Origin of the sequence: Pseudomonas sp. SCA2728.1_7 (genome assembly GCF_018138145.1) — a bacterium.
Lineage (GTDB): Bacteria > Pseudomonadota > Gammaproteobacteria > Pseudomonadales > Pseudomonadaceae > Aquipseudomonas > Aquipseudomonas koreensis_A.
Genome location: NZ_CP073104.1, coordinates 509445 through 567115, shown reverse-complemented (window position 1 = coordinate 567115; position 57671 = coordinate 509445). Strand labels below are relative to the sequence as shown.

Here is a 57671-nt window from a genome sequence, read left to right as displayed (position 1 = left end):
AGCGGGTTTGCGGCTTGAGACCCATCTTTGTGCTCAATTCGACCGACGCCAGCATGGCCTCACGCAATGCCTTGGCCACCGCCGGCTGCTCGACGGCCAGTCCACGCGGGGTGTGTTGCGCATCTTTGGGATCGAACGCAACGCGCCAGACATCCGGCGAGGCCTCCAATGCCTGCATGATGTTCTGGAAGTGCACCAGGCCCACGCCCGAATCGAGATTGGCCCGGCCATCCCAGGCCTTGAGGCTGGTGCAGACCGGCTTCAGGGATTGCGCGTCGGCGCCAAGGTCAGAGGCACAGAACTTCAGCAGATCCGGTACAACCTGAGTCGCCAGATACACCTGATCGTCCATTACCATCTGCTGCAGATCCTTCACTGCCAACGGACCTTTTTTACTCAGCGTGCTCAAGCGGTCCAGCGCGAAACGGGAACGCAAGCCCAGCGGTTGACCTTCCTGACTGATCAGCGGCGAGAAACCGGTCAGCGGTTGCGCCGGGTTGGCCAGCCACGCAGAGTCGTTGGAATGCTGGACGAAATCCTTGCGCAACAGCTGCGGCAACTGACTGGAGGCATAGATGCCCTTCTGCGCCGCAGTTGGGTCGATGTCCCACGCGCAGGCGCTGTTGGAGCCATCCAGCACAATCATTTGCGTGCCAATACGCGGGTCACTGCACTTGGCCAGCTTCTCGGCGTTGACGTTTGGCACCACCGACAGGTTCATGTACAGCGTCTGGCCCTTGTCATCGACGGCCAGGGTGTTGACCCACGGAATACCCTGAATCTTGTGCACTGAATCCTGCAATTCCTGAAGCGTGGACGCCTGATTCATCGTGTACCACTGGTTCAGCACCCGATCATTGTCGATATTGGCGTCGCGCAAACTGTAGGCAAACTGATTGTCCCAGTCGAGCTTGCCCGGCCATTGCACGATCGGCCCGAACTGCGAGCTGTAGACATCACGCGAGACCGGCACTACCTGACCGTCGGCCTGTTTCACCTGCACGGTGACGGTCTGCTTGTTCAGCGGCAATGATTTGCCATCGAGCAGATAGCGCGTGGAATCCTTCGGATCGAGTTGCAGACGATAGAGTGTGAAGTGTTTCGATGAATCGACCGTGTGCGTCCAGGCCAGGTGCTGATTGAAACCGATATTGATCATCGGCAGGCCCGGCAAGGCAGCGCCCATGACATCGAGTTTGCCGGGAATGGTCAGGTGCATCTGATAAAAGCGCATGCCGCCAACCCAAGGGAAGTGCGGGTTGGCCAGCAACATCCCACGCCCGTTGAACGAGCGCTCGCTGCCCACCGCGACAGCGTTACTGCCACGATCCAGGGCAAAACGCTGCTGACGGGCATCGGCCAACTGATAGGCCTGCGCGTTCTGTTCGATTGCGGCGCTCGCATGCGGCGGTGTAGCACCGGCCAAAGCCTCGGCGAACTGACCGACACCCCCCTCGACCAGCAAACGGCGGGTCAGCTTCACCAGATCTTGCGCAGCGATGTCTCGCACCCACTCACCCTGACACTGTTGCGGCAAGCCCTGCGGGCGGCGCTCAGCCAGATAACGGTTGTAGCCGGCGGCATAGCCTTCGACCAGATCACGCACCTGCGCAGGTTGCGCCTGCCAGAAAGCCTTGACCGCCTCGGGCGTATTGAGCCAGGTGAAGAACACGTCGCTGACACGGTTTTCGCGTTGTTCGACGGTGAACTGATCCGGGCCGAAATAACGTGAACGCTGGCCGTTGACGGTCACGATCTCGTTGGCCAACAGGCACAGGTTGTCCTGCGCGTAGGCGTAACCAATGCCAAACCCGAGCCCGCGCTCGTCTTGCGCACGAATATGCGGCACGCCAAAAGCGGTACGGCGGATATCCGCGCTGACATCAGTGGCCGGGCTGAACGCATGGGCTGAGCAACTCAGTCCGAAAAGCACGCTGGCCACTGTAAGTTGCAAGCTACGAGCGACAAGCTTCGAGCAAAAGCCATATTTGACATTCGAACCGAAGTTTTCAACTTGCCGCTCGAAGCTCGAAGCTTGCAGCTGCCTCAATCCGGTTAACTGTCTGGAAATAATCACGCTCGCTCCTGATCGACATGCCAAAGAGCGGATCTGGCGCTAACGCGGACCCGCCCTGGAAACACCCACGCGTCCACGCGCAATGAGCCTGTCGAAGAAACGAAGTCAGAGGAAAAAATTTAGGTTCTCCACGCAATCCCCCAAAGCGGAATCAAAAGCCCCTCACCCTAGCCCTCTCCCGGAGGGAGAAGGAACTGATCGCGGTGATTGGTAGAGGTACAGCGACATGAAATACCGAGTTGAACTCAATACCGCGCCAGATCAAAAGCCCCTCACCCTGGTCCTCTCCCGGAGGGAGAGGGAACTGACCGAGGTGATTGGTAGAGATACAGCGACATGAAACACCGAGTTGAACTCAATACCGAGCCAGATCAAAAGCCCCTCACCCTGGTCCTCTCCCGGAGGGAGAGGGAACTGACCGAGGTGATTGGTAGAGATACAGCGACATGAAATACCGAGTTGAACTCAATACTGAACCAGATCAAAAGCCCCTCACCCTGGCCCTCTCCCGGAGGGAGAGGGAACTGATCGCGGTGATTGGTAGAGATACAGCGAGATGAAATACCGAGTTGAATTCGATACTGAACCAGATCAAAAGCCCCTCACCCTGGCCCTCTCCCGGAGGGAGAGGGAACTGACCGCGGTGATGGCGAGAGATACAGCGACATGAAACACCGAGTTAAACTCAATACCGCGCCAGATCAAAAGCCCCTCACCCTGGCCCTCTCCCGGAGGGAGAGGGAACTGACCGCGGTGATGGCGAGAGATACAGCGACATGAAACACCGAGTTAAACTCAATACCGCGCCAGATCAAAAGCCCCTCACCCTGGCCCTCTCCCGGAGGGAGAGGGAGCTGACCGAGGTGATTGCGAGAAATACAGCGACATGAAATACCGAGTTGAATTCGATACTGAACCAGATCAAAAGCCCCTCACCCTAGCCCTCTCCCGGAGGGAGAGGGAACTGATCGCGGTGATTGGTAGAGGTACGCCGACGTGAGATACCGAGCCGTACTCAAATTCAGAAATAAATCAAAAGCCCCTCACCCTGGCCCTCTCCCAGAGGGAGAGGGAACTGACCGAGGTGATTGGTAGAGGTACGCCGACGTGTGAGATACCGAGCCGCACTCAAATTCAGAAACAAATCAAAAGCCGCCCCCCCGCCCGCTACTCACCACTCAACAGGATGAGCGTTAGCTCGACTGCAGCTCTTGATCTTGCCGTGCTGGCCCCTTCGGCAGGCTGAGTGGAGGGATTTATCCGGGGGTGGGAGCGCAGCGACCGTTTGGCGGAGCCAAATGCATCGAGAGGAGGTGCAGCGAAGCAAACCGTAGGCGATGCCCCCGGATAGATCCCGTAACGAAGGAACCCGAGCCACGGCGAGGGCCGAACGCCGGGGCCCAGCTTTTGGTTACTTTTTGGCGTCTGAAAAAGTGACCCGCCGTAAGGGCGGAACCGCCAGCCGCAACCCCAAAAAAAACGGATATACCCCCAAAACCCCAAGAACCTGGTCGGCCCAAAGGCCGCCACGGCCAACCCCCCCCAACCCGAAATCACAAGAAAAAGACAAACCCCCAACAAATTTTCTACATATTTTCTTTCATGATTTGTCGTGCTGATACGTCTTGTTTAGAGAGAGCAAAAAAACCCTCCCCGATCAGACTCTGAAAAGGAGTAATCGCATGTACAACTCGCAACTACCAACGGACGGTAGCCAGGCACCCAAAGGAGTTTCCATGAGCCCACACGCGAGCGATTTCGGGCAACGCGTCGAGCGTCACGGAAACGAACGCATCCGCTTGCTGCTGAAAAGTTTCGGGCTGCGCACCAGCCTGATTCGTCTGAAAGTCATCGACGCCCTGCTGGTTGCCGCACAAAGCGAGCGACGTCTGGGCGTGCGCGGTGTCCACAGCCAATTGCTGGACCTGGATATTCCGCTGTCCTTTCTCAGTGTGCGCGAAGTGCTCAAGCGCCTGTGCGCCGAAGGTGTGATCACCTTCAATGAAGACAAGAGCTACAGCCTGCATCCACAGGCTGCGGCCGTCCTCAACAACGATTGAAGCGTACGGCAATCGCCGTCAAGGCTTGACCTTGCGGCGCATGACGCCGTTGATCACCACAACGATCACCGCCACACCGATGGCGACGAACTGGAACGTCTTCTCCGAAATCATGCCGGCGTTTTGCAGCCAGGACAGGCCGAGCATGATCGCCAGGACCGACACGGCGATCAGAATCGAATAAATCAAGCGTTGCTTGTGGGTCATTGCGGCTTCCTGAAACGTTGAAATGTATCCGGTTTGTATCCGTTTGCATGCCATGCACTTACCGTTCTACGGGGATGCGCTGCTGCAATCGGGGTCTCATGTTACAGCCGATGAAGAGTTTTGGCTTCATGACGGCGTAACCATGAGGAATTTTCAAAATGCTGCGTCGAATCACTTGGCTGATTCCCGTTCTTGCCCTGCTGACCCTGAGTGGCTGCATCATCTTCCCCCACGGCGGCTGGCACGGTGACCATCATCGCTACTACCAGGGTGGCCCTGGCTATTACCAACATCGATAGAACAGGAATGTTCATCCCACTCGCTTGTCGATGAACAAGCCGAGGCGGGAGACTCACCAGCCCGACCCACTTCAAACAAAGCCCGCCGTGTAGCGGGCTTTTCTGTTTTTGCCGCTGGCATCTGCCACGCAGAGGTAACAAGTGTTCCTGCGCAAAGTGCAACCCCCTAAACAAGTTGCAAGTATTTGAAATCTAATGTCGCAGCAAAAAAGTAGGTCGCACAAGCCTCTGCAACTAGTCTCTGGCAACTTTCTTCCATTCACCAACAGGGACGTATATGCAGAGAACACTCATACCAATCGGGCCACTCCAAGTGCTCGGGTTTTGTTTGGCCATCAGCGCTTTTGAACTTCTGACTTACCTGGCCAGCGACTTGATCATGCCGGCCATGCTGACCGTTACAACAGAACTTCAAGCCGATGCGCGACATGTTCCCAACGCCTTCAATCTCTATCTGCTAGGCGGCGTCTGCCTGCAATGGCTGATCGGGCCGCTGTCCGATCAATGGGGTCGAAGGCGGGTATTGTTGAGCGGTTGCGCAGTGTTCGGTGTCGCCTGCGCGGGAGCATTTGCCAGTCACAGCATTGAAGCCTTCAATCTGCTGCGACTGCTGCAAGGCATGGGCCTGGGGTTTGTCGTGGCGGTCAGTTATCCCGCCCTTCAAGAAGTGTTCTGCGAGGCCGATGCGGTGCGTTTGATGGCACTGCTCGGCAATATCGCCCTGCTGTCACCGTTGGTGGGGCCGCTGCTGGGCATCCTGCTCCTGCAATGGCTGTCCTGGCGTGAGTTGTTTCTCGGTTTGGGTGTTGCCGCATCAATGGTCTGGCTGGGGCTTTTCGTCTGCATGCCGGAAACAGTCGGGACCGTGCGTCGCGATGGACGCCTGCAACCAGTGGTGCGTTTTTCCTGGCGCCAGACCGGCCAGCGTTACCGCGCGCTGTTTGGCAATTGCCGGTTTCTCGCCGCAAGCCTTGCGCTGGGGCTGATGAGCCTGCCGCTGATCGCGTGGATCGGCCTGGCGCCGTTGCTGCTGATGCAGTTGCTGGGGCTGCCGCCAGTGGAATATGCCTTGTGGCAGATGCCGATTTTCTCCGCCGTTATCGTCGGCAATCTGATCCTCGACCGCTTGCTGGCCACGCACTCGTTACCGCGGCTGATTCGCTTGGCGCTCTGGCCGTTTTGCCTGGGACTTCTGGCGTTGATCGGCTGCGCACTATCTGGCGCCGGTCTTGGTCCGGTGGTCGCGAGCCTGGCGCTGTATGCGATAGGGCTGGGCATGAGCAACGCCGCAGTGTATCGGCTGGCGCTGTTTGCCAGCGATGACAGCAAGGGCCTGGTCTCGGCGCTGGTCGGGATGATTTCGATTGCGGTGATGGGCCTCGGCGGTTCGCTCATTGCCGCCATCGGTGGTGGCGCACGCCTCGAACTCTTTGCGCTCTACGCCGCCTTCAGCGGCCTGATGTGCCTGCCTCTGGTCCAGGGACTGTTGCAACGCAACCGACCTGACTCCGCTTCTGCTCAATAAAGGAATATTGAATGAACCACTTCCCCGCCAGCGATGCGCTCTGCGCGTTGCCGCACCCCTATTGCCCGGAGGCCGTGCCTGCCGGCCTGTTCGATCAGGCCATGGCCGAGATCAGTCGGTTTCATTGCCAGCACACCCCCGGCTACGCACATTGGCTGAACGCGAACGGCTTTGACGTACAGGACCTGGACGGTCTCGATGACTGGTCGCGACTGCCGCCAATTCTGGCCAATTTCTTCAAACAGCAATTGCTGCTCAGTCCCACCGGAGAAACCGCTCTGGAACTGACCTCGTCCGGCACCAGTGGCCAGAAAAGCCGCATGCGCTACGACCCACGCAGTCTGTCGAGCGCGCAGTTCATGGTCGAACGGATCTTTAGCCACTACGGCTGGAATTCACCGGACACGCCGTGCAACTACCTGCTGCTGAGCTACGAGCCGCAAGGCGCGATCACGCTGGGGACGTCCTACACCGACCAATTCCTCTGCCGCTTTGCCCCGGTCAATCGGGTCGTCTATGCCTTGCGCTGCAACGGCGACGGCCATCAGTTCGATGTGTTTGGCGTCATCGCTGCCCTGCAATCGTTCGCCGAAGAATGCCTGCCGGTGCGCATTTTCGGTTTCCCGGCATTTCTCTGGCAGACCCTGCAGCAGATGCAGACCACCGGCATGCCTGCCCTGCAACTGCCGGCCGATTCGCTGGTGTTTTTCGGCGGTGGCTGGAAAACCCGCGCCAGCGAGGAGATTCCAAAACAACAACTGTATGAGCACATCGCCCGGCAATTGGGCATTGAGATGTCGCGATGCCGAGACGGTTACGGTGCGGTCGAGCACGCAGTGCCCTACATCGAATGTGCCCGGCATCATTTTCATGTTCCGGTTTACGCCAAGGCTTACGTGCGCAATCCGCGCGACTTTTCCGTCCAGCCCTACGGCCAGCAAGGCTTGCTGGGTTTTGTCTCGCCTTACATTTCATCCAGCCCGGCGCACGCGGTGGTGATGAGCGACCTGGCGACGCTGTATCCCGGCTCGAGTTGCGGCTGCGGTCTGGCCAGTGACTGGTTCGAACTGCATGGCCGCGCGGGCACTACCGTCGGCAGAAGCTGCGCGATGGCGGCATCTGAATTATTGGGGAAGCACTGATATGTACCTGATCAACGGAGAACTGCACGCGGACTTCGATCTCGACACCGCACTGACGCTGCTGCATCAGACCTTAGCGCAACACCTGAGCACACCGCTGCAGCGCGCCACTGTGCTGACCGCCGCGGCAAACCTTGCGCAGCAACTGCACAGCGTCGAATTGCCGCTGGATGACGAACAACGCCAGGCCCTGATCGATTTCTGTCAGCCTCACGCCCTGCAAAACAAACTTGAACGCGAGCTGGGTGATCATGCCGATTCCCTGCGCCGCTTCGATTGTCGGCAATCGCGTTTCGAGCGCTGGAGCCCCTTGGGTCTGGTGGTCCACGTGACACCGGCCAACGCGCCATTGCTGGCCTGCTGCGCGATGATCGAAAGCCTCTTGGCCGGCAACATCAACTGGCTACGCCCCAGCCGCAGCGACCAAGGTCTGACTGCACGTCTGCTGCATGCGTTGGTGCAATGCGACCCCAGTGGTCAACTGCACCATTACGTGGCCGTGCTGCCGGTGGCGACCGCGCAAATCGGCCGCTTGTGCAAAATGGCCAATGGCGTATCGGCGTGGGGTGGCGAAGCCGCGCTGCAAGCCATCCGCCAACAGTTGCCGCCCGGATGCCGCTGGATCGATTGGGGCCACCGCGTCAGTTTTGCCTACCTGACGCCGGACGCTGCCACGCCGCAAACGCTGGAGGCGATAGCCGATGAGGTTTGCCGACTGGATCAGCAGGCCTGTTCCAGCCCGCAATGGTTACTGGTCGACAGCGACGAACCGGCCGTGCTGCACGAAATCGGCTCAGCGTTGGCCACGGCGTTCGAGCGCCGTGCCGGGCAATGGCCGGCGCTGACCCCAACGGTCCAGGAAGCCAGCGAGATCACCACCCATACCTTGATGACGCGCCTGGCCCAGAGCTTTTCTGCTGTGACGGCGCACGTCTGGAGCGCGCCGGGCTGGCGAGTTGTCTGGCGCCATGACCAAGTGCTCGCGCCCTCGCCACTGTTTCGCACGCTGCTGCTCAAGCCCCTGCCACGCGCGCGTCTGGCCCAGACGCTGCTGCCCTGGCGCAACGTATTGCAGAGTTGTGCACTGGTGTGTGCCGAACCGCAGATCGCTGAACTGTCGCGCACGCTGATTGCCGCGGGCGTCAGCCGCATTACGCCCGTCAATGCCATTCATGACGGCTACGACGGCGAACCTCACGACGGCGTTTACGCACTGCAACGCCTGAGCCGACGTGTCTCGGTCAGCATCGCGCCAACGCATTTGCCTAGCCATATGACCCTCGACCGGCCGCCTCGCGCGCCGTCGCTGTCGGGCCTGCCGATCACCGACAAAGCGGCGTTTATCGCGCGGCCGACGACAGCGGCCGCACAACTGTTTTTCCGCTCTGGCGGCAGCAGCGGCACACCGGCGCTAGCGGGGTTCAGCTACCGCGACTTTCAACGCCAGATGCGCGCCGCCGCCGATGGTCTGTTTGCGGCAGGACTCGATCCGGGTCGCGACAAGGTCATGAACCTGTTCTTCAGTGGCAGCCTGTACGGCGGCTTCTTCAGTTTCGCCAAAGTACTGGAACTGTTGGGCGCAACTCACCTGCCCATGGGCGCACCCGCCGACGATGACTATAGCGACATTGCTCAAGTGATCATCGAGCAGCGCGTCACCGTGCTGATCGGCATGCCCAGCACCCTGCATCGATTGTTCCTCAACGAACAGCTACGTCTGAGCCGTTACGGCGGCATTGAAAAAGTCTTTCTCGGCGGTGAACACATCAGTGATGAGTGTCGCGAGCTACTGCAGCGCTGCGGCGTCGCCAGCATCCGCTCGGCAGTGTATGGCAGCGTCGATGCGGGGCCGTTCGGGCACGCCTGCGCGGCAACCGCTGATGGTGTGTTTCACCTGATGGACGACATCCAGCATCTGGAAATCGTCGCAATGGAGCAGGACGTGCCTGTCGTCGGTGATGAAGTCGGCCGGTTGCTGTTCACCTCGAAAGCTCGCGAGGGTCAGCAGGTCCAGCGTTATGACGTCGGCGACACCGGTCGCTGGCGACCTGGCGACTGCCCGTGCGGGCTGAGTTCGCCACGCTTCGAGCTGCTGCAACGGCACGGCAGATTGCTGCGTATCGGCAGCGACTTCATCTGCCTGAACGAACTCGCACGGCACCTGCAAACCGCGTTTCAGTTGCACCTCGATCAAGCACCCGATGGCCTGGAACGAATGCTGATTCGCAGCCCTGGCAACCCCGCCGACATTCTCGACCGAGTGCAAAGTTACGCGACGCTGGCCACTTTGCTGCGCAGCAGACTGCTCACGGTAGAGGCGCAAATCTGCGAGCCCCAGCAGTTCAGCAGAAACAAACACAGCGGAAAGATTCCATCCGTCATCGATGCGCGCCGTTAAGACATTTATCGCCCACGGTCATAACAATTAAAGAGAACACCATGAACGCATCACTCGAACTTAATCAGTTGGTCACTTTTGCCCGAACGCATTCAAAGTATTACGCCAGACAGTTGCATAACGTTGCACCACAGTTCACTGCACTGGATCAACTTCCAGTGACGGACCCACAACGCTATTGGGCAAACAGCCAGAACTTCGAACAATGGCCGGTGCTGACTTCTACCGTCGAACGCGCACTGGTCTTCAAAACCGGTGGAACCACCAGCGCCGGTAAACTTTCAGTATTTACCCGCGAAGAATGGCAGACCCTGGTGCGGGACTTCGGCAGCCAGCTCGGTCATCAACTCAATCCCGGAGACCGGGTCGCCAACCTGTTCTTTGTCGGCGACCTGTATGCCAGCTTCATCTTTATCCACGATGCACTGGCGCACGAAACAGCGGGTGTTACCGAATTTCCGTTCACCGGTGATGTGGCGAACGGGGTATTGGCTGACGCTATCCGTCAGCACCGGATAAACGTACTGGCCGGGGTGCCCGCGCAATTGTTGACGTTCGCCAGTGAGCTGCAGCGTCAGGCGCAAACCCTGACCGAGGTCGAGACCGTGCTGTATGGCGGGGAAAGCCTGTTTGACGGGCAAATGCAGATGTTGCGCCGGGTGTTCCCCAACGCACGGATCGCCTCCATCGGCTATGCCAGTGTCGACGCGGGACTCATCGGCACCACGGGCCGCGATTGCGCCTTGGGCGAGCACCGGATGCTGCCCGGTCACAGCGTGCTGGAAATCATCGATGAACACACCGGCGAAGTGATTGAGGAATGCGACCGCACCGGGCGGCTGGTGATGACCAACCTCACCCGCCGGCTGATGCCGTTGATCCGCTACCCCGTGGGCGACCTCGCCTGTTGGCGAGAACCTGGCACGGCGCCGATGCGCAAGTTTGCCTTGATGGGGCGCAGCGCGAGCAGCCCGCGCGTGCGGGTAGGCTCGCTGACGCTGATCATCGAAGACATCAGCGCAATGGTCCGGCGTGCCACTGGCAGTGATGACTGGCAGTTGGTCATCAGCCAGCCGGCGAACGTCGACATCTTGCAGCTGAAGTGGGTACCCGATGTGCTGACGGCGGAAACCGCACCGGCCAGCTCAACATTGCACCGTGACTTGATCGAGCACTACCCGCTGATCGCGCAACTCAACGCTGATCGGCAACTTGAATTGCAGGTTGCCCATTGCACACACGATGAACTCGCTCGCCATCCGCGCTCCGGCAAACACCAACGCGTCGTCGACCTGCGCCGCTATGACAACCTGCGGTCGGAGCAATGCCCATGGACAACTTGACGCTGCGCAGCTATCGCCGTACCGACGCCGGGGCGGTCAGCCGCCTGTTCAGGGAAATCTATGGTGACCATTACGTGCAGCCGCATGTGTACTTGCCTTTGATGATCAACCAGAACCACGGCGATGGCAGGTGGCATTCATTGGTAGCGGAATCCGGGAAAAAAATTCTCGGGCACGCGACGTTGTGCAGAAACAGCGGATCGCACACAGCCGAACTGGCTTTGAGCGTGGTACACCCGTCGACACGCGGACAGAACATCGCCACGCAATTGGGCACGCGCCTGTTGATCCATGCGCAAGCACTGGGGTGCCATGGCGTGACCATCAAACAAGTGACGCAGCATGCCTACACGCAACGCATGGCTGACCGGCTCGGCTTTTGTAGCACGGGATTGTTGCTCGACTATGTCCCCTCGCCATTTGGTGAACCGTTGCCCGAGACCATCGTCATTGGCTTCACCGCTATCGACGGTTATCGGCGCCCGCTTCCGGCACTGCCCTGGCCGCCCGGCTGTCGCGACTTCATGGAACATTTGTCCGGCGTTTACGGAACACAGGAAAAAGAACCGCTTTGGGTCGGACCGCCCATACATGTCGAACAATGTTCCGGGCGCTATGAGGTGCTGCTGAAAAAACTCGACAGCTGTTTGCTTAAACAGCTACGACAATTGCCCCGGCATTGGATGATCTCGATCAGGCTCAGGCTGGCAACAGGGTTTGCCAGCGCCGTGGACAGTCTGTCGGCGATGGGATTCATCTTCACCGGGATTGCCCCGAATGATCGTTGCGCGGGATGGTTGGCGTTGTTTCATCGGGGTTATCGCCCACGTACGCTGGAGTTGCGTTGCCCGCATATCCAGCGCCTGCACGATCAGGCGCAACAGCAGATCGCAGCGCGCGCCAGCGAGGCAGCGCCGCATTCTTGAGTCAAAACCAGTGCCCGCTCACACATTGAGCGGGCTACAACGCTCGAACTCAGGCCTTGGCCTTGACGCCCTGGTCGACAGGTTTGGCGACGTTGCCGTCACCGTAGGTCTTCAGGTTCTGCAGGACATAAATCGCTTTCTTGAACTCGGGAATAAGGTTCTTGCCGTAGGCGTTGCCATTGAGGCCATTGCTCTGGATCGCATCGAGCTGGGTCGCGAAATACTCCAGGGCGTTGAATTTGGCATCAATATCTTTGGTCACGCCGAAACGGTCGAACTTGTCACCCGCGTTCTTCAACGTAAAGGAAGTGATCTCGGAGATCAGCCCGCGGCTACGCAGCATCTCGCTCAGATTGCCCATTTGTTTGACTGAAACGTTCGCTGGATCGAAACCCTTGATCGCCTTGCGCAAACCCTGCTTGTCCATTTCGGCGGTATTCAGCGCGGTGGGATCATTACCGACCAGGGTCAGCATCTGCTGCACCTTGACGCTCTGGGACACTTGTTTCTTTGCGCCGGTGTCGCGCACCAGTAGTCCTGCCTTGGCCTGCCAGCCGCCGACAATACCGATCGTCATGAAAAGACTCCCTGTGAAATGACCTGAAATATCCGAGTGAACGGCATTAATGGCCGCGAGTATCGGCGGGCGAACTGATGGCACCAACCTCTTTCTGCACTTTTTTACAATTCTTGTACATTCTCGATACAAAAGCGCAACGCCCCGCAAACCCTGACCCAGAGCCGTCATCACAATGAAATGAAAATGGCTTTTTCAGCCGGTCGCAGGCGATGACCAGCACTTGTGTATCGAAGCCGATACTGACCAGTCATCGGCGCTCAGATTTATTAGAACGCAAGTACCTAAAGCTTCGCGATGTAACGACGATACGCTGTGGACACCCGCACTGTTTTGCCCCTGCCCCCTAATAAGAAACGCTGCTCAAGGACCGGTCTCCATGCCCGCATTCCGTACCATTCAGGCTCGCTACACGCTGTTTCTGGTTCTGTTCATTTTGCTGTTGTCGGTGTTGACCGTGGTCGGCATCAGTCAACTGGTCGCCCCCAAGCTGCGGCATACCGAAGAACAAGTCGTCCTCAACCGCATCGCCGAAGTGGCCGAGCAGATTCAGGGCGAGTTGAACAAAGTGCAGGCGCAACAGCGCAGCATCACCCAGACCATCCCGCTGCTCGACAGCGCTGCCATCGACACGGTACTGCCAGGCTTGGTCGATCAGTACGGTGAGTTGAAGGTATTCGGTGGCGGGATCTGGCCGCTGCCGGGGCAGCGTGAAGCCGGGCGCAACAAATTCAGTACGTTCTGGCACCGCGACGCGTCGGGCAAACTGGCCGTGAACACGTTCTGGAACAGCGACGCGGCCCCCAACTATTACGACCAGAGCTGGTACAAGGGCGGCATGGCCACACCGCGCGGCCAATGCGCGTGGGCGGCGGCTTACAAGGATGACGCCAGCGCCGAGCCGCGCACCAACTGCGCCATGGCCATCCAGAAAAACGGCAATGCCTGGGGCGTGTCGACCATCGACGTCACTCTCGGCTTCTTCAACGATCTGGTGGCGCGCAAGGAAAAAGACCTCAACGCCGAAATGCTCATCGTTGAAGCCGACGGCAAGATCATCAGTAACAGCTCGCGCATCAGTGGCCCGATCGTGTTGAAGAACATCAGCGAACTGGCCGCCACGTCGACCTTCGCCAGCCAGGTCAAAGCCGGGCTGCAGAATCGTGATCAGGCGCAGCGCATCGAGTTCGACAACAACGGTGAAGCCAGCACCTTCTTCATGCGCCCGATTGAAGGCACACCGTGGTTCCTCGCCAGCGCCCTGCCGACGAAAATGCTCACCGCCCAGCGTGATGACGTCCTCAGCACCTTGAGCCTGTTGCAGATTCCACTGGTGATCCTGCTGGTGCTGTTGCAGGTCTACGCGATTCGCCAATTGGTGCAGCGCATGAAAGCGTTGAAAGCCAACATCGACTTGCTGTCGAGCGGCGATGCCGACCTGACCCGCCGCATCACCATTCGCGCCGAAGATGAACTCGGCGCCATCGGTCATTCGATCAACACCTTTATTGCCTACTTGCAAAACATGATCGGCGAAGTCACCCAGGCCACCGGCGCGATGGCCTCGAGCCTCGACAACCTGCAGCGCACTTCGGCGCACACCAGCCAGATCCTGCTGCGTCACGCCTCGGAAACCGATCAGACCGTTACCGCCATCACCGAGATGAGTTCCACGGCAGAAAGCGTTGCGCAGAATGCCGCCGAAACCGCAGCGTTCACCCAGCGTGCCAACGAAAACGCCGACCGCTCGCGCGTGGTAGTGGGCGAAGCGACCAACAGCGTCGTGGCGCTGATCGATGAAGTGGCCAGTGCCACACACAAAGTTGAAAACATGCAGCAGGACGCCCAGCGCATCACCGAAATCCTCGGGGTGATCGGTGCGATCGCCGGGCAGACCAATCTGTTGGCGCTCAACGCCGCGATCGAAGCAGCCCGCGCCGGTGAACAGGGTCGTGGTTTTGCCGTGGTCGCCGATGAAGTCCGCGCCCTCGCCGCGCGTACGCAGGCCAGCACCTCGGAAATCAACGAGATGTTGACCCGCCTGACCCAAGGCGTGAGTTCGTCGGTCAGCGCCATGGAAAACACCCAGGCCAGTTGCCAGTCCGCCGCCGATGCCACCGCACGGGTCAACTCGGGTCTGGATGAAATGGCCGGCTCGGTCAGCCACATCAACAGCCTCAGCACCCAGATTGCCACCGCCGCCGAACAGCAAAGCGCCGTAACTGAAGAGATCAACCGCAGCATGGTGCAGATCCGCCACATGGTCGATGAACTGGTGCAGAGCGGCAAAGCCAGCGAACTGAACACCCACCAGTTGCTCGAAGCCAACAGCCGGGTGAGCGCGATCATGGGGCGTTTCAAAGTCCGCTGATTCATGCAGGGGTTTCTGCCAACCAGATAACCCCTGTGGGAGCTGGGTTGCCAGCGATGGGGCCGGCCCAGCCAATTTTTCATTGCCTGACCCACCGCGATACATGTAGGAGTGAGCCTGCTCGCGATAACGGTCTGTCAGTCATCACTTCAGTGCCTGAACAGACGCTATCGCGAGCAGGCTCACTCCTACAGTAGATCGCTGTAACACTGAAGACTGCATCGCTAGCACTGAAATGTCAGGCTTGATCTACGATCATCCTGCCAGCCTGCCTTGCAACAACTGGAAACATTGCGTTGATGCCGCGCAGGAAAAACCGGTCAAAATGCGTTCTTTTCTGATCGTCAGCCGAGCCGAGAATCCGCTATGCGAACCCACCTGCGTCTGGTCGCCCTGAGCGCCCTGTTCATTTCTTCCCTGGCGCAAGCCGCCGACCTGATCCCGATCGAAGTGCACCGCGACGCCAATTGCGGTTGCTGCAAAAAATGGATCAGCCACCTCGAAGCCAACGGTTTCAAAGTCGAAGACCACGTCGAAAGCGACATGAGCAGCTTCAAGCAACAACATGGCGTACCGACGCGTCTGGCGTCGTGCCACACCGCGATCATCAACGGCAAATTCGTCGAAGGCCACGTGCCGGCAGAACAAGTGCTGGCCCTGAGCAAGCGCGATGACCTGCTCGGCGTCGCCGCACCGGGTATGCCGATGGGTTCGCCGGGCATGGAAATGGACGGCATGAGCGATGCCTATCAAGTGATCGGCCTGAAAAAGGACGGCGCTGACGTTGTCGTGGCGGACTACCCGGCCCATTGATCGGCGCCGCTTACTTCGGGCTGTTCTTTGCCGCGTTCGGTGCGGCGACCTTATTGCCGTTGCAGTCCGAAGCATTGCTGGTCGGCTTGATCGTCAGCGAGCGTTACTGGCTGTGGGGCCTGCTCGCCGTGGCAACGCTGGGCAACGTACTCGGTTCGCTGGTCAACTGGTGGCTGGGCCGTGGCCTCGAGCGTTTTCAGGATCGCCGCTGGTTTCCGCTCAGCCCTGCGCACATGGCCAAGGCGCGCAAACACTATGAGCGCTACGGGCATTGGTCGTTGCTGCTGAGTTGGTTGCCGATCATTGGCGACCCGCTGACGCTGATTGCCGGCGTCATGCGCGAACCGCTCGGGCGCTTTCTATTGATCGTCACCTTGGCCAAAGGCGCACGTTACGGCGTGCTGGCCATGCTGACGCTGGGCTGGCTGGGTTGAACGTTCGGCTGCGGGCATTGCCTGTGTTTAACGTCGGCATAATCCAGCCGTTCCAGCATCGGCCGATTTCAAACGGAGTTTGACCTTATGTCTGTCACGTTTCCCCGTTGGCTCCCCTCCCTGCTCCTCTGCGCCGCCCTGCCCCTGTCAGCTCAGGCTGCCACGACAGGCGAAGCCGCGCCGGAAGGCCCGGCCTACGGCCCGGAACTGCAAGGCTTCGAATACCCTTACACGCTTAAACACTTTGCCTTTCAGTCTCAGGGCAAACCCCTGCAGATGGGTTACATGGACGTCGCCGCCCACGGCAAGGCCAATGGCCGCACCGTGGTGCTGATGCACGGCAAGAATTTTTGCGCAGCGACCTGGGACAGTTCGATCAAGGCATTGAGCGAGTCCGGTTACCGAGTGATCGCGCCGGATCAGATCGGTTTCTGCACCTCCAGCAAACCTGACAACTATCAATACAGCTTCCAGCAACTGGCGACCAATACCCAGCAGTTGCTCAAAGCGCTGGGCATTCAGAAAGCCACGCTGCTCGGCCACTCCACCGGCGGCATGCTCGCCACCCGCTATGCCTTGCTGTTCCCCGAGCAGGTCGAACAATTGGCACTGGTCAACCCGATCGGTCTCGAAGACTGGAAAGCCCTCGGCGTGCCCTATCGCACGGTAGATCAGTGGTATCAACGTGAGCTGAAAGTCAGTGCTCAAGGCATCCGTGATTACGAACGCACTACTTACTACGACGGCCGCTGGAAACCGGAATTCGATCGCTGGGTCGACATGCTCGCCGGCCTGAGCAAAGGCCCGGGCAAGACCCAGGTGGCGTGGAACTCGGCGCTGATCTACGACATGATTTTCACCCAGCCGGTGTACTACGAGTTCAAGGACCTGAAGATGCCGACCCTGCTGCTGATCGGCACCTCCGACACCACCGCCATCGGCAAGGACCTCGCGCCACCAGAGGTGAAAGCGAAAATCGGCCATTACGAGGTGCTCGGCAAACAAGTGGCCAAGCTGATCCCGCAGTCGACGCTGGTGGAATTTCCCGGCATGGGCCACGCGCCGCAAATGGAAGAACCGACGCAGTTCCACAAGGCCCTGCTCGACTGGCTGAATACATCCAATCCCGTTCGTTGAAGAGGTAAGGCTGATGGCGGTGCAGATTGCAGTGATCGATGACTGGCAGGACGTGGCCCGCGACGTAGTCGACTGGTCAGTCCTCGATAGCCTCGGTGAAGTGACGTTTGAACACGATTACCCGGCCGACAACGCGACACTGGCCGAGCGTCTGGGCCGCTATCAGGTGATTTGCGTGATGCGCGAACGCACGCGGTTCGACGAAGACTTGCTCAAGCGCTTGCCCAATCTGAAGTTGCTGGTCACCGGCGGCATGCGCAACGCGGCGCTGGACATGCCAGCGGCGGCAAAACTGGGCATCAAAGTCTGCGGCACTGACAGTTACAAGCATGCGGCGCCGGAATTGACCTGGGCGCTGGTCATGGCGGCGACACGCAATCTGGTGAAAGAAGCCAACGCCCTGCGCGCCGGCCAGTGGCAGCAAGGGCTCGGCGGTGATTTGCATGGCAAGACCCTTGGCATTCTCGGTCTGGGCAGCATCGGCCAGCGGGTTGCACAGTTCGGCCAGGTGTTCGGCATGAAGGTGATCGCCTGGAGCGAAAACCTCACCGCCGAACGGGCTGAACAGGCCGGCGTGACGCACGTCAGCAAGCAGCAACTGTTCGAGCAGGCCGATGTGTTGTCGGTGCATCTGGTGCTCAGCGAGCGCAGTCGCGGTCTGGTCGATGCGCAGGCACTGGGCTGGATGAAACCGACGGCCCTGCTGGTCAACACCGCGCGCGGGCCGATTGTCGATGAAGCGGCACTGATCAAGGCCTTGCAGAAACAGCAGATCGCCGGGGCGGCGCTGGACGTGTTCGAGCAGGAACCGCTGCCGGCCATGCACCCGTTTCGCACACTCGACAATGTCTTGGCGACGCCGCATGTGGGCTATGTCAGTCGGCAGAACTATGAGCAGTTCTTTTCGCAGATGATCGAGGATGTTCAGGCTTGGGCGGCTGGGGAGCCGGTTCGCCTGCTGAACTGACCCTTTCTGCAAAGAGAGGGTGAAGTCACTATTGCTATCGCGAGCAGGCTCACTCCTACAGGGGAACGCATTTCAACTGTAGGAGTGAGCCTGCTCGCGATAGCGTCATATCAGTCACCCCATCAACAAACTGCCCGCACCACAACAGTGCAACCACCCTTCCCGCTAGCACAAAATCGTGACCGACCAGTCACCGTTTTGGCCCTCCCCCGCAGAAAAACCTGCACTTCGTCGGTGCGTTTACCCCGGCAAAGTACGGTTTGCTCAGACTGCCAACCGATTGTCGAACAATTTACCCATTTGCTCTGGCCCGCTCTAGGATCTGGCCTAGACTGACTTTCGCGAGGTAAAACCAACCGGTCACATTGCACAAAAAAACTCGAAACTTTTGCTCCACGCGACGGGTCATCAGAAAGACTGGGCCAAAGCGACTGGTGCAATCCTTGCAACGGCCCGATCACCCATTCTGCTTGCGCGTGTTGGGTAGCGTTTGCTCACCGATGCGTGGCGCGTTTGCGCCCGGCCACAGGACTTGGCCATGGACATCGCTTGTTCAAGACAAGAATCAGATCAACGATACGGGAGATTCATATGATCAGTGCGGCATTGGATATTCAGGGAGAGCGTGCTCAGCAGGCGGTTGGAGAATCGAGCACCGTCAGTGTTCCCGGCAGCCGACAGATCAACGTCCCCGGCACCAAAACGCTGACTCCAGTAGCGAGCCAGAACCCCAACAAGAAAAAAGTGTTGTTTGTCACTTCGGAAATCGCCGACCTGGTCAAGACCGGTGGTTTGGGTGACGTCTCAGCCGCACTGCCCCGGGCCATGGCTCATCTGCACGATGTGCGGGTGTTGATCCCCGGTTACCCGCAGGTGATGCACAGCGAAAACCCGATCCACATCATCGGCGAACTCGGCGGCCATGCCGCGCTGCCACCGTGCAAGATCGGCCGTATGGACATGCCCGATGGTCTGGTCATCTACGTGCTGATCTGCCCCGAACTCTACGAGCGCGAAGGCTCGCCCTACGGTGCCAACAATGGCCGCGACTGGCCGGACAACCACATTCGTTTCGCCCGTCTGGGCTTGGCCGCTGCCGACATCGCCGCCAACCTCGCGCAAATCCACTGGTGCCCGGATCTGGTGCACGCCCATGACTGGCCTGCCGGCCTGGCCCCGGCCTATATGCACTGGCGCGGGCAGCGCACGCCGACCCTGTTCACCATTCATAACCTCGCCTATCAAGGCGTGACCAGCCTCGGTTCCTGCCCCGAGCTGGGTATTCCCAACCATGCCCTGCAGCAGGAAGGAATGGAGTTCTACGGCAAGATGTCGTTCCTCAAGGCCGGCATGGCCTATTCGAGCCATATCACCACGGTCAGCGCCACCTACGCGCAGGAAATCACCACCCCGGATTTCGGCTGCGGCCTCGACGGCTTTCTCGCCGCCAAGACCCAGCAAGGCTTGCTCAGCGGCATCCCCAACGGCATCGACGAGAGTTGGGACGCTGCCACCGATCCGCACCTGTTCGCACCGTTTGCCATTGGTGACTGGGAAGGCAAAGCGGTCAACGCCGCGCATGTGCGTGAGCTATTTGAATTGAATGACTCTGCAGGCCCGCTGTTCGCCGTGGTGTCGCGACTGGTCTATCAGAAAGGTCTCGACCTGACGATCGCGGTATCCGAGTACATCGTGCAGAACGGCGGCCAAATCGCAATCATCGGTCGCGGTGAGCCGGAAGAAGAACAAGCCATGCGCGAGCTGGCGCTGCGCTTCCCCGGGCAGATCGGCGTGCGCATCGGCTTCAACGAAACCGATGCCCGCCGGATGTTCGCCGGCAGCGATTTCCTGCTGATGCCTTCGCGCTACGAACCTTGCGGTTTGAGCCAGATGTACGCCCAGCGTTTCGGCTCGCTGCCGGTCGCACGCAATACCGGCGGGCTGGCCGACACCATTGAAAACGGTGTCACCGGGTTCCTCTTCGACGAATCCACCGCTGAAAGCTATCAAGAGGCCCTGAGCCGCGCGTTCAAGGTCTTCGCTTTCCCCGAACTGCTCAACGCCATGCGTTGCCGGGCCATGGCCGCGCCGTTCAACTGGTGCAAAGCGGTTGAACCGTACGCCGAACTCTACGAACAACTGGTCGCCAAGGCGCTGGGTAAAGCTCACCACAAATAACCAGGGAGGTTCACCACGATGCCGTTACGGTCTACTGAAACCTGGCCCCACGGCGCGATCATGCTGGACGCCGAACACACACAGTTCGCGCTGTGGGCACCCGATGCGTTTTACGTCAGTGTCGAGCTTGAAAATGGCCAGTCGCTGCCGATGCTGTCTCAGGCAGACGGCTGGTTTGTGATCGAGGCCCGCTGTCCGGCGGGCACGCGTTACCGCTACAACATCGACGGCGAACTGGAAGTGCCCGACCCTGCCTCCAGAGCACAGGATGGCGACCTCGACCGCCACAGCGTGGTGGTCGATCCGCTGGCCTATCAATGGCGCCACACTGCCTGGCAAGGTCGGCCGTGGAGCGAAGCGGTGATCTACGAGTTGCACGTCGGTGCGCTCGGTGGTTTCGCTGAAGTCGAACAACATCTGGCGCGCCTCGCGGGCCTGGGCATTACTGCCATTGAACTGATGCCGCTGGCGCAGTTCCCCGGCGATCGCAATTGGGGTTACGACGGTGTTTTGCCCTACGCACCGCAATCCTCCTACGGCACCCCGGAACAACTCAAACACCTGATCGACAGTGCTCACGGCCACGGTTTGGCGGTGATTCTCGACGTGGTCTACAACCACTTCGGCCCTGATGGCAATTACCTGCACCGCTACGCCAAAGGCTTTTTCCGCGAGGACAAACACACGCCATGGGGCGCAGCGATCGATTTCCGTCGCAGCGAAGTTCGCGAATTCTTTATCGAAAACGCCCTGATGTGGTTGCTCGAATACCGCTTCGACGGTCTGCGCCTGGACGCGGTGCATGCCATCGAAGACCCGGATTTTCTCACCGAGATGGCCCAGCGTGTCCGCGCGCAGATTGACCCGAGCCGGCATGTCTGGCTGACCGTGGAAAACGAACTGAACCAGTCGAGCCTGCTCGAATACGACTACGACGCGCAGTGGAACGACGACGGCCACAACGCCTTGCACGTCCTGCTCACTGGCGAAACCGACGCCTATTACGCCGACTACGCCGCGCAACCCACCGAACAACTGGTGCGCTGCCTGAGTCAGGGGTTTGTCTTCCAGGGCCACATCACCCGCCACGGCGAACCGCGCGGCGAGCCCAGCGAACATCTGCCCTCCACCGCGTTCGTGCTGTTCCTGCAAAACCACGATCAGATCGGCAACCGCGCCTTCGGCGAGCGCCTGCATCATCTGGCCGATCCGCGTGCCGTGCAGGCAGCGACCGTGTTGTTGCTGCTGTCACCGATGATTCCGCTGATGTTCATGGGTGACGAGTTCGCCGCCGAGCAGCCGTTCCTGTTTTTCACCAGTCACCACGGCGAACTGGCGAAACTGGTGCGCGAGGGTCGACGCAACGAATTCGCCGCGTTCAGCGCCTTCGCCGATCCGCACAAACGCGAGCAGATTCCCGATCCGAATGGCGAAAAAACCTTCCACGCCTCACAGCCAAGGTTGATCGGCCATGGCAGCGAAAAACAGCAGGAAACCCTCGCGCTGTACCAGAAGCTCCTGCAATTTCGCCATCAATACATCATTCCCCATTTGTCCGGCACCCAAGCGCTTGGCGCGCATATGCTCGGTTATGGCGCGGTCAGTGCGCGATGGCGTCTGGGCAATGGCAGCGAGCTGCGAATTGACCTGAACCTCAGCGACACGCCAGTGGTCAACCCTCCACAGACCGAGGCCGTGTGGCTGTTTCAACAGCCACCCACCGTCGATCTGTCGGAATCGGGCGTACTGCCCGCGTATTGCGCGCTTGTCAGCCTCACGGCCGCAACCCCTTTGCAACCTCTGAATGGAGAGCGCCTATGAGCGATGCGCAACTGGAAATTCTCGCCAGCCGAGCCGGCCTCGCCGTCGACTGGATCGACGCCAACGGCCGCCCGCAGAAAGTCGCCCCGGCGGTGCTGCGCAATGTCCTGATCGGACTCGGCCACCCGGCCAGCACCGCGCAGGAAATCGACGCCAGCCTGCTGGAACTGCAAGCCGTGCAACAAGACCGCCACTTGCCGCCGCTGTTGACCGCCGATGTCGGTGTCGGCGTGGATCTGGCGCGTTATTTCGCCCCGGAAACGCCGTGTGAAATTCACCTTGAAGACGGCTCGCGGCTGAACCTGAAACTCGATTCTGAGGCGATATTGCCGGGGCTGATCCCGGTCGGCTATCAACAGGTGCACATCAGCGATCAGTATTTCACCCTGGCCGTGGCCCCGGAACGCTGCTTCAGCGTCGGCGATGCGGTGGATAATCCGATTCCCCGCGTCTGGGGTCTGAGTGCGCAACTGTATGCCTTGCGCCGCGCCGGCGACGGCGGCTTCGGCGACACTCAAGCACTGGAAGACTTGGTCCGCGTGGCCGGTGAGCGCGGCGCCGATGCTTTGGCGATCAGCCCGCTGCACGCCATGTTCAGCGCCGACACCGGCCGCTACAGCCCTTATTCGCCGTCCAGTCGGTTGTTCCTCAACTCTCTTTACGCCGCTCCCGGCGCGATTCTCGGTGAACGCGCCTTGCGTGATGCCATCGACGCGGCCGGCCTGGCCGAGCAGTTCGCGCAACTGGAAGACCTGACGCTGATTGACTGGCCGAGCGCCGCCGACGCCAAGCAAAAACTCTTGCAAGCGTTGTACGAAGGTTTCATCGCCGGTGACCATCCGTTGCACCCGGACTTTGCCAGTTTCCGTCACGCCGGTGGCGAAGCACTGGAAAACCACTGCCGTTTCGAAGCGATTCAGGAAATGCGCGCCGCCCGTGGCGAAAACCTCGACTGGCGGCAATGGCCAGAGCACTGGCACGACCCACGCGGCGCAGCGCTCGAAGCTTTCGCCGAAGAATACGCCGAGCGCATTGGCTATTTCGCTTTTTGCCAATGGCTGATCCACCGCTGCCTGGAACGTGCACAAACCGCCGCACGCAGCGCCGGCATGGGCATTGGCCTGATCGCCGATCTGGCGGTGGGCGCCGACGGTGCTGGCAGTCAGGCCTGGAGTTTTCAGGATGAACTGCTCGCCTCGCTCACCGTCGGTGCACCGCCGGACATTCTCAATCGCTCGGGCCAGGGCTGGGGCATTTCCGCGTTCTCGCCGGAAGGCCTGATCCGCAACGGTTTTCGCGCCTTCATCGACATGCTGCGCGCCAACTTCGCCCACGCCGGTGGTTTGCGTATCGACCATGTCATGGGCCTGCAACGCTTGTGGGTGATCCCCAACGGCGCCGCGCCGGCCGATGGCGCGTACCTGTATTACCCGGTCGATGACTTGCTGCGCTTGCTGACCCTCGAATCCCATCGTCATCAGGCGATCGTCCTCGGCGAAGACCTTGGCACGGTGCCTGACGGCTTGCGCGAGAAACTCATCGCCCGCTCGATGCTCGGCATGCGCGTGTTGCTGTTCGAACAGGACAACACCCATTTCAAGCCGATTCTCGACTGGCCGGACAACGCACTGGCAACCACCAGCACCCACGATCTGCCAACGCTCAACGGTTGGTGGCATGGCCGCGACATCGACTGGAACGCGCGGTTGGGTTTTGTCGATGCCAACGGTGAAATCGAATGGCGCCACCATCGTCAGCGTGAACGTGAAGGCCTGCGCAGTGCCTTGAGTCAGGACCCGCAGAATTTCCGCGAGGAGTCCCACGAGGCCGATCAAGTGGTCGATGCCGCGGTGCGCTTCCTCGGTCACACCCGCGCGCCGCTGGTGCTGTTGCCGCTGGAAGATGCGCTGGGCATCAACGAACAAGCGAATCTGCCGGGCACCATCGACACCCATCCGAACTGGTCGCGACGCTTGCCCGGCACCAGTGAGGCGCTGCTCGACGGCGCGGATGCGGCGCGACGTCTGGAATTGCTGGCGTGCGCGCGTCTTCAGGCTGCCGAGCGTGACCAATGAATCAAGCGCTCATCCAGCCCCTGCGCGCGACACTGCGCCTGCAGTTTCATAAGGGTTTTACCCTCGAACAAGCCGTACCACTGGTGCCGTACTTTGCCCGGCTCGGCATCAGCCATATTTACGCCTCGCCGCTGCTCGCGGCACGGGCCGGCTCGATGCATGGTTACGACGTGGTCGACCCGACCCAGGTCAACCCGGAGCTTGGCGGTGAGCCGGCGCTTCGGCGCTTGGTCAGCACCCTGCGTGAACACAACATGGGGCTGATCCTCGACATCGTCTCCAACCACATGGCGGTCGGTGGCAGCGACAACCCGTGGTGGCTCGACCTGCTGGAATGGGGGCGACTGAGCCCTTACGGCGAGTTCTTCGATATTCAGTGGCACTCGCCGGACCCGTTGATGGAGGGCCAGTTGCTGCTGCCGTTCCTCGGCAGCGATTACGGTGTGGCGTTGCAGGAAGGCACGCTGAAGCTGCTGTTCAAGGCAAACACCGGCAGCTTTTACGTCGAGCACTACGATCATCATTTCCCGATCTGCCCGAGTGACTACGGTGAGATCCTCAAACACCAAGAGACGCTGAAATCCCTCGCTGACCGGTTCAGCACGCTCAGTTATCAGACCGATGCACATTCGCTGGCGATGCCACTGAAGGGAGAGCTGCGCGAACTGGCGAGCGATCCGCAGACGCTTGAAGCGATTCAAAGCAACCTGCAGCATTTCGATTCAACGACCGAAGCAGGCTTTCACAATCTGCATCAGTTGTTGGAGCGTCAGAGCTATCGCCTCGCCAGTTGGCGCACCGCAGCGGACGACATCAACTGGCGGCGTTTTTTCGACATCAACGAACTCGGCGGCCTGCGCGTTGAGCGCCCGGCGGTGTTCGAAGCCACCCACGGCAAAATCTTCCAGTTGATCGCCGAAGGCTTGGTCGACGGCTTGCGCATCGACCACATCGACGGCCTCGCCGACCCGCGTGGTTATTGCCGCAAACTGCGCCGCCGGGTTGATCTGCTGGCACCGGGCAGGCACTTGCCGATCTACGTCGAGAAGATCCTCGGCGCCGGCGAAACCCTGCACCGCGACTGGGCGGTGGACGGCACCACCGGTTATGAATTCATGAATCAGCTGTCGTTGCTGCAACACGATCCGGACGGCGAATTCGTCCTCGGTGATCTGTGGCAACGGCGCACCGAACGCCCCGCCGCGTTTATCGAAGAAGCGCAACTGGCGCGTCAGCAGATCCTCAACGGCTCGCTGGCGAGCGACTGCGAAAGCGTCGCCCAAGCGCTGCTGCAAGTCGCCCGCGATGACCTGATGACCCGCGACCTGACCCTCGGCGCGATCCGCCGGGTGTTGCAGGCGTTGATCGTGCATTTCCCGGTGTACCGCACTTACATCAGCGCCATGGGCCGCTCGGCGCAGGACGAGGTGTTTTTCCAGCAGGCCATGGACGGTGCGCGGCAAACCCTCAGCGAGGCCGATTGGCCGGTGCTCGACTGTGTCGCTGCGTGGCTCGGTGGCACGCCGTGGCGACGCAAACCGCGCGGGCGTTCACGCAAGATCCTCAAACACGCCTGCGTACGCTTTCAGCAACTGACCTCACCGGCAGCGGCGAAAGCCGTGGAAGACACCGCGCTGTATCGCTCGGCGGTGCTGCTGTCGCGCAACGATGTCGGCTACAACACCGAGCAGTTCAGCGCCCCGGTCAGCGATTTTCATGCGGTCAATCAGCAACGGCTGGACGAGTTCCCCGACAACTTGCTGGCCACTGCCACCCACGATCACAAACGCGGCGAAGACACCCGCGCACGTCTGGCCGTGCTCAGTGAACGCAGCCATTGGTACGCCGAGCAGATCGAGTTGTGGCGCGCCCTCGCCCGCCCGGTGCGCGTTGACGAGCAGATGCCGTCGAGCGGCGATGAGCTGATCCTCTATCAAGCGTTGCTCGGCAGTTGGCCGCTGCAATTGCGCGATGACGATCAGGCCGGGTTCGCCGACTACGCCAAACGTATCTGGCAATGGCAACAGAAAGCTCTGCGCGAAGCCAAGCTGCAAAGCAGTTGGAGCGCGCCGAACGAAGCCTATGAAAACGCCGCACAAGCGTTCACCGAAAAACTCCTCACCGGTGAGGAAGGCGAACTGCTGCGCGCCGCGCTGAGCAAGACCGTCAACAGCATCGCCGCCGCCGGCGCCCTCAATGGTTTGGCGCAAACCTTGCTGCGCATGACCGTGCCGGGGGTGCCGGATCTGTATCAGGGCAACGAGTTCTGGGACTTCAGTCTGGTCGATCCGGACAACCGCCGGCCGGTGGATTACGCCGCTCGCGAGCACGCACTGGAGGCGCCATTGCCAGCTGCGGAGTTGTTGGCGAACTGGCGTGACGGGCGCATCAAGCAAGCCTTGATCGCCGAAGTGCTGAACCTGCGTGTCGAGCATGCCGAGCTGTTCCGCCGGGGCACTTACCAAGCCCTGGAAGTGCTCGGCAGTCAGGCGCACAACGTGCTCGCGTTTGCCCGTGAGCACGAGGGCAAGCAGGCCATCGTGATCGTGCCGATCCGTTGCGCAACCCTGCTGGAAAACGGTGCTGTACCTCAGGTCGATGCGCTGCGCTGGGGCGATACGCGGGTGGTTTTACCGTTCGCCGCCTCCGAAACAAACCTGAAGGGACTTTTTTCAAGCAGCGCAGTCACAAAAAACAGGGAGCTGAATATCAGCGACGCGCTGGGGGATGTCCCGGTCAATCTCTTTATCCAACACTTAACGTAAGCATGAGTTCAGTTCAGGAGCATTGCGATGAGTACCGACGATAAACGCATCCGCGAATTCGCCTATCAAATCTGGGAATCGGAAGGCCAGCCTGAGGGTCAGGAGGCGCGCCATTGGGAGATGGCGCGCAAACTGGCCGAAGCCGAAGCCCTGGCGCCGAAGAAACCGCCAAAAGCCGCTGGCAGCAAAACCGCTGGCAAGGCTAGTGAGGCCAAGGCCCCGGCCGCCAAGCCGAAACCTGCGGCCAAAGCCAAACCGGCCAGCGCCGCCAAAGTGATTCCCCCGGGCGAAAAAGCCGCCGAGAAAAAGCCTCGAGCGCCGAAGAAGCCTTCGGCGATCTGACGCTTCAACGACGATTGAACTGAATGACCGTGTGGCGGGTTCGCTCGCCACCGAGGACGCGTTCGTCCTCAAGAAACACACAAAACCCCCTGTAGGAGTGAGCCTGCTCGCGATAGCGATCTGACATTCAACATCAATGTCGACTGATAGAACGCTATCGCGAGCAGGCTCACTCCTACAGGGGGATGTGTAAGCCCAGAATTTACCCGTTTTGCAGGAGCAATCATGACCCGTCCAAAGAAAGCCGAACCCACCGCGCACGCCGAGCCGTCGAGAATCCGTGAAGGCCTGCCCTTCCCGCTCGGTGCGACCTGGGATGGTCTGGGGGTGAACTTTGCTCTGTTTTCCGCCAACGCCACCAAGGTCGAACTGTGCATCTTCGACGATGCCGGCGAAGTCGAACTCGAACGCATCGAACTGCCGGAATACACCGACGAGATCTACCACGGCTACCTGCCCGATGCGCATCCGGGATTGATCTACGGCTACCGCGTCTACGGCCCGTACGACCCGGCCAACGGTCACCGCTTCAACCACAACAAACTGCTCATCGACCCGTACGCCAAGCAACTGGTCGGCAAATTGAAATGGTCGGAAGCACTGTTCGGCTACACCATCGGCCACCCCGACGCCGACCTCAGTTTCGATGAACGTGACAGCGCGCCCTTCGTGCCCAAGTGCAAAGTCATCGACCCGGCGCACACCTGGGGCAACGACCACCGTGTCAGCGTGCCGTGGGACAAAACCATCATTTACGAAACCCACGTGCGCGGCATCAGCATGCGTCACCCGTCGGTGCCGGAGAACGTGCGCGGCACTTTCGCCGGGCTGATGGTCGACGACGTGCTCGAACACATTCGCAAGCTAGGCGTGTCCACCGTCGAGTTGCTGCCGATTCACGCCTTCGTCAACGACCAGCATTTGCTGCACAAAGGCATGACCAATTACTGGGGCTACAACAGCATCGCCTTCTTCGCCCCGGACCCGCGCTACCTCGCCAGCGGCAAGATCGCCGAGTTCAAGGAGATGGTCGCGCACCTGCACGAAGCCAACCTCGAAGTGATCCTCGACGTGGTCTACAACCACACCGCCGAGGGCAACGAGCAAGGTCCGACCCTGTCGATGCGCGGCATCGACAACGCCTCGTACTACCGCTTGATGCCCGACGACAAGCGCTACTACATCAACGATTCCGGCACCGGCAACACCCTCGACCTGAGCCACCCGTGCGTGCTGCAAATGGTCACCGACTCGTTGCGTTACTGGGCCAGCGAGATGCACGTCGACGGTTTCCGTTTCGACCTGGCAACCATTCTCGGCCGCTATCACGATGGTTTCGACGAGCGTCACAGCTTCCTCGTCGCTTGCCGTCAGGATCCGGTGCTGCGTCAGGTGAAGATGATCGCCGAGCCGTGGGACTGCGGCCCCGGCGGCTATCAGGTCGGCAACTTCCCGCCGGGCTGGGTCGAGTGGAACGACAAGTTCCGCGACACCGTGCGCGCCTTCTGGAAAGGTGACGATGGCCAGGTTGCCGATTTCGCCAGCCGCATGACCGCCTCCGGTGAGATGTTCAACCAGCGTGGGCGGCGTCCGTATTCCTCGGTGAATTTCATCACCGCGCACGACGGTTTCACCCTCAACGACCTGGTTTCGTACAACGACAAGCACAACGAAGCCAACGACGAAAACAATCAGGACGGCAGCAACAACAACCTGTCGTGGAACCATGGTGTCGAAGGTCCGACCGACGATCCGGAAATCAACGCGTTGCGCCATCGGCAGATGCGCAATTTCTTCGCCACCCTGCTGCTCGCTCAAGGCACGCCGATGATCGTCGCCGGCGACGAGTTCGCCCGCACCCAGGACGGCAACAACAACGCCTATTGCCAGGACAGCGAGATCGGTTGGGTCAACTGGGACCTGAGCGAGGACGGCAAGGCGCTGCTGAAGTTCGTCAAGCGCTTGATCAAATTGCGCCTGACCTATCCGATCCTGCGGCGCGGGCGCTTTCTGGTCGGCGAGTACAACGAGGACATCGGCGTCAAGGACATCACCTGGCTGGCGCCGGATGCCACCGAGATGACCACCGAGCATTGGCACGATGCGCACAACCGCTGCCTGGGCATGTTGCTCGACGGTCGCGCACAGGAAACCGGGATTCGCCGCAAGGGGGCGGATGCGACGCTGCTGCTGGTGGTCAACGCCCATCACGACATCGTCAATTTCACCTTGCCGGAAGTACCGGAAGGCAGCTTCTGGACGTGCATGATCGACACCAACCAGCCGGCGATCCGTGGCCAGGAACGCTTCGATTTCGGCCACGAGTACTCGGTGACCGGCCGCTCGTTGCTGCTGTTCGAACTGCAACGTGATGAAGAAGATTGATATGGACCTGCACCGTTATCTCGCCCGGCGTCCGGCGGATTATCCGCACACCGTAGCGCTCGGCAATTGCCTGCGAGCGCTGGTCGAAGCCGGGCTGGATCGTTTGCCGTTGCCAGGCAGTGGCCACACGCTGGAACGTTTCCAGCAACTGGCGGAAGTCGGCGGGCATGATCTCGGTTTGTGCAAGCTGTTCGAAGGCCACACCGACGCACTGGCGATCATCGAGCAACTGGGCGGTTCGCCGACACCGGGCAGCACCTGGGGCATGTGGGCGGCGGAACCGCCGCAAGCGCGGGTCAAGATCAGCCCGGCCGGGCACATGGTCGCGCTGCACGGACGCAAGGCTTGGTGCTCCGGGGCCGCTGTGCTCAGCCATGCCTTGCTCACCGCGTGGGATGCCGATGATCAGCAACAATTGGTCGCCGTTGCCCTCGACCAACCGGGCGTGACTGTCACCGAGCAAGGCTGGCAAGCGGTCGGCATGGCCGCCACCGGTAGCATCGAGGTGCTGTTCGACGGCGCCGAAGCGCAGGCCATCGGCAACCCCGGCGACTATCTGCAACGACCCGGTTTCTGGCAAGGCGGGATCGGCATTGCCGCGTGCTGGTACGGCGCCGCGCGGCAAATCGCCGAAGCGTTGCGCGCGCAGTGTGGACAACGCCCGGAACCGCACGCCCTCGCCCATCTCGGCGCGGTCGACAGCGCGTTGCAGGCGGCCGCCGATGTGCTGCGGTTCAGCGCGCTGCACATCGATGCCCATCCCGAGGACCACGCCGAATTGCTCGCCCGTCGGGCCCGCGCGGTGGTCGAGCAGTCGGCAGAACAGGTGATGCGTGAGGTCGGTCGCGCCCTCGGCGCCGGGCCGTTTTGCAAGGATCGGCACTTTGCCCGGCTCAGCGCCGATCTGCCGGTGTTCTTGCGCCAGAGTCATGCCGAACGCGATCTGGCTGCGCTCGGTCAGTTGATTGCCGAACAAAGCGGCGAGGCATGGACGTTATGAAAACCAACCCGATTGTCGGCCAGGGCACCAGCCTGCATCAGTGGCAGGCTTCGCGACATCTGGCGGAGCTGGACAGCATCGACATCCTCAGCCTGGTGCCACCGGGTGCGCGGGCGGTGATCGTCGCGCCGCACCCGGACGACGAAGTACTCGGTTGTGGTGGTTTGCTGCAATTGCTCGCCGAGGCCGGTCGGCCTCTGCAACTGATTTCTGTAACCGACGGCAGCGCCAGCCACCCCGGTTCCAGTCGTTGGCCGGTCGAACGTCTGAGCGTGGTGCGCCCACAGGAATCTGCCGAAGCGCTGCGCCGACTCGGCCTGCCGATGCATCGCATGAAGTGGCTGCGCGGCGGTTTCAGCGACACGCAGGTCGCGGCTCAGGAGACCGAATTGGTGGAGTTCATCGAGCGTCATCTGCGTCCCGACGACGTGCTCTTCACTACCTGGAGCGAGGACGGTCATTGCGACCACGAAGCCGTCGGCCGCGCCAGCGCCGAGGCTGCCCGTCGCGTCGGTGCGACTTGCCATGAATTGCCGGTGTGGACCTGGCACTGGGCAACCCCGGAAGACGCTTTCGTACCGTGGCAACGCGCACGCAAGATTCTCCTGACGCCGGCGCAAGTCGCACGCAAGCGCCACGCGGTGTACGCCTTCGCCAGTCAACTGGAGGGCGATCCTGACGCCAGACTCGGCCCGGTGCTCGCGCCCTATGTGCTTGATCGCCTGCTGCAACCTTTCGAAGTGGTGTTTCTATGAGTGTCGAAGATCGCTATTTCGATGGCCTGTTTGCCGGCAACGACGACCCCTGGGCCTTCCGCGAGCGCTGGTACGAGCAGCGCAAACGCGCAATCACCCTCGCCGCCCTGCCGCGTCCGCACTATCGGGCAATCTTCGAACCGGGCTGCGCCAACGGCGAGTTGAGCGCCGAACTCGCCGGTCGTTGCGATCGCTTGCTGTGCTGTGACACGGCCAGTGCGGCGGTGACGTTGGCGCGCACACGATTGAGCCTGTTCGATCACGCCGAAGTGCGGCAAAACCGTCTTCCCGGCGACTGGCCGGAGGAAAAATTCGACCTGATCGTATTTAGCGAGATCGGCTACTACCTCGATGGTGAAGATCTGACAGACGTGATCCGTCGGGCCAGTGATTGCCTGACTGCCGACGGCCAGTTCCTCGCCTGTCACTGGCGTCCGCCCATCGACGGCTGCCCGCTGAATGCGCGGCAGGTACACGACCTGATTCACGAAAAACTGCACCTGCCGCGAGTGGTTTTGCATCAGGAAGCGGACTTCATTCTTGAGGTGTGGAGCCGCGAACCGCGCTCGGTGGCGGCACTGGAGGGCTTGCGATGATCGGCATTCTGATCCCGGCGCACAACGAGGAAGACTTGCTCGACGAATGCCTGAGTGCGGCCGTGCGCGCCAGCCGGCATGGCTTGCTGGCCGGCGAGCGCGTCGAAGTGCTGGTGGTGCTCGACAGTTGCACCGATCGCTCGGCGCAGATTGTCAGTCGCTATCCGGTGCTGAGCCTGCACATCGACGCGCGCAACGTCGGCCAGGCCCGGGCGGCCGGCGCACAGCTGTTGCTGGAGCGCGGCGCGCGCTGGATCTCCTGCTCGGACGCCGACAGTCGCGTCGCCGACGACTGGCTGGTGGCGCAGCTGGGCTTGGGTGCGGACGCCGTCTGCGGTACCGTCACGGTCGAACGCTGGCACGAGTCGTTCGATGCAGCGGCGCAAATCCGCTACCACCGGCATTACCGGGCCTGCGATGGCCATCGGCACATTCACGGCGCCAATCTGGGCATCAGCGCCGACGCCTATCGCTGGGCCGGGGGCTTTAAACCGCTGGCGTGCGACGAAGATGTGCAGTTGGTGCGGGAGCTGGAGCGGGATGGCGCCAACATCGCCTGGAGTCATCGCCCGCAAGTGCTCACCAGCGCTCGCTTCGACAGCCGTGCGCGCGGTGGCTTTGGCGACTATCTGCGAAATCTGGCACAGATGGAGCAAAAAAAAGCGGATCAGATTGATCTGTGACGCGACGAACTTCGCTTCATGAGCAATACTCTGCTGCGCGGCAATCCAGGGTTCGGAGCGTCGCAAGGCATTCAACCAGCCTTCACGGGTCGGTAGCGTCGGGCAATCACTGTCATGCGCACGACTGAGGGCGAGACAACACAAGGACGTCATATCATGAAACCGTTAACCCTCAGCGACAGCAGTTCATCGGCGCAAATCTGGAACAGCGCCGCGCAACTGGACAACATCCCCGTGATCAATACCCGCAGCCTGGTGCCCGACGGTGCCCGCGCCGTGGTCATCGCACCGCATCCGGGCGATGAAGTGGTCACCTGCGGCGGTCTGCTGCAATTACTCTCCAGCCTCGGTCATCCGCTGCAATTGCTCTCGGTCACCGATGGCAGCGCCAGCCATCCGGGTTCGCGGCAATGGTCGGAGAAACGTCTGAGCGTGTTCCGCCCACAGGAAAGCGTCGAAGCCCTGCGCCGCCTCGGCCTGCCGATGCACAGCCTGAAATGGGTGCGTGGCGGCTTCACCGACAACGCCCTGTGCGACCAGCAAGCGCAAGTGACCGAATTCATCAGCCGCTACCTGCGCCCCGGCGACGTGGTGTTCAGCACCTGGCGCGGCGATGGCAACGACGACCACGAAGCGGTGGGCCGGGCCAGTGCGCAAGCAGCGGAACAGGCCGGCGCGACCTTTCATGATGTACCGGTGTGGGCCTGGCATTGGCCCGAGCGCGACCAGCAACTGATACCCTGGGAACGCGCGCGCAAACTGCGCCTCGACACCTGGACCGTGGCGCGCAAGAGCCACGCCACCCACGCCTATGCCAGCCAGCTCAAGGGCGAACCGGCGATCGGCATTGCGCCGATGCTCCCGCCGGTGCTTCTCGAGCGGATGCGCCTGCCCTACGAAATTGTCTTCGTCTGAATCTCTACGACACTGCCGAGCTCTTTGTAGGAGTGAGCCTGCTCGCGATAGCGGTGTGTCATTGACGCAAATGTTGATTGATCCACCGCTATCGCGAGCAGGCTCACTCCTACAAGGCTTTGTGGATTGATCAGAAGGAACTGCCGCCCCTCGCCATCAGTCGCATGAATAAGCGGCCCGCAATCCAGAGGAGTAACCGTGTCCAGCGATCCCAAGCGTCATGTTGTCGACGCGCCCGTCATCCATCGACTCCGGGTGTTGACGGTCAACACCCACAAGGGTTTCACCGCGCTCAACCGGCGCTTCATTTTGCCGGAGCTGCGTGAAGCGGTGCGCAGCACCTCGGCTGATCTGGTGTTTCTCCAGGAAGTGGTGGGTGAACATGAGCGGCATTCGAACCGTTACAACGACTGGCCGCAAACCTCGCAATACGAATTTCTCGCCGACAGCATGTGGAGCGACTTCGCCTACGGACGTAACGCCGTTTACCCCGACGGCCACCACGGCAATGCGCTGCTGTCGAAATACCCGATCCGTGAATACCGCAACCTCGACGTCTCGATCACCGGCCCCGAACGCCGGGGTCTGCTGCACTGTGTGCTGGACGTGCCGGGGCATGCCGAGGTGCATGCGATCTGCGTGCATTTGAGTCTGCTCGAAAGCCATCGGCAATTGCAGCTACACCTGCTCTGCCAATTGCTCGAATCGCTGCCCGACGATGCCCCGGTGATCATCGCTGGCGATTTCAATGACTGGCAGTTGCAGGGCAATGTCGCCCTCGCCCGTCGCGACTATCTGCACGAAGCCTTCGAGCGTCATCACGGACGCCCGGCCAAAACTTACCCGGCGCGTTTTCCGTTACTGCGACTGGACCGGATCTACCTGCGCAATGCCAGCAGCCACGACCCGAAGATCCTCGGTAGCAAGCCGTGGACCCATCTGTCGGATCACCTGCCACTGGCTGTCGAGGTGCACTTGTAGCCGCAATAGTGACAGCAATACAGGGCGGAATGGCGCAGATCATTCGGCGGCCGAGAATTACCGGCAGACCATCTGTCGGCAACTGAATGCCTCTGGACCGGGGCTTTCGCTGCGTTTATCCATGCAAACAACCACTTAGTTATGTGCAGAAAAACAAACGCTTGCAAAGCCTGTTTTGCTACTACCGCTCATCGTTCAATTTCTTGACGGGCACGCTCGACTCTTCTTATCTCTACCTTACTACCCCGGAATCACTACCCGGGACGAACCTTCGGATACTCGCGAAATCGAGCGGTCACGGTTCGCCCCGCTCCATTCGGTCGCCCCTCGTTCGGGGTAGGAGAGACGCCACACAGAGAGAATGCATGCGCCTGCAAGGTAGACCTCCATGAAAACGCCCATCACCCCACACGAGATCAAAATCACTTTCTGCACAGTGTCGAGTTCTATCTTGCTGTGCTCATCCATGGAGGCGCAGGCCGGTCCTGCGGCGGATGAAACGACCCCGTGGTATCGCGCGGATGTGCCGGTCATGACACTGCCCGTCACCGTCATTACCCCCGGCCCGCAACGCTTGAGCCCTCGCCCGGACTTGCAGGGGGCGAACCTGATCACTGAAGACCTCGCCCCGTCAGCCTGGGATGAGTTGTACGGCAGAAGTGCGCGTCAGGCACAAACCGATGTGCTGTCGTCGGGTTACACAACACCCGGCAGCGGCGACTTCAAAGGGCCAGCCGTACTGACTCTGCAAAGTGGCAGCCATACCCAGACCATCGGCCTGATCGGCGGCGTCAACCAGATTCAAGCCAATGGCAACGGCGTGCTCACCAGTCGCGCTTTGGCCGATCCGAACCGTGACACCCTCAATCTGCAAGGCCAGAGCCTCGGTGCCTACTACAGCCTCAGCGGTGGCCAAGGCTGGCACGTTGACCTTTCGGCCAGCGGAGGCCGGGTCAGCGGTTTCAGTCGCAACGGCCAAGGCGCACGGCAAGCCACCGAAGGCAGCGCCATGACCTTCTCGGTGGAAGGCGGTTTTCCGATTGGCCTGAGCGACAACTGGGTGGTCGAACCGCAGGCGCAATTGATCAATCAACGCATCACCCTCGACACGCCCTACGCCGGTTCCGGCAATGCCTCTTCCTCCGATCTGACGGCGTGGAGCGGCCGCGTCGGCGCACGGTTGAAAGGCAGTTACGATTTGAATGGCTTGCCGGTCGAACCCTATGTGCGCACCAACCTCTGGCACACCGTTTACACCGGCAATACCGTGACGCTGGATCAGGTCGACAAGATCAGCAGCAGCCGCAAGTCATCCACGGTTGAGTTGGGATTGGGCCTGGTGGCGCGGGTGACGCCGGCGGTGAGTCTGTATGTCAGTGCCGATTACAGCAGTGATGTCGATGACAATGATTTGAACGGGATCATTGGCAGCCTTGGGGTGCGGATGCGTTGGTAGCGTTTGGCTTGGCGGCGATAGTGTTTGTGCTGACGCCATCGCGAGCAGGCTCACTCCTACAAGGGGAACGCATTCCAAGTGTAGGAGTGAGCCTGCTCGCGAAGGCAGCGACGCGGTCTCGGATCAGCCTTCCGGTTTGAGGATCAACACCGCCAACGGCGGCAGGTTCAGCTCCAGCGACAACGACTGGCCATGGCTCGGCACTTCCTCGGTAAATGCCCCGCCGCCATTGCCATAATTGGAACCGGCATAGGTGTCGGCATCGCTGTTGAGCAATTCAGTCCAGCGCCCGGCAAACGGCACACCGACGCGATAAGCCTGACGCGGCACCGGCGTGAAGTTGGCCACCACCAGCACCGGTTTGCCGTCCTTGCTCCAACGCAGCCAGGCATAAACGCTGTTGATCGCATCGTCGCCGATCAACCACTGGAAACCCTGCGGCGCGTCGTCCTGATCGTGCAGCGCCGGTTCCTCGCGGTACAGCCGATTGAGGTCACCCACCAGTTTCTGCACACCTTTGTGCTCGGAATACTGCAGCAGATACCAATCCAGTTGCTGATCGTGATTCCACTCGCGCCACTGGCCAAACTCGCATCCCATGAACAACAACTTCTTGCCCGGGTGAGTCCACATGAAGCTCAGATAAGCGCGCAGGTTGGCGAATTTCTGCCAGCGATCGCCGGGCATCTTGTCGATCAGCGAATGCTTGCCGTGCACCACTTCGTCGTGGGAGATCGGCAGGATGAAACGCTCGGACCAAGCGTAGACCAGACCAAAACTCAACTCGTTGTGATGATGCGCGCGGTACACCGGGTCCTGCTGGATGTAATGCAGCGAATCGTGCATCCAGCCCATGTTCCATTTATAGGCAAACCCCAAGCCGCCCTGCTGCGTACTTTGGCTGACACCCGGCCACGCGGTGGACTCTTCAGCGATCACCAGCGCGCCCGGCGCTTCCAGTTCAACCACGTCGTTCAAGTGCCGGAGGAAGTCGATGGCTTCCAGATTCTCGCGGCCACCGTGGCGGTTCGGCACCCATTCGCCAGCCTTGCGCGAATAGTCGCGATAAAGCATCGAAGCCACCGCATCGACGCGCAGGCCGTCGACATGGAAATGTTTCAACCAGTGCAGCCCGGACGCAAGCATGTAGCCGTGCACCTCAGTGCGCCCAAGGTTGTATATAAGCGTGTCCCAATCCTGGTGAAAGCCTTCCAGCGGGTTGCCGTACTCGTACAGTGCGGTGCCGTCGAATTGCGCCAGACCATGGGTGTCGGTGGGGAAATGCGCCGGCACCCAGTCGAGAATCACGCCGATCTCGGCCCGGTGGCAGGCGTCGACAAATTCGGCAAACTGCGCCGGCGAGCCATAGCGCGCGCTCGGTGCAAATTGCGACAGCAACTGATAACCCCATGAACCACCAAACGGGTGTTCCATGATCGGCATCAGTTCGATGTGGGTGAAACCCAGTTCTTTCACATACGGAATCAGCCGCTCGGCCAGTTCCGGCCAGGTGTACTGGCGCGCCACTTCGCCGAGATCATCCAGCTCGCATTGCCAGGAACCGGCGTGCAGTTCGTAGATCGACAGCGGCGCCGAATGCTTGTGACGGTCACGGCGGCTGCTCATCCAGTCCTGATCCTGCCAGTCGATTTGCAACGGCTCAGCGACTTTCGACGCGGTGTCCGGCGGCAGGCTGGTAGCCAGCGCCATCGGGTCGGCCTTGAGCGGCAGAATCCCGTGGGCACCGAGAATCTCGTATTTGTACAACTCCCCCGCTTGCAGGCGCGGGATGAACAACTCCCAGACCCCGGACGGATGACGCAAGCGCATTGGATGCCGGCGGCCGTCCCAGACGTTGAAATCACCGACCACTGACACGCGCCGGGCATTCGGCGCCCACACGGCGAAACGCACGCCGTCGACACCATCCACGGTTTTCAGCTGGGCGCCGAGGCACGCACTGAGGTCGCGGTGATTGCCCTCGGCGAACAGATACAAATCCATTTCACCGAGCAGTTGACCAAAGCTATACGGGTCTTCGGCGACTTGCTCGCCGCCGGCCCAGCGCGTGCGCAACTGATACGGTCGCGCCTGATCGAAATGACCGACAAACAGCCCCGGTGTTTCGGTCTGCTCCAACGGACCGCGTTCTTCGCCGCTGTCCTTGTCCAGCACCACGACACTCAACGCACCGGGTAGATAGGCGCGAATAAACTGCCCGCCAGCGCCATCGCCGTGCGGGCCAAGAATGGAAAAAGGGTCGTGATGTTCAGCGCGGACCAAAGCGTCGATATCTTTCGCCGAGGGCAGCAGTGCTTCTTTGACCTGACCCTGTTCCTTGTTTGAGAAACTCATGACTACTCTCCACCAAGATCGGAAAAGGGTTTAAGCCCCGTCAATAACCCGTACAAACCGTGCAACGGCACGGGCAGCCACGTGGGGCGATTTTCGGCTTCATAGGCCACTTCATAGGCCGCCTTCTCCAGGCCGAACAGCGCAAGTGCTGCGTCGGCACCTTCAGGATCTTGCCAAGCATGATCAAGACTAGCTGCCGCACGGCGATATGCCTGAACAAATGCCTCACGGGCCTCACGCAGATAACGCTCGGCGACCAGACGCCGCGCGGTTTCAGACTCAGCGCTGTGGTCAACGTTGTGCACGTTGATGGTCATCGCTGCCGCATAATCGAACGAGCGCAGCACGCCGCTGACATCTTTGTACGGACTGTGTTTGCCACGGCGCTCGCTCAATGGCCGCGCGGGTTCACCCTCGAAGTCGATCAGATAGGCATCGCCCTTGATCACCAACACCTGGCCCAAATGCAGATCGCCATGGACGCGAATGCGCAAACCGCCGACGGCTTTCTTCGCCAGCTCCTGCACATGGGCGAGGATGGTTTTCTTCTCGTCGACCAGCCGTTTCACCAGTTTCTGATCCGCTGCGCTGAGTTCGCCCTGATGCTGCTTGAGCAGTTTCAAGGCGTGCTCGACCTGGGCCACAACATCCTTGCCCGTCGCCTGCATGTCCTTGGCCGTCGAAACCTGCGGCGCGAAGTCGGCATTGTCGGTAGGCGCGGCGAGCACCTTGTGCATCTCACCCAGACGCTGACCGAGCATGCCGGCAAAATCCTTCAGCTCACCGAGGGCGTTGTAATGCTGTTCCTGCTCGGACATGGCGTCGGCCAGTTCATCGCGCAACGCCCGTTCGAGGTTGTTCTGCGTCCATTCCCACGCATCGCCCTGATTGCTCAAGTAACCCTGAGCGATCATCAGCAGATTGTCTTCGCCCTTGCCATCGCGGCGGATCACCGAGCCGAGCAGCGGAGAGATATTGGCAAATCCGGCCTCGGTCAGGTAAGCGCTCATCTCCAGTTCCGGGTGTACGCCAGAAGCGACTTTACGTATCAGCTTGAGCACCAGGCTGTTGCCGATCACCACCGAACTGTTCGATTGCTCGGCGGACAAATAGCGCACTTCCGACTCGGCACCGAGGCCGAGTTTTTCCAGATGTGGGGTCGGCGCAAAGCGGATTTCGCCCTCAGCCGACTCCAGCACCGTGTTGTTCTGCATGCCTTGCAGCACTGCGCGAACAAACGCTTCGAGGCTGAACGCGTCGGTGATCAGACCGACTTGTCGTACACGGCGTACACGGGACAAGGCCAATTGCTGCGGCAACGCCGGGCCAACCTGATCTTCGGCAATAAAGCCGAACGGCAGTTGATAGCGACTGGTCTGCCCGCCACTGGTGACTTCGATCTCGCTGAGCAGCACCGGATGCTGCGCATCGCCAAATCGTACGCCGTAGGCCAGATGCACCTTGTCGATGGCCGCGTCCTTGCCGGCGAACCAGCGGCGATTTTGCAGCCAGCTCGGCAGAATGCTTTGCTCCAGCGTCGTGCGGGACGGCGCTTCGAGCAGTTCTTCCATGCGTTTTTTCAGCACCAGCGTGGTGAAGTCCGGCAGGCTCTGCGCCGGTTCGACGTGCCAGCTCGGCATCTGGTTTTCCGCCGCCAGCGCAAACCAGTAGAAACCGTACGGCGCCAGAGTCAGGAGGAAATTCAACTGACCAATCGGCGGGAACGCGTTACCGCCGAGCATTTCCACCGGCACCATGCCGACGTAGGCCGACAGGTCCAGTTCCACCGCTTGCGCACTGCGCGAGACGTTGGCCACGCACAGAATGATTTCGTGTTTGCCGTCGACATCGGTGAATTCGCGGGTGTAGGCCAGCACGCGACGGTTGTTCGGCGAGAGCATCTTTAACGTGCCACGGCCGAAAGCCTTCGACTGTTTGCGCACGGCGAGCAGACGACGGGTCCAGTTCAGCAGCGAATGCGGATCGCCGGACTGGGTTTCGACGTTGACCGACAGATAGCCGTACTGCGGGTCCATGATCGGCGGCAGCACCAGACTCGCCGGATCGGCGCGGGAGAAGCCGCCGTTGCGGTCGATCGACCATTGCATCGGCGTACGCACACCGTCGCGGTCACCGAGGTAAATGTTGTCGCCCATGCCGATTTCGTCGCCGTAATACAGGGTCGGCGTGCCTGGCATCGACAGCAGCAGACTGTTGAGCAATTCGATGCGACGGCGGTCGCGCTCCATCAATGGCGCCAGACGCCGACGAATACCGAGGTTGATCCGCGCACGGCGGTCAGCGGCGTAGTAATTCCACAGGTAGTCACGTTCCTTGTCGGTGACCATCTCCAGCGTCAGTTCATCGTGGTTGCGCAGGAAAATCGCCCACTGGCAGTTGGCAGGAATTTCCGGGGTCTGGCGCAAAATGTCGGTGATCGGGAAGCGATCTTCCTGGGCCAGCGCCATGTACATGCGCGGCATCAGCGGAAAGTGAAAGGCCATGTGGCATTCATCACCGTTAAGGCCCGCGGCATCGGTATCACCGAAGTACAACTGCGTGTCTTCCGGCCATTGGTTGGCCTCGGCGAGCAGCATGCGGTCGGGATAGTTAGCGTCTATTTCCGCACGGATCTGCTTGAGAACGTCGTGGGTCTCGGGCAGGTTTTCGTTGTTGGTGCCGTCGCGCTCGATCAGGTAAGGAATGGCGTCGAGGCGCAAGCCGTCGATGCCCATGTCCAGCCAGTAGCGCATCACCGAGAGCACGGCTTTCATCACTTGCGGATTGTCGAAGTTCAGGTCCGGCTGGTGCGAATAGAAACGGTGCCAGAAGTACTGGCCAGCGACCGGGTCCCAGGTCCAGTTGGACTTTTCCGTGTCGAGGAAAATGATCCGCGTGCCGTCGTATTTCTGGTCGTCATCCGACCACACATAGAAGTCCCGCGCCGCCGAGCCGGGCTTGGCCTTGCGCGCCCGCTGGAACCAAGGGTGCTGGTCCGAGGTGTGGTTGATGACCAGCTCGGTGATCACTCGCAAACCGCGTTTGTGCGCCTCGGCGATAAAGCGCTTGGCGTCGGCCATGGTCCCGTAATCGCTGTGCACCCCGCGGTATTCGGCGATGTCGTAGCCGTCGTCGCGACGTGGCGAGGGATAGAACGGCAACAGCCAGATAGTGTTGACGCCGAGGTCGGCGATGTAATCGAGTTTGGCGATCAGGCCGGGAAAGTCGCCGATCCCGTCGTTGTTGGAGTCGAAAAACGATTTGACGTGAACTTGATAGATCACCGCGTCCTTGTACCAGAGCGGGTCTTTGATGAAGGTGGCTGCCTTGGGTTTCTTCGCCATGTGAAACTCCTGTTCAATTCTAGAAAAGCCGTGAGCCGATCACCTGACTCGAAAACGCTGAGCAACCTGTAGGAGTGAGCCTGCTCGCGATCGCGGTTTCATATTCGGCAGAGTTGTCGCCTGCAAGATTGCTATCGCGAGCAGGCTCACTCCTACAATGGATCTGTGTTCAGGCAGTAATTCGCCAGATGCCAAACGGCTGATACGCAGGGTCCAGGCGCATGAACTGGTATTTGCCGTGCCAGTCCCAGCGATGCCCGTTCATCAAGTCTTCGCCGTGGGTCGTCGCGTCATCAGGCAGGCCCATTTCCCACAGCGGCAGTTCGAAATTCGCCTCCTGCACGTTGTGCGGATCGAGGCTGACCGCGACCAGAATGAAATTGCTGCCGTCAAAACTGCGCTTGCCGAAATACAGAATGTTGTCGTTCCACGCGTTGTAGACCTTCAGGCCCAGGTGCGTGTGCAGCGCCGGGTTCTGCCGACGAATGCGGTTGAGCTGGGCGATCTCGGCAATGATGTTGCCGGGCGCGGTGAAGTCGCGGACGCGAATCTCGTACTTCTCCGAGTCGAGGTATTCCTCTTTGCCCGGCACCGGCGCCGACTCGCACAGCTCGAACCCCGAATACATGCCCCACAGGCCCGAGCCCATGGTCGCCAGCGCCGCGCGGATCAGAAACCCCGGGCGCCCGGATTCGTGCAGGAACGCCGGGTTGATGTCGGGCGTATTGACGAAGAAGTTCGGCCGGTAGCACTCGCGCCACGGCGATTCATTCAGTTCGGTGAGGTACGTGGCCAGTTCGTTTTTGGTATTGCGCCAAGTGAAATAGGTGTAGCTCTGTGTGTAGCCGACCTTGCCCAGACGCGCCATCATCGCCGGCGTGGTAAAGGCTTCGGCGAGGAAGATCACTTCCGGGTACAGCGCCCGCACATCGGCGATCAGCCATTGCCAGAACGGCAGCGGTTTGGTGTGTGGATTGTCGACGCGGAAGATCTTCACGCCCTCCTCGACCCAGCCAATGACGATGTCACGCAGCTCGATCCAAAGGCTCGGAATCGCGTCCGGCGCATAGAAGTCGACGTTGACGATGTCCTGATATTTCTTCGGTGGGTTTTCGGCGTATTTGATCGTGCCGTCGGGGCGCCAGTTGAACCAGCCCGGGTGCTGCTTGAGCCACGGGTGATCCTGGGAGCACTGAATGGCGAAATCGAGAGCGATTTCCAAACCGTGATCGGCGGCGGCGGCCACCAGTCGGCGGAAATCTTCGCGGGTGCCCAGTTGCGAGTGAATCGCCTCGTGGCCGCCCTCCTCACTGCCGATGGCATAAGGGCTGCCCGGATCATCGGGGCCGGCGGTCAGGGAATTGTTGCGACCCTTGCGATGGGCGCGGCCGATCGGGTGGATCGGCGTGAAGTACAGCACGTCGAAGCCCATGTCCTGAATCATTGGCAGACGTGAGTGCACATCGTTAAAAGTGCCGTGACGGTGGGGATCGTCGGTGATCGAACGTGGAAACAATTCATACCAACTGGCGAACTCGGCCAGTTCGCGTTCGACGTCCATGGGGAATTCAGGACTGACGCTCAAGTAGGCGCGGTGATCGGCCTCAGCCATCAATTGCGCACTGCGCGAGTGCAGAAACAGCGCGACCTGCTCGGTTTCGAGCAACCCGGACAATTCGTGGTGCAACGCGGCAAGCTGTTCGCTGAGCTGCCCTTCGCTGCGTTCGGCGGCCTGTTGCACCATGCTCCGGCCTTCCTGCAATTCCAGCGAAACCGGAACAGCAGCGGTGTGTTTCTTCTCCAGCTCATACTGAAAACTGGCGAAGTGGTCGATCCACGCCTCGATGCAATACAGGTAGCGGCCCTGATGCTCAGGGCGGAACTGGCCTTGCCAGCCATTGTTTCCCTGATCGGCCATGACTTCGCTTTGCCAGGTCTCTTCGCCTTCCTCACACCAGCGGATGCGCACGGCGAGTTTGTCGTGACCGTCGGCAAACACCTTGCTGGTAACCACCACTTCACGGCCGGCAATCGACTTCACGGCGAACTGTCCGCCATCGAGCGTCGGCATGGTGTTTTCAATGACAATGCGCGGCAGCAGCAAGGCCTGCGACAGCGGCATGTGCGGGTTGTAGCTTTGTTCAGAGGGTTTTTCAGCAGTCATTGAGCATCTCTCCTTAACGCCCCAAGGACGCTCTTGTGCCGGTTCGGCGCTCACAATCGAGCGCCTGCCCGGAATGAACTCACTTAGGTTCCGAGCGACCGGTGCCGGGAAAAGTTCAGATGAAATTACCGTGTCGCAAAAGCGGATCGAATTGCGTGCAGGGTGGTCAATCCACTTAAGCACTTCTCACGCCATGTGCCACACGGAGGTCATCAGATGAACATCCCGATCCCGGCCGAAACGCCTGATCCGAACATCGACAAACCCACTTTGCCCGAGACCGAGCCGCAGCCGATTCCGGAGCAGGAACCACCAGGTACCACCCCGCCGCCGAAAGAAGAACCGCCTAGCACGATGCCGCCCGTTAGCGTGTAACTGACAGTGTGGGAGCTTGCCTGCAAGCGATGAGGCCAGACCAGTCACCTCTTCATTGCCTGATGCGCAGCTATCGCCAGCAGGCTGGCTCCCACAAATCGCCACAATCAGTGGTCATCAGTCTTCTCCTCTTCTTTTTCGAAGAGCTTCACGATCCGCGGCATCACGCTGAAAATCCCCAGCGCGAGAAAGGTACTGAGCAGCGCCGTCGCTTCCCTGCCCAACCCCGCCGCGACACCAATGGCCGCCGTCATCCACAACCCGGCCGCCGTGGTCAGGCCTTTGACATGGCCCTCATCGCCTTCCTTGTTTTTCAGGATAGTCCCGGCACCGAGAAAGCCGATCCCGGCAATCACCCCTTGCACCACGCGACTCATCGCATCGGACTCGGCTCCGGACGTCTGCGGCACCAGCACAAACAGCGCCGCCCCCAGCGCTACCAACATATGCGTGCGCACCCCGGCCGCCTTGCCTTTATGCTCACGCTCGAACCCGAGAATGCCGCCCAGAATCGCCGCCATCAGCAGGCGCACGGTAATCCGCGTCAATTGCGAAGCGTCGCCAACGTCGGCGAACTCCGCTTGCAGGGTTTCCCACACTTCATGCCACCACGCGTTCATCGTGCAGTCCTTGTTATTGGGTCTATAGAGGATGGACAGCGGCGACCATTAATCAGTTGCGCAGAACGATCAGCGTAGCGTGCGCCCTAACGTTGCAGACCTCCCTGAAAAAAGGACTGCCCCTATGCCTCTTCGAGTCGATGAATCCAACCCCGAGCAAAAAGTGTGTTTTTTCACCGTCGAGAATGGTGAAGAAATCCGCATTTGCGACACCTTGGAAGTGCGCACGGACAGTGACAAGGCCATGTCGTTCGTGGAAATAGAAGGCCGCCGCGTTTACATCACCGAGGCAGAAGCCGACGAATTGACCGTCGCAGGCGCCAAGGACGGCCGCAAGCATTTGAAGGCCGACGAGAGTGGTTCGGTGATTTGACTGACCTTGATCAACACCCCGCGCAAACGTCTGCGATAGGCGTTTGCGCCTTTACCTACGGGTTGCTTCAAGTTGTCGCAGGCATTGCGCAAAATCACATCTGATCCGCTTTTTATTGAAATACCTGAGTCTGTTATGCAAACAGATCGACGCTCATAGTGCTCTGGCCTGATGGAGGCTGATGAGCGAATAACCATGAGCGAACAAATCCCCGTCCGAACCGTAGAAGCATCCCCAACTATCAAAAGTGTGCCCGCACGCCCAATGAAGGCGACGGCCAAGTCCAGCGACAACCAGATCCACACCCGCAGCTTCACCGGCCTTTTCCGCACCCTGCGCATGAGCGGTGCGGGATTTCTGTTCGTGCTGTTTTTCGGCACCGTGTGGCTGAACTGGGGCGGACGTCAGGCAGTGCTCTGGGATCTTTCCGAAAGCAAATTTCACATCTTCGGCGCGACGTTCTGGCCGCAGGATTTCATTCTGCTTTCGGCGCTGCTGATCATCGCCGCGTTCGGCCTGTTCGCCATCACCGTGTTTGCCGGCCGGGTCTGGTGCGGCTACACCTGCCCGCAGAGTTCGTGGACATGGATTTTCATGTGGTGCGAGAAGATCACTGAAGGCGAGCGCAACCAACGCATCAAACTGCAAGCCGCGCCGTGGAGCCTGAACAAACTGGCCCGGCGCGCGGCCAAGCACACCTTGTGGCTGGCGATCAGCGTGCTGACTGGCCTGACTTTCGTTGGTTACTTCACGCCGATCCGGCCATTGGCCGAAGAACTGCTGACCCTGCAAATCGGTGGCGTCAGTCTGTTCTGGGTGCTGTTCTTCACTGCCGCCACCTACATCAACGCCGGCTGGCTGCGTGAGGCGGTGTGCATGCACATGTGCCCGTATGCGCGGTTCCAGAGCGTGATGTTCGACAAGGACACCCTGGCGATTTCCTACGATGTGGCCCGTGGCGAGAACCGTGGCCCGCGTAAACGCGATGTGAAACCGCTCGAGGCTGGCCTCGGTGATTGCATCGACTGTCAGTTGTGCGTGCAGGTCTGCCCGACCGGCATCGACATCCGCGATGGCTTGCAGATGGAGTGCATCGGTTGTGCCGCGTGTATCGACGCCTGCGATTCGATCATGGACAAAATGAACTACCCGCGCGGTTTGATCCGCTACAGTTCCGAGCGCGAATTGCAGGGCGGCAAGACCCACCTGCTGCGTCCGCGTTTGATCGGCTACAGCGTGGTGCTGGTGGCGATGATTGGCGCGCTGGCATGGGCGCTGGTTGAGCGGCCGATGGTCTCGCTGGACGTGACCAAGGATCGCGGCTTGTTCCGTGAAAACGGTCAGGGCCAGATCGAAAACATCTATAGCCTTAAAGTCATCAACAAGACCCAGCAACGCCAGGACTACAACCTGACACTGGTGGAGGGCGACGGTTTCCAGCTGCAAGGCAAGACCGAGCTGAGCCTGGCCCCGGGGGAAATTGTCGATGTGCCGGTGTCGGTGGCGATGACCACAGAGCGCCCGGCCAGCAGCTCGCAGACCTTGAGTTTCAAGATTGCCGACAGCGATGAGCCTGAGGTTTACAGCGTGGCGAAGAGCAGGTTTGTTGCGCCGATGAATCGCTGAGCCGTTAGAATCTTTTCCCCTCACCCCAGCCCTCTCCCGGGGGTAGAGGGGGCCGACCGAGGTGTCTGTCGCTATACATCGACCTGACAGACCGAGTCGATTATGGATTCAGCAAAACACTTTCAGGCGAGTCGATTATGGATTCAGCAAAGCATTCTCAGGCCGAGTCGATTGGGATTCAGCAAAACACTTTCAGGCCGAGTCGATTGTGGATTCAGCAAAGCACTTTCAGGTCGGTGTAGTTCACAAGCATCCCCCAATCAGTCCCCTCTCCCTCTGGGAGAGGGCTAGGGTGAGGGGCAGTTCTCCTGACACACCTCATCATCAACCAGCACCAAGGCTCCTCGATGAAACGCTACGAAAAATTCGCCGACGACATCGCTGAACTGATCCGCTCCGGCGTCCTTGGCCCCGGCCAGCGCGTGCCTTCGGTGCGTTACGCCAGCCAGACCTACGGCGTCAGCCCGTCCACGGTGTTCCAGGCCTATTACCTGCTCGAACGCCGTGGCCTGATCCGTGCTCGGCCGCGCTCCGGCTACTTCGTCAACACCCATGCGCCGAGCCCGTTTTCCGAACCGGTGATCAGCAGCCACGTCAACGACTCCACCGAAGTCGACGTCAGCGAACTGGTGTTCTCAGTACTCGATTCGATCAAAGACCCGAGCACCATCCCCTTCGGCTCGGCATTCCCCAGCCCGACCCTGTTTCCGCTGCAACGCCTGTCGCGCTCGCTGGCCAGCGCCGCCCGCGAGATGGACCCGCGCATGGTCGTCACCGACATGTCGCCGGGCAATCCGCAACTGCGCCGGCAAATCGCTCTGCGCTACATGGTCGGCGGCCTGATGCTGCCGATGGAAGAATTGCTGATCACCAACGGCGCCCTCGAAGCGCTGAACCTGTGCCTGCAAGCCGTGACCGAACCCGGTGACCTGGTGGCCATCGAAGCCCCGGCCTTCTACGCCAGCCTGCAAGTACTGGAACGGCTGAAACTCAAAGCCGTGGAAATTCCCGTGCACCCGCGCGATGGCATCGACCTCGGCGTGCTTGCGCAAACCCTGGAACGCCACCCGATCAAGGCCTGCTGGTGCATGACCAGTTTCCAGAACCCGATGGGCGCAACCATGCCCGAGGCGAAGAAACAGGAATTGGTCGAACTGCTGCGTCGCCATCAAGTGCCGCTGATCGAAGACGACGTTTACGCCGAGCTCTATTACGGCCAGCAGGCACCGAAACCGGCCAAGGCCTTCGACACCGAAGGCCTGGTGATGCATTGCGGCTCGTTCGCCAAGAGCCTGGCCCCCGGCTATCGCATCGGCTGGGTCGCCGCCGGGCGTTATGCGCAGAAAATCGAACGGCTGAAACTGATGACTTCGCTGTGTGCCTCGATGCCGGCGCAAGCGGCGATCGCCGATTATCTGCAACACGGCGGCTACGACCGGCACCTGCGCAAACTGCGCTACGCACTGGAAGAACAGCAGAGCGCGATGCTTGCTGCGATTGCCCGTTACTTTCCGGCGCAGACGCGGGTCAGCCAACCGGCCGGCGGCTACTTCCTGTGGCTGGAATTGCCACCGCAGATGGATTCGCTGAAGTTGTTTCAGATGGCACTGGCGCAAGGCATCAGCATCGCGCCGGGGCCGATTTTCTCGCCGACGCAGCGCTTCAGGAATTGTATTCGGTTGAACTATGGCAGCCCTTGGACTGAGGACTCGGAGAAGGCGATGGAGACGTTGGGGCGGATTGTGCGGTCGTTCTGACAGATTATTGCTGCCCCGTCAGAAGCTATCGCGAGCAGGCTCACTCCTACAGGGGAACGCATTCCAAATGTAGGAGTGAGCCTGCTCGCGATAGGGCCAGAGCGGCCACCGCTGAATTAACGCCCGCCACCCAAATCAACAAACGTCCCGGTCGCATACGACGCCTTGTCCGACAACAACCAGACAATCGCCTCCGCCACTTCATCCGGCCGGCCGCCACGGGCCATCGGAATCGCCGACTCCAGCTTGCTGACCCGATCCGGATCACCGCTCAAGGCATGGAAATCGGTATAGATGTAGCCTGGGCGCACGGCGTTGACCCGAATCCCCTCACCCGCCACTTCCTTGGACAAGCCAATGGTGAAGGTATCGAGTGCACCTTTGGACGCGGCGTAATCAACGTATTCGTTTGGCGAACCAAGACGCGAGGCCACCGACGACACATTGACGATACTGCCGCCCTGCCCGCCGTGCTTGGGCGACATGCGCAGGATCGCGTGCTTGGCGCAGAGAATTGGCGCCAGGACATTGGTTTTCATGATCTTGAGAATGCGAAATTCGGACATTTCGTCGACCCGCGACTTTTGCCCGACGGTGCCAGCATTGTTCACCAGGGCGGTGACGCGACCCAATTCAGTATCGACGCGATGGAACAGCGCGATGACTTCGTCTTCGATGCTGACGTCGGCGCGCACCGCGATGGCTTGTGCGCCTAGTGCGCGGACTTGCTCCAGCACGCTTTGCGCGGCTTGTTCATCCGACTGATAGTTGATGCAGATCCGATAGCCTTGCTCGGCAGCCAACAACGCCGTAGCGGCGCCAATCCCGCGGCCGCCACCGGTGATCACAATGACTTTATCCATGCTGGCCTTTCCCCCAAATGCACACGTAACAGTCGGGGGGAAGAATAACCGCCATTGGCGGGTTTTGCATGAGCTCTGTTGTGTCGGGCCGGACACCTTCGCGAGCAGGTCGAATCGTCGCACCGTCGCTCCCACAGGGGTATGCATTCCAAATGTGGGAGCGAGCCTGCTCGCGAAGAACGATAACGCAGTCGATCAGACCGCCGCTAACTGCTCACCACGCGCAATATCCTGCATGAATTTGTCCGCCGGCATCGGATGCCCCAACAGATAGCCCTGCAACGAATCACAGCCCAACTGCGTCAGAAATTCCTGCTGCACACCGGTTTCCACGCCTTCAGCGACAATGCGCAAACCGAGCGCCTGCCCCAACGCGACAATCGCCGAGACAATCGCCGCGTCGTCACTGTCATGTTCCAGATCGCGCACAAAGCCACGGTCAATCTTCAGCTCGTTGGCCGGCAAGCGCTTGAGGTACATCAGGCTGGAATAACCGGTGCCGAAGTCATCGATCGACAGATCGACGCCCATGTCCGACAACTCCTGCAATACCGTCATGCTCGCATCGGCATCGCTCATCGCCGTGGTTTCGGTGATTTCCAGGGTCAGGCTGTTCGCCGGCAAGTGGTGCGTAGCCAACGCCTTGGCCACGCTGCGCACCAGCCCGGTGTGGCAGAACTGCAGGGCTGACAGGTTCACCGCAATGCGCCAATCGGTGTAACCGAGCACGTACCATTCGCGCATCTGCCGGCAGGCTTCATTGAGCACCCATTCACCGATCGGAATGATCAGCCCGGATTTCTCCGCCAGTTCGATGAACTTGTCCGGCATCAGCATGCCGTGAATCGGGTGCTGCCAGCGCAACAGCGCTTCAGCGCCGACCGGTCGGCCATTGGCGGCGTCGAACTTCGGCTGGTAATACAGACTGAACTGGCTGTGCTCCAGCGCCGCGCGCAGGTCCTGCAACAACTGCAACTGCTTGCGCGCGTTGTTGTTCATCGACGCGTCGAAAAAGCTGTAACCGTTTTTGCCGCCGCCCTTGGCGTGGTACATCGCCGCGTCGGCGTTCATCAGCAACTCCTGCGCGTTCTGGCCATTGCCCGGATACAGGGCAATGCCGACGCTGGCGGAAATTTGCAAGTCGTGTTCGGCCACGCGGAAAGATTGCGCGATCAGGCCAACCTGACGTGCCGCCAGCCCCAGTGCGTCATTGGGTTCGGTCAGGCGCACCAGCAACACGAATTCATCGCCACCGATGCGCGCCAGTGTGTCCGGGCCGCGCAAATCTTCACGCAGACGCACCCCCACTTCGCGCAACAACTGGTCGCCCATATGGTGACCGAACGCATCGTTGACCGGTTTGAAGCCGTCCAGATCGATGAACATCAAGGCAAAACAGCCGCCCTGCTCATGAACCTTTTTCATCGCCTGATTGATCCGGTCGTCGAGCAACATGCGGTTCGGCAGGCCAGTCAGGGTGTCGTGCAGGGCCAATTGCGTGAGTTCGCGGTTGGCCACGGTCAGCGAGTGCGCCAGATCAGCGGTGCGCGCTTCGAGGCGTGCGTCGAGAATCGAGGTCAGCAAGGCAATCGACAGCACTGCCAACGTGGTGATCAACACCAGACTGTCGAGGCCGTTGCCCTTCAAGCCATTGACGGTGGCGCCACAGAAACTGCCATCAGGGAATTGCGCGGCGGCCATGCCGGTGTAATGCATGCCGACAATGGCGATGCCCATGATGATTGCTGCGCCGCCACGAATCAGCCGCACGTACGGCGAATGCTGACGCAGGCGAAAGGCGATCCACAGCGCCGCCGCCGACGCGCCGACCGCGATGAGCAGCGAGGCGCCAAACAGCGTCGGATCGTAGTCGATCCCCGGGGTCATGCGCATCGCCGCCATGCCGGTGTAATGCATGGCACTGATCCCGGCCCCCATGATCAGCGCGCCAAACGCCAGTTGCAGAATCGGCAGCTTCGGCTGGCTGACCAGCCACAAGGCAAACCCGCAGGACAAGACCGCGATCAGCAGTGACAGCGCGGTCAGGGTGATGTCGTAGCCGAGATCGATCGGCAGCTTGAAGGCGAGCATGCCAATGAAGTGCATCGACCAGACGCCGATGCCCATGGCAAACGCACCTCCGGCCGTCCAGAAATGAACAGCTCGGCCCTTGGCCGTGGCAATGCGACCGGTGAGATCGAGGGCGGTGTACGAGGCGAGAATCGCCACACACAACGAAATGAAAACCAGGGTGGAGGAATAACTACCGATGAGCATGGGAATTCTCGTGGCCACCCAACGCGGATTGCGTCCATTCTCGGTCGGGCAAATGCGGCGATTGTACTGATTGCACAGAAGAACGCACTGACAAAGTAAGCAATTGGCCATCAAGCCGATGAAACGCTCGTTTGATCGGCCGACGAGGCTCTGGCCCGGGCTTTTCTAAAGTTGGTGCGATCATTGTGGGAGCGAGCCTGCTCGCGAATAGGCTCTCTCATTCAAAGTAATCAGTGACTGCATTGACGCCTTCGCGAGCAGGCTCGCTCCCACATGATTTTCGCCACAGCCTGATTTATTGGGCGTCACTGACATCCAGTTGCCCGTCCCAGCCACCGCCCAGTGCCGCAATCAGTTGCACGCTGGCGATCAAACGGCTTTGCAGAATGTTCAGCACGCTGCGCTCGTTGCTCAGTGCCGTGGCTTGCACCACCACGACGTCGATGTAAGCAATCAACCCGGCCTTGTACTGATTTTCCGTCAGGCGCAGGGAGTCGCGGGCGGCATCGAGGGCTTCCTGGCGCACCGCCGCTTCATCCTCGTAGACCTTGAGCTGCACCAGGTAGTTTTCCACCTCGCGGAAACCGTCGAGCACGGTCTGGCGGTACTTGGCCACGGTCTGGTCGTATACCGCCTCGGTGCGGTCGACTTCTGCCGAACGTATGCCACCGTCGAACAGCGGCAACGCCAGTTTCGGCCCGACCGACCAGAAGCGGTTCGGCAGGCTGATCAGGTTCTGCGAGGTACTGCTGCTGTAGCCGCCGCTCAGACTCAAGCTCAGATCCGGGTAATACGCGGCTTTGGCCACGCCGATGTTGGCGTTGGCGGCGATCACCGAGCGCTCTGCCGAGGCGATGTCCGGGCGCCGTTCCAGCAACTGCGAGGGCAAGCTCAATGGCACCTGCGGCAACTTCGGAATGGTCTGCACTTCAGCAATGTTGAAATCCGCCGGCGCTTGACCGGTCAGCACGGCAATCGCATTTTCGAACTGCGCACGCTGCCAGATCAGGTCAACCAGATCGGCCTGGGTGCTTTTCAGTTGCGTCTGCGCCTGTGCTACCGCATCGCGCCCGGAAACGCCCGCGCGGTATTGGTTCTGGGTCATTTTCAGCGAGCGTTCGTAAGCAGCAACCGTGGCTTCGAGCAGACGTTTTTGCTGATCGATCACGCGCAATTGCAGGTAGTTCTGCACCAGCTCCGACTGCTGACTCAGGCGCATCGCCGCCAGATCGGCAAAACTGGCCTGGGCACTGGCCTCATCGGCTTCCAGTCCACGGCGCAACTTGCCCCACACATCGGCTTCCCAACTGACGCCCAGCTCAGCGTTGTAGGTGTCGCGGATACCGCTGGAGGAACTGCTCAGACTGGAACTGCTGCTGCCGGTGCCCTGGCTGGAGCGGGTTTTACCCAAGCTCAGATCGACACTCGGGTAAAACGCCCCGCGCGCGCTGCGCACCAACGCCTGCGCTTGTCGGTACTGGGCTTCCGACTGCGCGACGGTCTGGTTGGAATTGTTGAGTTTTTCGATCAAGCCGTTGAGCTGCTGATCGCCGTACAACTCCCACCACGCACCCCGGGCCAACGAATCACTCGGGTTGGCCTGAGTCCAGCCTTCGGCCTCCTTGTACTGGGCGATTTCCACGGTTTGCGGGCGCTGGTAGTCCGGGCCGACAGCGCAGGCACTGAGCATCGCCACGCACAGCGACAGGCTCAGCAGACGCGAGCCTCGTACAGTGGCCAGATTGATAAGCGAACGGTCAGTCATAGCGGAGTTTCCAGAGCGGCGTCAGTGCGCACGCCACGCCATTTGTTGAAACGATGGCGCAGCTTGTCGAGATAGAGGTAAACCACAGGGGTGGTGTAAAGCGTCAGCACCTGGCTGAAAATCAATCCGCCGATGATGGTCAAACCCAGCGGCTGGCGCATTTCCGCACCTTCGGCCCGGCTGAGCAGCAACGGCAAGGCGCCGAGAATCGCCGCCAGGGTGGTCATCAGAATCGGCCGCAAGCGTTGCAGACAGGCACTGCGAATCGACTCCAGCGGCGACAGGCCCTGATGCCGTTCCAGTTGCAGCGCGAGGTCGATCATCAGAATGGCGTTTTTCTTCACCACGCCAATCAGCAGAAACAACCCGAGCAACGAAATCAGGCTGAACTCGCCGCCCAGCGCATAGATCGACAGCAACGCACCGACACCGGCCGACGGCAGGGTCGACAGGATCGTCAGCGGATGGATGTAGCTTTCATACAGCACGCCCAACACCAGATACACCGCCAGCAGCGCGCCGAGAATCATGAACGGCTGGCTCTTCTGCGTCGCGGCAAAAGCGTCGGCGGTACCGGCCATTTTCGCGATGACATCTTCCGGCAGACCCAACTTGGCAATCGCCCGCTCGATCGCGGCACTGCCCTGCTCCACCGTCACGCCTTCGGCCATGTCGAAGGAAATGTCTTCCGAGGCGAACTGGCCTTCGTGGCTGACGCGGTCGTCTTCCAGGCTGCTCTCATAATGAGCGATCGTCGACAGCGGCACCCGCGCACCGTCAGCGGTGATCACCTGAACCTGCTTGAGCGTCACCGGGTCCTGGGCGTATTTCGGATTGACCTCCATCACCACCTGATACTGGTTGAGGCTGTCGTAGATCGTCGAAATCTGCCGCTGGCTGTAGGCGTTGTTCAACACTGAGGTAACCATGTCCATGTCGATCCCCAGGCGCTTGGCCTGATCGCGGTCGACGATCAACGTCACTTGCTGGGCACCCTTGCCTTCGCGCGCGTCGATCGCGGTCAGCTCAGGCAACGCCCTTAACGCGGCAACCACTTTTGGATACCACTTGCGTAACTCGCCCAGATCGCCACTTTGCAGGATGTAGCTGTACTGCGAGGTAGTCTGTTCGCGGCCGCCGCCAAACTGCAGATCCTGATCGGCCATCAGCATCAATTGTGCACCGGGGACCTTGGGCATTTCCTTGCGCAGGCGCTCGATGACTTTCTGTGCATTGAGCTGACGTTCCTTGATCGGCTTCAGACGCACCAGCATGAAAGCGTTATTGGTGCCGTTGGAGCCACCGATGAATCCGGCGACACTCTCTACCGCCTCGTCCTTGAGCACGGCACGGCGAAAGATTTCCATTTTCGGCTGCATCACGCTGAACGACAGACCGTCGTCACCGCGCACGAAACCGATCAACTGGCCGGTGTCCTGCTGCGGCATGAAGGTTTTCGGCACCACCACGTACAGCGCGACGTTGACGCCAACGGTGATCAGCAGACTGAGCAAGGTCAGACGACGATGGCGCAACACCCAGTCGAGGCTGGTGGCGTATTTGCCGACCATCCAGTCGTTGGTGCGGCGGCTCCAGCGTTGCAGACGGTTTTCCTGCCCCGGTGTGTGCGGTTTGAGCCAACGGGCGCAGAGCATCGGTGTCAGCGTCAGCGAGACCACCAGCGACACCACAATAGCCGCCGCCAAGGTGATGGAGAACTCGCGAAACAGGCTTTCGACAATCCCGCCCATGAACAGAATCGAGAGAAATACCGCCACCAGCGAGACGTTCATCGACAGCAAGGTGAAACCGACTTCCTTGGCCCCGAGGTACGCGGCCTGCATCGGTTTGACGCCTTCGTCGATGTGCCGGGAAATGTTCTCCAGCACCACAATGGCATCGTCCACCACCAGTCCGGTGGCCAGAATCAACGCCATCAGCGAAAGGTTGTTCAGCGAGAAGCCATAGAGGTACATCACCGCAAAGGTGCCGACCAGCGACACCGGCACCGCCAATGTCGGAATCAGCGAGGCGCGGAAGTTACCGAGGAACAGGAACACCACCAGAATCACCAGCGCCACGGCAATCAGCAGGGTCATCTCGGCTTCATGCAAAGTGGCCTTGATCACCGGCGAGCGGTCCATGGCCAGGTTCAATTTCACGCTGGCGGGCAGGACGGCTTGCAGGGCCGGCAACTGCGCTTTGATCTCGTTGACCGTCTCGATGATGTTGGCGCCGGCCTGGCGGTTGATCACCAGCAGCACGGCCGCGTCATCGTTGAAGAAGCCGCTGTTGTAGCGATCTTCGACGCCGTCGCTGACCTTGGCCACGTCCTTGAGGCGCAGCGCGGCACCGTCAGCGTAGTGGATGATCAGTGATTCGTAATCCTTGGCTTTTTCCAGCTGGTCGTTGGCCTGGATCTGCCATAGACGCTGACCGTCCTCGACCGAACCTTTTGGCCGGCGCACGTTGGCATCGGCGATGGTTTTGCGCACATCGTCGAGCGCCACGCCGTACTGGTTCAGCGCCTGCGGTTCGAGTTCGATGCGCACCGCCGGCAGCGAACTGCCGCCGATCTGCACTTCACCGACGCCCTGCACTTGCGACAGGCTCTGCGACAGAATGGTCGAGGCTAAATCGTAGAGCTGACCTTTCTCCAGTACATCGGAGGTCAGCGACAGCACCATGATCGGTGCCTGCGACGGGTTGACCTTTTTGTAGGTCGGCATGCTGCGCATACCGCTCGGCAACAGGTTGCGCGAGGCGTTGATCGCCGCCTGCACTTCCCGCGCGGCGCCGTTGATGTCGCGATCTAGGTCAAATTGCAGAATGACCCGGGTCGAGCCCTGACTGGAGCGGCTGCTCATGGTGTTGACGCCGGCAATCGCGCCGAATGAGCGCTCCAGCGGCGTGGCCACGGTGGACGCCATGACCTCCGGACTGGCGCCGGGCAGGCTTGCCTGTACGACGATCACCGGGAAATCCATTTGCGGCAGCGGCGCCACCGGCAGCAGACCGAAGCTGACACCGCCGAGCAGCATGATCGCCAGGCTGAGCAGCATCGTTGCTACTGGGCGCTTGATGAAAGGACCGGAGAGGTTCATTGACCACGATCCCCAACGTCACACCAATCCCCTGTAGGAGTGAGCCTGCTCGCGATAGCGGTGTGTCTGTTTACATTGATGTTGCAGGTGCCGGCCTCATCGCGAGCAGGCTCACTCCTACAGGGGTTATGTGTATGGACAGTCATACCGACACCTCCTCAGTGTCAGCATTGGTCTTGCCAAAGCGTCGCCCGAGGCGGTCGAAATACAGGTAGATCACTGGCGTGGTGAACAGCGTCAGCACCTGACTGACCAGCAGACCGCCGACCATCACCAGACCCAGCGGCTGACGCAATTCAGCACCTGATCCCGTGGCGAGCATCAACGGCACCGCGCCGAACAGCGCCGCCAGCGTGGTCATCAGAATCGGCCGGAAGCGCAGCAGCGCCGCCTGATAGATCGCCTGTTCCGGTGCCATGCCTTGGGTGCGTTCAGCATCGAGGGCGAAGTCGATCATCATGATCGCGTTCTTTTTCACGATACCGATCAGCAAAATGATGCCAATGATCGCGATCATGCCCAGGTCATTGCCACTGAGCAGCAATGCCAACAAAGCGCCGACCGCTGCCGACGGCAAAGTCGAAAGAATGGTGATCGGGTGAATGTAGCTCTCGTAAAGCACGCCCAGCACGATGTACATGGTCACCACCGCCGCCAGAATCAGCAGCAAGGTGCTCGACAGCGAAGCCTGGAACGCTTCGGCCGCGCCCTGGAACTGGGTCTGCACGCCGACGGGCATGCCGATGTCTTTCTGTACCTGCTCGATGATGTCGACCGCATGCCCCAGCGCCACACCGGGCGCGAGGTTGAACGACATCAT

General features: G+C 60.4%; 41 protein-coding genes (2 of these 41 cut by a window edge). 29 read left to right on the top strand and 12 right to left on the bottom strand.

All coding sequences use genetic code 11. The features are described from left to right. Nucleotides 1-1954, bottom strand: the 5' portion of a protein-coding gene (locus KBP52_RS02530; RefSeq protein WP_212621963.1) for an acylase. The gene continues 371 nt to the left of window position 1, outside the view; 1954 of the gene's 2325 nt are visible here — the first part of the coding sequence; its start codon is at nucleotides 1952-1954; the stop codon falls past the left edge of the window. A 1805-nt stretch (nucleotides 1955-3759) separates the two neighbouring features. Here KBP52_RS02530 and KBP52_RS02525 point away from each other — a divergent pair. Continuing rightward, nucleotides 3760-4137 carry a fe2+ zn2+ uptake regulation protein gene (locus KBP52_RS02525; protein WP_077572726.1) on the top strand — a complete coding sequence of 126 codons (378 nt, stop codon included), beginning with the start codon at nucleotides 3760-3762 and terminating at the stop codon, nucleotides 4135-4137. Between the two features lie 18 nt (nucleotides 4138-4155). Here the strand turns inward: KBP52_RS02525 and KBP52_RS02520 are convergent, their stop codons facing one another. Beyond that, entirely contained in the window at nucleotides 4156-4344 is a 189-nt protein-coding gene (locus tag KBP52_RS02520; protein WP_038363103.1) for a hypothetical protein, read from the bottom strand. Nucleotides 4345-4502: 158 nt separating this feature from the next. Here KBP52_RS02520 and KBP52_RS02515 point away from each other — a divergent pair, with 158 nt between their 5' ends. The 6 genes from KBP52_RS02515 to KBP52_RS02490 all read left to right on the top strand — a co-directional run bounded on the left by KBP52_RS02515 (nucleotide 4503) and on the right by KBP52_RS02490 (nucleotide 11977). Then, nucleotides 4503-4643 (top strand): hypothetical protein, encoded by a 141-nt coding sequence (locus KBP52_RS02515; RefSeq protein WP_008077622.1) that lies wholly within the window; start codon nucleotides 4503-4505, stop codon nucleotides 4641-4643. A 277-nt stretch (nucleotides 4644-4920) separates the two neighbouring features. Next, entirely contained in the window at nucleotides 4921-6168 is a 1248-nt protein-coding gene (locus tag KBP52_RS02510; RefSeq protein ID WP_212621962.1) for an MFS transporter, read from the top strand. 11 nt (nucleotides 6169-6179) lie between these two features. Beyond that, nucleotides 6180-7310 carry an acyl-protein synthase gene (locus tag KBP52_RS02505; RefSeq protein WP_212621961.1) on the top strand — a complete coding sequence of 377 codons (1131 nt, stop codon included), beginning with the start codon at nucleotides 6180-6182 and terminating at the stop codon, nucleotides 7308-7310. Between the two features lies 1 nt (nucleotide 7311). Further along, entirely contained in the window at nucleotides 7312-9708 is a 2397-nt protein-coding gene (locus KBP52_RS02500; protein WP_212621960.1) for an acyl-CoA reductase, read from the top strand. A gap of 41 nt (nucleotides 9709-9749) precedes the next feature. Further along, nucleotides 9750-11051 carry an AMP-binding protein gene (locus KBP52_RS02495; protein WP_212621959.1) on the top strand — a complete coding sequence of 434 codons (1302 nt, stop codon included), beginning with the start codon at nucleotides 9750-9752 and terminating at the stop codon, nucleotides 11049-11051. After that, the gene (locus KBP52_RS02490; RefSeq protein WP_077572721.1) at nucleotides 11039-11977 is read left to right on the top strand and encodes a GNAT family N-acetyltransferase; all 939 of its coding nucleotides are present in this window, start codon (nucleotides 11039-11041) and stop codon (nucleotides 11975-11977) included. The genes KBP52_RS02495 and KBP52_RS02490 overlap by 13 nt, the downstream gene beginning before the upstream one ends. Nucleotides 11978-12026: 49 nt before the next feature. Here KBP52_RS02490 and KBP52_RS02485 read toward each other — a convergent pair whose 3' ends face one another. Next, nucleotides 12027-12554, bottom strand: coding sequence for a hypothetical protein (locus KBP52_RS02485; RefSeq protein WP_123593335.1), 528 nt, complete (start codon nucleotides 12552-12554; stop codon nucleotides 12027-12029). A 379-nt stretch (nucleotides 12555-12933) separates the two neighbouring features. On the opposite strand from KBP52_RS02485, the gene KBP52_RS02480 reads away from it, so the two are divergent. From KBP52_RS02480 to KBP52_RS02395, 18 genes are all read left to right on the top strand, one after another. Then, nucleotides 12934-14925, top strand: coding sequence for a methyl-accepting chemotaxis protein (locus KBP52_RS02480; protein WP_212621958.1), 1992 nt, complete (start codon nucleotides 12934-12936; stop codon nucleotides 14923-14925). A gap of 366 nt (nucleotides 14926-15291) precedes the next feature. After that, nucleotides 15292-15738: a DUF411 domain-containing protein gene (locus tag KBP52_RS02475; protein WP_212621957.1), complete on the top strand. Its 447-nt coding sequence runs from the start codon at nucleotides 15292-15294 to the stop codon at nucleotides 15736-15738. Further along, the gene (locus tag KBP52_RS02470; RefSeq protein WP_212623090.1) at nucleotides 15738-16172 is read left to right on the top strand and encodes a YqaA family protein; all 435 of its coding nucleotides are present in this window, start codon (nucleotides 15738-15740) and stop codon (nucleotides 16170-16172) included. Before KBP52_RS02475 ends, KBP52_RS02470 begins: the two co-directional genes overlap by 1 nt. 87 nt (nucleotides 16173-16259) lie before the next feature. Next, nucleotides 16260-17309: an alpha/beta hydrolase gene (locus tag KBP52_RS02465; protein ID WP_212621956.1), complete on the top strand. Its 1050-nt coding sequence runs from the start codon at nucleotides 16260-16262 to the stop codon at nucleotides 17307-17309. Nucleotides 17310-17322: 13 nt separating this feature from the next. Next, on the top strand, nucleotides 17323-18276 hold the full coding sequence (locus KBP52_RS02460) for a D-2-hydroxyacid dehydrogenase family protein (RefSeq protein WP_212621955.1): 954 nt from the start codon (nucleotides 17323-17325) through the stop codon (nucleotides 18274-18276). A 591-nt stretch (nucleotides 18277-18867) separates the two neighbouring features. Further along, nucleotides 18868-20454: a glycogen synthase GlgA gene (gene glgA / locus KBP52_RS02455; RefSeq protein ID WP_077572715.1), complete on the top strand. Its 1587-nt coding sequence runs from the start codon at nucleotides 18868-18870 to the stop codon at nucleotides 20452-20454. Nucleotides 20455-20472: 18 nt separating this feature from the next. Continuing rightward, entirely contained in the window at nucleotides 20473-22275 is a 1803-nt protein-coding gene (gene treZ, locus KBP52_RS02450) for a malto-oligosyltrehalose trehalohydrolase (protein ID WP_212621954.1), read from the top strand. After that, nucleotides 22272-24350 carry a 4-alpha-glucanotransferase gene (gene malQ, locus KBP52_RS02445; protein WP_116032960.1) on the top strand — a complete coding sequence of 693 codons (2079 nt, stop codon included), beginning with the start codon at nucleotides 22272-22274 and terminating at the stop codon, nucleotides 24348-24350. Before treZ ends, malQ begins: the two co-directional genes overlap by 4 nt. Continuing rightward, on the top strand, nucleotides 24347-27115 hold the full coding sequence (locus tag KBP52_RS02440; RefSeq protein WP_212621953.1) for a malto-oligosyltrehalose synthase: 2769 nt from the start codon (nucleotides 24347-24349) through the stop codon (nucleotides 27113-27115). The genes malQ and KBP52_RS02440 overlap by 4 nt, the downstream gene beginning before the upstream one ends. A gap of 27 nt (nucleotides 27116-27142) precedes the next feature. After that, the gene (locus KBP52_RS02435; protein WP_116032965.1) at nucleotides 27143-27457 is read left to right on the top strand and encodes a DUF2934 domain-containing protein; all 315 of its coding nucleotides are present in this window, start codon (nucleotides 27143-27145) and stop codon (nucleotides 27455-27457) included. 225 nt (nucleotides 27458-27682) lie between these two features. Next, on the top strand, nucleotides 27683-29842 hold the full coding sequence (glgX, locus tag KBP52_RS02430; protein ID WP_212621952.1) for a glycogen debranching protein GlgX: 2160 nt from the start codon (nucleotides 27683-27685) through the stop codon (nucleotides 29840-29842). Nucleotide 29843: 1 nt separating this feature from the next. Further along, complete coding sequence (locus KBP52_RS02425; protein WP_212623089.1) at nucleotides 29844-30842, top strand: acyl-CoA dehydrogenase family protein; 999 nt, start codon at nucleotides 29844-29846, stop codon at nucleotides 30840-30842. Beyond that, entirely contained in the window at nucleotides 30839-31597 is a 759-nt protein-coding gene (locus tag KBP52_RS02420) for a PIG-L family deacetylase (protein WP_212623088.1), read from the top strand. The genes KBP52_RS02425 and KBP52_RS02420 overlap by 4 nt, the downstream gene beginning before the upstream one ends. Then, complete coding sequence (locus tag KBP52_RS02415) at nucleotides 31594-32193, top strand: SAM-dependent methyltransferase (RefSeq protein ID WP_077572707.1); 600 nt, start codon at nucleotides 31594-31596, stop codon at nucleotides 32191-32193. Before KBP52_RS02420 ends, KBP52_RS02415 begins: the two co-directional genes overlap by 4 nt. After that, nucleotides 32190-32876, top strand: a complete 687-nt coding sequence (locus KBP52_RS02410; protein WP_116032976.1) for a glycosyltransferase — start codon at nucleotides 32190-32192, stop codon at nucleotides 32874-32876. Before KBP52_RS02415 ends, KBP52_RS02410 begins: the two co-directional genes overlap by 4 nt. A 156-nt stretch (nucleotides 32877-33032) precedes the next feature. Further along, complete coding sequence (locus KBP52_RS02405; RefSeq protein WP_212621951.1) at nucleotides 33033-33791, top strand: PIG-L family deacetylase; 759 nt, start codon at nucleotides 33033-33035, stop codon at nucleotides 33789-33791. A gap of 198 nt (nucleotides 33792-33989) precedes the next feature. Next, nucleotides 33990-34772, top strand: coding sequence for an endonuclease/exonuclease/phosphatase family protein (locus tag KBP52_RS02400; protein ID WP_212621950.1), 783 nt, complete (start codon nucleotides 33990-33992; stop codon nucleotides 34770-34772). A 388-nt stretch (nucleotides 34773-35160) separates the two neighbouring features. Further along, nucleotides 35161-36228: an autotransporter outer membrane beta-barrel domain-containing protein gene (locus tag KBP52_RS02395; protein ID WP_212621949.1), complete on the top strand. Its 1068-nt coding sequence runs from the start codon at nucleotides 35161-35163 to the stop codon at nucleotides 36226-36228. 123 nt (nucleotides 36229-36351) lie between these two features. Here KBP52_RS02395 and glgB read toward each other — a convergent pair whose 3' ends face one another. The 3 genes from glgB to KBP52_RS02380 all read right to left on the bottom strand — a co-directional run bounded on the left by glgB (nucleotide 36352) and on the right by KBP52_RS02380 (nucleotide 44091). Continuing rightward, on the bottom strand, nucleotides 36352-38583 hold the full coding sequence (gene glgB / locus KBP52_RS02390; protein ID WP_212621948.1) for a 1,4-alpha-glucan branching protein GlgB: 2232 nt from the start codon (nucleotides 38581-38583) through the stop codon (nucleotides 36352-36354). A 2-nt stretch (nucleotides 38584-38585) separates the two neighbouring features. Further along, nucleotides 38586-41927: a maltose alpha-D-glucosyltransferase gene (treS, locus tag KBP52_RS02385; RefSeq protein ID WP_212621947.1), complete on the bottom strand. Its 3342-nt coding sequence runs from the start codon at nucleotides 41925-41927 to the stop codon at nucleotides 38586-38588. A gap of 169 nt (nucleotides 41928-42096) precedes the next feature. Beyond that, nucleotides 42097-44091 (bottom strand): alpha-1,4-glucan--maltose-1-phosphate maltosyltransferase, encoded by a 1995-nt coding sequence (locus KBP52_RS02380; protein ID WP_212621946.1) that lies wholly within the window; start codon nucleotides 44089-44091, stop codon nucleotides 42097-42099. Between the two features lie 216 nt (nucleotides 44092-44307). Here KBP52_RS02380 and KBP52_RS02375 point away from each other — a divergent pair, with 216 nt between their 5' ends. Continuing rightward, a complete protein-coding gene (locus KBP52_RS02375; RefSeq protein WP_212621945.1) occupies nucleotides 44308-44466 on the top strand; it encodes a hypothetical protein in 159 nt (52 codons plus the stop codon). Nucleotides 44467-44573: 107 nt separating this feature from the next. Here KBP52_RS02375 and KBP52_RS02370 read toward each other — a convergent pair whose 3' ends face one another. Continuing rightward, a complete protein-coding gene (locus KBP52_RS02370) occupies nucleotides 44574-45086 on the bottom strand; it encodes an MgtC/SapB family protein (protein ID WP_077572699.1) in 513 nt (170 codons plus the stop codon). 124 nt (nucleotides 45087-45210) lie between these two features. Here KBP52_RS02370 and KBP52_RS02365 point away from each other — a divergent pair, with 124 nt between their 5' ends. The 3 genes from KBP52_RS02365 (at nucleotide 45211) to mapR (ending at nucleotide 48842) form a co-directional block, all read left to right on the top strand. After that, nucleotides 45211-45459: a DUF3203 family protein gene (locus tag KBP52_RS02365; protein ID WP_212621944.1), complete on the top strand. Its 249-nt coding sequence runs from the start codon at nucleotides 45211-45213 to the stop codon at nucleotides 45457-45459. Between the two features lie 195 nt (nucleotides 45460-45654). Then, on the top strand, nucleotides 45655-47085 hold the full coding sequence (gene ccoG / locus KBP52_RS02360) for a cytochrome c oxidase accessory protein CcoG (protein WP_123593351.1): 1431 nt from the start codon (nucleotides 45655-45657) through the stop codon (nucleotides 47083-47085). A 347-nt stretch (nucleotides 47086-47432) separates the two neighbouring features. Next, on the top strand, nucleotides 47433-48842 hold the full coding sequence (gene mapR / locus KBP52_RS02355) for a GntR family transcriptional regulator MpaR (protein ID WP_034155962.1): 1410 nt from the start codon (nucleotides 47433-47435) through the stop codon (nucleotides 48840-48842). Nucleotides 48843-48958: 116 nt separating this feature from the next. On the opposite strand, the gene KBP52_RS02350 is transcribed toward mapR, so the two are convergent. The 5 genes from KBP52_RS02350 to KBP52_RS02330 form a co-directional block, all read right to left on the bottom strand. Further along, nucleotides 48959-49705: an SDR family oxidoreductase gene (locus KBP52_RS02350; RefSeq protein ID WP_038368973.1), complete on the bottom strand. Its 747-nt coding sequence runs from the start codon at nucleotides 49703-49705 to the stop codon at nucleotides 48959-48961. Between the two features lie 195 nt (nucleotides 49706-49900). Continuing rightward, nucleotides 49901-51982, bottom strand: a complete 2082-nt coding sequence (locus KBP52_RS02345; RefSeq protein WP_077572696.1) for an EAL domain-containing protein — start codon at nucleotides 51980-51982, stop codon at nucleotides 49901-49903. A gap of 295 nt (nucleotides 51983-52277) precedes the next feature. Next, nucleotides 52278-53747 carry an efflux transporter outer membrane subunit gene (locus tag KBP52_RS02340; RefSeq protein WP_212621943.1) on the bottom strand — a complete coding sequence of 490 codons (1470 nt, stop codon included), beginning with the start codon at nucleotides 53745-53747 and terminating at the stop codon, nucleotides 52278-52280. After that, the gene (locus tag KBP52_RS02335) at nucleotides 53744-56851 is read right to left on the bottom strand and encodes an efflux RND transporter permease subunit (RefSeq protein WP_116032998.1); all 3108 of its coding nucleotides are present in this window, start codon (nucleotides 56849-56851) and stop codon (nucleotides 53744-53746) included. Before KBP52_RS02335 ends, KBP52_RS02340 begins: the two co-directional genes overlap by 4 nt. Before the next feature lie 142 nt (nucleotides 56852-56993). Then, nucleotides 56994-57671, bottom strand: partial view of an MdtB/MuxB family multidrug efflux RND transporter permease subunit gene (locus KBP52_RS02330; RefSeq protein ID WP_212621942.1) — the final stretch only. The gene runs 2424 nt beyond the window's last position; the window shows 678 of its 3102 coding nt (coding positions 2425-3102); the start codon falls outside the window, past its right edge — the gene reads right to left on this strand; the stop codon is at nucleotides 56994-56996.

What these genes read in the sequence shown, in the direction of transcription:
- KBP52_RS02395 (WP_212621949.1), top strand. Translation starts at nt 35,161, where the DNA reads ATGAAAACGCCCATCACCCCACACGAGATCAAAATCACTTTCTGCACA.
- KBP52_RS02475 (WP_212621957.1), top strand. Translation starts at nt 15,292, where the DNA reads ATGCGAACCCACCTGCGTCTGGTCGCCCTGAGCGCCCTGTTCATTTCT.
- treS (WP_212621947.1), bottom strand. Translation starts at nt 41,927, where the DNA reads ATGGCGAAGAAACCCAAGGCAGCCACCTTCATCAAAGACCCGCTCTGG.
- KBP52_RS02345 (WP_077572696.1), bottom strand. Translation starts at nt 51,982, where the DNA reads ATGCTCATCGGTAGTTATTCCTCCACCCTGGTTTTCATTTCGTTGTGT.
- KBP52_RS02375 (WP_212621945.1), top strand. Translation starts at nt 44,308, where the DNA reads ATGAACATCCCGATCCCGGCCGAAACGCCTGATCCGAACATCGACAAA.
- KBP52_RS02520 (WP_038363103.1), bottom strand. Translation starts at nt 4,344, where the DNA reads ATGACCCACAAGCAACGCTTGATTTATTCGATTCTGATCGCCGTGTCG.
- glgX (WP_212621952.1), top strand. Translation starts at nt 27,683, where the DNA reads ATGACCCGTCCAAAGAAAGCCGAACCCACCGCGCACGCCGAGCCGTCG.
- KBP52_RS02500 (WP_212621960.1), top strand. Translation starts at nt 7,312, where the DNA reads ATGTACCTGATCAACGGAGAACTGCACGCGGACTTCGATCTCGACACC.
- KBP52_RS02505 (WP_212621961.1), top strand. Translation starts at nt 6,180, where the DNA reads ATGAACCACTTCCCCGCCAGCGATGCGCTCTGCGCGTTGCCGCACCCC.
- malQ (WP_116032960.1), top strand. Translation starts at nt 22,272, where the DNA reads ATGAGCGATGCGCAACTGGAAATTCTCGCCAGCCGAGCCGGCCTCGCC.
- KBP52_RS02515 (WP_008077622.1), top strand. Translation starts at nt 4,503, where the DNA reads ATGCTGCGTCGAATCACTTGGCTGATTCCCGTTCTTGCCCTGCTGACC.
- KBP52_RS02410 (WP_116032976.1), top strand. Translation starts at nt 32,190, where the DNA reads ATGATCGGCATTCTGATCCCGGCGCACAACGAGGAAGACTTGCTCGAC.
- KBP52_RS02525 (WP_077572726.1), top strand. Translation starts at nt 3,760, where the DNA reads ATGTACAACTCGCAACTACCAACGGACGGTAGCCAGGCACCCAAAGGA.
- glgB (WP_212621948.1), bottom strand. Translation starts at nt 38,583, where the DNA reads ATGAGTTTCTCAAACAAGGAACAGGGTCAGGTCAAAGAAGCACTGCTG.
- KBP52_RS02425 (WP_212623089.1), top strand. Translation starts at nt 29,844, where the DNA reads ATGGACCTGCACCGTTATCTCGCCCGGCGTCCGGCGGATTATCCGCAC.
- KBP52_RS02370 (WP_077572699.1), bottom strand. Translation starts at nt 45,086, where the DNA reads ATGAACGCGTGGTGGCATGAAGTGTGGGAAACCCTGCAAGCGGAGTTC.
- KBP52_RS02340 (WP_212621943.1), bottom strand. Translation starts at nt 53,747, where the DNA reads ATGACTGACCGTTCGCTTATCAATCTGGCCACTGTACGAGGCTCGCGT.
- KBP52_RS02435 (WP_116032965.1), top strand. Translation starts at nt 27,143, where the DNA reads ATGAGTACCGACGATAAACGCATCCGCGAATTCGCCTATCAAATCTGG.
- mapR (WP_034155962.1), top strand. Translation starts at nt 47,433, where the DNA reads ATGAAACGCTACGAAAAATTCGCCGACGACATCGCTGAACTGATCCGC.
- KBP52_RS02415 (WP_077572707.1), top strand. Translation starts at nt 31,594, where the DNA reads ATGAGTGTCGAAGATCGCTATTTCGATGGCCTGTTTGCCGGCAACGAC.
- ccoG (WP_123593351.1), top strand. Translation starts at nt 45,655, where the DNA reads ATGAGCGAACAAATCCCCGTCCGAACCGTAGAAGCATCCCCAACTATC.
- KBP52_RS02490 (WP_077572721.1), top strand. Translation starts at nt 11,039, where the DNA reads ATGGACAACTTGACGCTGCGCAGCTATCGCCGTACCGACGCCGGGGCG.
- KBP52_RS02335 (WP_116032998.1), bottom strand. Translation starts at nt 56,851, where the DNA reads ATGAACCTCTCCGGTCCTTTCATCAAGCGCCCAGTAGCAACGATGCTG.
- KBP52_RS02365 (WP_212621944.1), top strand. Translation starts at nt 45,211, where the DNA reads ATGCCTCTTCGAGTCGATGAATCCAACCCCGAGCAAAAAGTGTGTTTT.
- KBP52_RS02495 (WP_212621959.1), top strand. Translation starts at nt 9,750, where the DNA reads ATGAACGCATCACTCGAACTTAATCAGTTGGTCACTTTTGCCCGAACG.
- KBP52_RS02480 (WP_212621958.1), top strand. Translation starts at nt 12,934, where the DNA reads ATGCCCGCATTCCGTACCATTCAGGCTCGCTACACGCTGTTTCTGGTT.
- KBP52_RS02485 (WP_123593335.1), bottom strand. Translation starts at nt 12,554, where the DNA reads ATGACGATCGGTATTGTCGGCGGCTGGCAGGCCAAGGCAGGACTACTG.
- KBP52_RS02510 (WP_212621962.1), top strand. Translation starts at nt 4,921, where the DNA reads ATGCAGAGAACACTCATACCAATCGGGCCACTCCAAGTGCTCGGGTTT.
- treZ (WP_212621954.1), top strand. Translation starts at nt 20,473, where the DNA reads ATGCCGTTACGGTCTACTGAAACCTGGCCCCACGGCGCGATCATGCTG.
- KBP52_RS02460 (WP_212621955.1), top strand. Translation starts at nt 17,323, where the DNA reads ATGGCGGTGCAGATTGCAGTGATCGATGACTGGCAGGACGTGGCCCGC.
- KBP52_RS02380 (WP_212621946.1), bottom strand. Translation starts at nt 44,091, where the DNA reads ATGACTGCTGAAAAACCCTCTGAACAAAGCTACAACCCGCACATGCCG.
- KBP52_RS02465 (WP_212621956.1), top strand. Translation starts at nt 16,260, where the DNA reads ATGTCTGTCACGTTTCCCCGTTGGCTCCCCTCCCTGCTCCTCTGCGCC.
- KBP52_RS02405 (WP_212621951.1), top strand. Translation starts at nt 33,033, where the DNA reads ATGAAACCGTTAACCCTCAGCGACAGCAGTTCATCGGCGCAAATCTGG.
- KBP52_RS02350 (WP_038368973.1), bottom strand. Translation starts at nt 49,705, where the DNA reads ATGGATAAAGTCATTGTGATCACCGGTGGCGGCCGCGGGATTGGCGCC.
- glgA (WP_077572715.1), top strand. Translation starts at nt 18,868, where the DNA reads ATGATCAGTGCGGCATTGGATATTCAGGGAGAGCGTGCTCAGCAGGCG.
- KBP52_RS02420 (WP_212623088.1), top strand. Translation starts at nt 30,839, where the DNA reads ATGAAAACCAACCCGATTGTCGGCCAGGGCACCAGCCTGCATCAGTGG.
- KBP52_RS02440 (WP_212621953.1), top strand. Translation starts at nt 24,347, where the DNA reads ATGAATCAAGCGCTCATCCAGCCCCTGCGCGCGACACTGCGCCTGCAG.